We start from the raw sequence: 57,671 nt of genomic DNA on the forward strand, positions 1-57,671 counted from the left end.
GTGGCGCAACGACTACGACCCCGGCACGCAGGAGTGGTACACGCTCTGCAACCTCGCCGAGACCGCCGAGAGCCTGGCCCTCGCCCTGCCGGTTGAGATGCTCCCCGACGAGGAGTGGCGTTACGTCAGCCCCGGTGAGTACGCGGCCTGCGACGACATCCTTGCCGCGCTCAAGGAAGCGGGGGGCAAGTGATCGCCGCCGGACTCGCCGCCGCTGTCTTCCTGATCCTCGCCGACTCCGTGGGCGCCCACCAGGAGCCGAAGCCTGCCCCATCCGCCCCCAGCTTCGACGAGCGAATGCAAGACGAAGGGCGCGTGCTCTGGGGCGAGATCGACGGACACCCCGACTGCTGGGCCCTGATCGGTGACACGTCGTACGTCACCTGCCGCGACGGCTACAAGACCACGTCCTGACGCAAGCGGTCCCCTCCCACAGGGAGAGGGAGGGGACCACCTCGAAAGGCTACTCCGATGCACAAGCTCGTCTGTGCCGCCTGCGGGATCGGCAACTTCCGGGCCCGCGCCGACCAGGGCTTCGACTGCGACCACTGCGAGTCGCTGGTCTACCCCCGATGCCTGAGCCTCGACGGCTCCGAGGCGTGGGCCGTCGACTCCGCCGGCACCCTCGGCAAGGTCACCGACCCGGCCGCCAGCCTCGAAGACATTGAGGCCGCCCTCGATGACTTCCTGTCCGAGGCGCCCGGCACGTACGGCGCCCGCGCCGCCCTCCGAAGCCTCCGCGACGCCGCCACGCAACTCCGTGACGCCCTCGACGCGGGCCTCCCCCTTCCACCTGCCTGACCCGAAGGACTCCGCCATGAAGAACCTGCGCGACCACATCGAACTGACAGAGGAGAAGGAGCAGATCGAGGCGGACATGCAGCACGCCGTGACCTTGGACTTCGGCCCCTTCCTCGGCTACCTCGGCGCCTACGGCCAGAAGCTCGACCGCATGGCGGGCGAGTACCGACAGCACGAGATCGCCCGCCGAATCCTGACCAAGCACGCCGACGAGGCCCTCGACCGCGCACGCGGCAAGTGACTCCCCAACTCCCTTGAAAGGGCGCCCACATGACTACAGGCCCGTTCCTGTCCTTTTTCCTGCCCGACGTCAAACGCAACCGCGATTCGCTCGCCGCCGCCTGGCTGCGCATGCTCGAACTCGGTTACACCACCCGCGCCGAGCCGGTCGACGAGCCCGAGGGCTGCACGCGTACCCGGTGCGCCGGAGTCCACGAGGGCTACCCCGGCAGTGAGCACCGATGGGCCCTGCACTGCCTGTTGTGCGCCGTCGACATCGAGGTCTTCTACAGCCACATGCGAGAGCGCAAGGGAGCCAACCCGGCACCGCCCCGGCGCCACAAGGGGTGCAAGTTCTCCGGGCCACTCCGCGCCAAGGCTCGTGCCGCCCGCTACGTCGAACTCGGCCTCGCCCTTCCCTCCTGGGATCTGGACGCCCGCGCCGCCCACCTCGCTGCCTGACGCACTCGAAGGAGACCAACATGTCTGCCGACGTTCTCGCCACCACCGACGACGGTCGCTTCCACGTCCGCATGGTCCGCGACGACCACCCCGAGAACCCCCGCAACGACGACGAGACGCTCGTCCACGTCATCACGATCGACACCCACGCCGGGCAGTACCACCCCGTCGACAAGGACGGCGGCCCGCTCGCCGAAGCGTGGGAGCGCCTGAAGTGGAACCGCTGGACCGGTGTGGACACCTTCACCCGCTACGTCTCGATCATGCACGGCGGGATCGTGCTGGAGTCCAGTCCGGAGAGAGGCCCGCGCTCCCTCTGGTATGTGACCGGCGAAGAGGCCCGAGCCATCGACGGCGGCCTCCTCACCGAGGGGTACGTCGAGGCAGAGATGCAGGAGTACGAGGCGTGGGCCACGGGCGATGTGTGGGGTTTCGTGGTCGAGGAGCGCGTCGGCTGGACCCGCGACGTCGATCCCGACGAGTTCATGGAGACCTGGGAGCACGTCGACTCTTGCTTCGGCTTCTACGGCAAGCCGTACGCCCGAAGCCAGGCCCGCGAGGCCCTCCGCTTTTACGCGGGCCGCTCCGCCGGCACCGCAGCCTGACCCATCCGCACACCTCCTCAGCACACGAGAGAGCCACCATGACCAGCACGCTTACCCTGTCCTTCGGCTCCGTCGCGGTCGAGCGCGTGGAAGTCCCGAAGCCCTGGATCACCGCCTACGAGCTGACCGGCCCCCGCGTGAAGGGCGTCGTCGAGATCGCCCCCGAGTTTCACGAGCCCTACGTCGCCGAGTCCGAGCGCGCGTGGGAGTTCCTCCCCACCGCCTTCACGGTCGCTACGGCCGTAGCACTTGGAATCGTGCCGGGGCGGCCGGGACGCTCGAAGTGTGCGGCTCCCGCCTCGCGGAGTACGCCGTCGTCCGCCCCGGCCAGACCGACTGGCGCTTCAGCGTCCGCCGTGTTCAGAGCGGCATCGGCGACTACCCGGCGCCCGAGGGTGCCACCGCCCGGACCCGCGAGATCGTTCAGGCCCTCGTCGACCTGCACAAGCGCGACCAGAAGAACGTGCACGCCATGGCCGCCTTGTTCCTCCGCAGCCGCCGGAGCGACCGCCTGAACGCGATCGAGCGTGAGTACCGCAAGGTCGACGCCGAGTTTCGCGCGCTTCAGGCTCGCCACGCCGAGCTTCAGATGCGCAAGTCCCTGATGGCGGGGGAGTGGTCTTTCGAGACCGCCCTCGACGAGGCTGCCGCCGAGGCCGAGCGTAGGTTCACCGCCACGTGGACCCTGGGCGAGGCCCGCCTCGCCTTCGCTGAACCCGCTGTCTGATGATGGCCGACGAGTGGAACGCCCGGCATCCGGTCGGGACGCGGGTCATCGCCTACCTGCTGACCCGGCCCGAGGACGGTTTCCCGAGCTTCTGTGAGCGACTGGAGACCACCACCCGCACCCCCGCTTGGACCCTCGGCCACGGAGAGCCTGTCGTCTCCGTCCATTGCTACGCGGGCGGCATCTGCCTCACCCACGTTGACCTGATCGAAAGGACCCCAGCGCCATGAACGCCCCCATGATCGGACTTGCCGGCGCCGCGCGCTCGGGCAAGGACACCGCAGCTCAGGCCCTCCTCGACGCGGGCTGGACCCGCCGGGCCTTCGCCGACAAGGTTCGCGACATGCTGTACGCGCTCGACCCGATCATGGTCGAGAAGGAGTACCGCGACGGCATCACCAGCCTGCGGTACGAGATCGACAACTACGGCTGGGAGATCACGAAGGAGCTGTACCCGGAGGTCCGTGGATACTTCCAGCGTCTTGGTACCGAGGGCGGCCGGGGTGTCCTCGGTGAGGACGTGTGGATCGACGCGCTGTTCCGCGACTTCCAGTTGTGGGGCGCGACCGTCATCACGGACGTGCGGTTCCCCAACGAGGCCGACGCGATCCGGTCGCATGGCGGTCTGGTCGTCGCGATCCAGCGCCCCGGGCAGGAGCGCATCCGCGAGGCGGGTCACGTGAGCGAGAACGCCCTCGCCGGGTACCTGTTCGACGACGTGATCCTCAACGACGGCACGATCGAGCAGCTCCACGACCGCGTTATGCAGCTCACCCCGCTCCTCATGTAAACATGGGACCAGCGTGTTAAGGTGATACCATGCGAATCACCCCGCGCAAGGAAGAGATTGAAGCGGTCAAGGCGCTCTTGGAGGACCCCACTTTCGAGAGCGCCGACCAGATGGCCAAGGCCCTGCTCAAGGAGATGGGGGAGATCCTCCAGATGCGTGAGTGGGTGGCCCTCGTTCACACCTGGAAGGACGGGAGCCGGGGTCTGAACTGGGCGCCGTTCGGCAACACGGCCGAGGCCGAGTCCTTCGCGAAGAAGCTCGCGATCGGAGGCACCGGCCGCCTCGTAAAGCTCTACGCGCCCGGCGTCATGCTCGCCAACGTGGACGGCAAGAAGGGCTGGAAGGGCTGGTGCCTGCACCCCGAGTGCGGCCATTCCCCCTTCACTCACTCCCTCGCAAGCGCCGCCCGAGGGGCCTGCCAGATACCCACCTGTCCGTGCGACAAGTTCCGCAAGTGACCAAGAACGGAGGCCGACATGGCCGAGATCATCGCCCCCAAGCTCACCGAGTCCGACATCGCGGAACTGCTGGCTCTCCGAGGTAGCGGCCCGGTGGCCAACGCCTTCCTCGCCCGCCTCGCTGCCCACTACCTGACCGCCCAGTCCGAGGGCGTTATCAACCCCGCCCGCCACCTCGCCGCCTACCTCGGCGTACAGCGGGAGACCGTCCAGACCTACATGCGGATGGCCCGGAACCGCGGCGTGATCGACACTCGCCGCCCCTGACCCAAGGAAGCCCCCATGAAGACCGTCGACTTCCACGCCTGCGAGTGCTCCGACAAGCGCGCCTTCCCCGACCGCCGGTCCGCCGAAAAGGCCCTCGGCCGAGCCCAGGCCAAGCGTGACCGCCAGGCCCAGCGTTGGGAAGGCCGCCACCCCATGAACCGCGAGAACCGCGTCTACCAGTGCGATTACGACATGTGGCACCTCACGAAGCAGAGCCGGCGCACGTACGAGGGCCACACCGCGCGCATCGCGGCCTGAGTGTAAACATGTAACCGGAAGGGGCTGTTCTGATCAGCGCTATCAACCTCCGAACCGCCGTAGTCGTGCTGTGACGGCTGGGGGGAGCAACCGGCTGCTGACGCCGGAAGAAGTGGCCGAATGGCTGAAGGTCAGCGACACCACAGTTCGGAATAAGTATCGCGCTTGGGGCTTGCCTGCCCAAAAAGTCGGACGACTTCTGCGATTCCGCGAACGCGACATCGTGACCTACCTGAACAGCAACTACGGCTGAGACTGACTCTCCTGAATTTCGACCACAGGTGAAGTCTGTCCAGAATTCCACGATTAGGAAGGGGGCCGCATGGCCACCGTATTCCAGCGCTGCAAGGAAGATAAGCGCAGCCCGCTTTACCCGTGCGAGAAGATCCGCTGCGGCCACGACTGGACCGTGCGATACCGCGAGCCGGGCGGGCGGACTGGCCGACAGCGCGAGTCGAGCTTTCCCAAGAAGACGCAGGCCGAAGCTCACGGAAATAAGATGGAGGCCGACAAGGATCAGGGCGTCTACATCGACCCGAATGCCGGGAAGGTCAGCCTGCGGGCATACGCCGAGGACTACCTTGCGCGTCGAATAGTCTCCGACGCCACCTTCTCGAATTACAAGGCTTTCATAGACAATCACCTGATACCCCACCTGGGCAGGAAGACTCTGGCCGGCATCACCAAGCGGGACATTGAGCACTTCAAGGCGTCCATCAGCAAGGTCCTGGCGGAGAGTACCGTCTATGACCGGATGAAGCTCGTTAAGCACATCTTCTGGACGGCGAAGGAAGACAAGCTGATCCAGGAGGACCCCACTAGGGAAGTAAAGAACACACCGGCGAACAACGCCGTGGATGAAGACGAGATCCCTGAGCTGTTCGAGGTGAATCTCATCCATCAGCATATCTCGCCGCAGTATAAGTTCACGATTCCCCTCCAGGCGGGAGCGGGACTGCGTATTAGCGAGGCGCTGGCATTCCATACCGGATGCTTGCGTGGTGACTTCATTCGAGTCCGCTGGCAGATCAGCGCGAAAGCGCATCGTGATGACTGCAAGACAAGGCTTGTGCCGCTCAAGCACAGACAGGAAGGCGAATACCGCGACGTCCCGGTGGCGCCTTTCATCGTCGATGAGTGCCATTCTCACGCGGAAGAGTGGAAGCCGATTCCCCTTGGATTCGAGGACAAGGGCGGACGGAAACAGATGGTCGAGGTCTACTTTGCGCCTCGCGAGCGAGGTAAGGGCATTATGCCCACGGCCAACACGTACTCCTACCACTTCCGGAAGGCGTGTAAGGCCGCTGGCCTCGTCAACCCGGACGGGTCTGCGAAGTACACCCCTCACAGCCTCCGCCACTTCTTCGCCTCGACCGCCCTCGCCAACGGGGTGCCGATCCACGAGGTCTCCCGCTGGCTCGGCCACAAGTCGATCAAGACGACGGTGGACATCTACGGCCACCTCGTCCCGGAGGCGTGGGACCGCTGCCGCGACATCATGCAAATGGCCATGCGTCCGGAGGCGCCGCAGGACCCGTCCGGCTACGGGGCCGCAGCCTGATGTGCTGGATGTGCTGGATGAGTCCCGACGGTGCTGGATCGGTGCTGGATGCGACCCCCGGATACCCTGTTTTCACAGGTCGCAGCCCTGTACTACACGTTCAGGTTCAATGTGTGACCACTCCATGGCTGTGCGTTAGGGGCATTCGTTTAGCGTGCTGGTTTGGGGCCGAGCCCTCTTGGGGGCTCGGTCGCTTTCGTGTTCTTGGGCGGGCGGGGCGATTCGGCCCGAGGCGCATGGCTCGGCATGTCGAAGCAGCCCTTTCCTCTTGAATGCCGCTTCAGGCAACTTCGGTCTGTTGACAACCTTGCACAGCAGATCGCCGGTGCTCTGCCTCCTGCTTGACATCCTGATCAAGCCCCGTTTCACCGCGAGACCGGTCAGTCGCTCTTTGGGTACATCAGGGATTCACGCGCCACGGACAAACCGTCTCAGAAGATCCGCTCAGGTGTGATCCGTTCCAGCTGCAGCGCGTGGGACAAGGCGTACTTAATTCCGGGTGGTCAGCACTTCGCCAGTGCCGTCAAGCGGCGTACGACGTGGTGGTCCCTGTCGAAAGCCTTGCGCAGGCCATCACAGGTCCATTGCGCGGCCGACGGGGACACCGGCCGACCCAAGTCTGCCGAGAGCAGGTGGTAATGCGCGGCGGTCCAGAGAATGTCCGGATGGCTGGGAGGCAAGATCTCCTTCCGACACTTCAGGGTCTCCTCCAACAGCGGGAGAGCTTTCCGGAATTCGTGCAGAGCGACGAGACAGAGCGCCAGATGATGGGCTGTGTCGAGGGTGTGCTGGTGGCGGAGACCGAGGTGGTCCCGTTGGAGACGGTAGATGTGCAGGCCAAGTTGATAGGCCTCTGCGGGGTCCTGCGGTGTCTGGAGCCGCGCCAGATGGCTTCCGGTGAGCATCGCCGGCCGGCTTTCCTGGCCGAAGAGTTTGCACTGTTCCAGCCAGGATTGTCGGGCAAGCTGGCATGCGTCGGAGTGGTGGCCCTTGGCGCCGAGATCGAGCGCGCAATACACCGAAGCGGTCAGAGTCCTGGGATCGCTCGGGCCCAGCTCTCTCTCCCTTTCCAAGTAGACCTGCAAGTTGAGTCGCTCGGCGTCTTCATAGTGCCCACGTCCGAAGTGGGCGCGAGCCAGCACTGACATCACCACAAGGTCCTCGGCACGATGTTGTGCGAAGTACTCCGCCCATGCCATGCGGAGACTGCCGAGGCCGTCGATGGCCTCCCTGTATCTGCCGCTGTCCACCAAGTAGCCATATGTGTCAAGCAGAACTTTGCGCCCAGGTTCCGTGCGGATATTCGCGGGATTGACAGCGAGGACGGAAGGAGAGACCAGCGCCCAGTCGCCCCATGCTCCCTCTGGCGCGGCACGCTCTGGCACCGCTGCCACCAACAACTGTTCCGCCAATGATGAGGCGCTCGCCTCGTCTTCGGGGCGGGCAACGAGCAGATCGCGGATGACCGCGCCACTGATCTCATCGAGTTTCGCCGCCCCGGTTTGTAAAATCATCAACCCTCGATCGCGGAGACCTCCCAGTCTGCGATGCAGGTCGCAAATGGTCAGTAGGTACGGTGCATCCGACTCCGACACTTCCCATCGGTCCCTCCTCAACGCGCGGGTGGGAAACGGATCGGGGCCGAGAACGGCCAGTGCGTGAAGGAGATGAAGCATCCGCCGGTCTTCCTCGGCTCCGGCTGCAAGCGCACGCGTTGCTTTCGACAATCGGCCTGCCAGCGATCCCGGAAAATCGGATGAGCGATACCCACTGAGGATTTTCGAGGCGCTCGACTCCAACTGTTCCAGCACCTGCTCCGGCGTCATGCCACTCGTCAGCCAAGTCGCTGCGTTCTCCATGGCAAGCGGCAGGTCGTCCAACGCACCGGCCAGGCGCATGGCGTCGGCTTCCGTGAGTCCGTGGACCTGTGTCCTCAGAAGACGCACCGATTCCTCTCGGGGGAGGACCGGAACCTGGATCACCCGAGCGATTCTGTGCCAGGTCCCTGTGTCGGCCCGTGAGGTGATCAGGACCTTGGTCTCGTCCCGGGGCAGATACCGGACGACGTCTTCCGGGTCCGACACCCCGTCCAACACCAAAAGATGAGGGCCCGATCTTCCTCTGACGGTGGTCAGGCAGGCGGCAATCCGTTCGGCCGAATGACCAGAACCGGAGGTCGCCATATCGATCCAGCTCACATCCGCGTACCGATATTGCTGCCGATACGCCAGTTCGCTGCTCATCACCGTCTTCCCGATGCCCACTCGCCCGTTGAGCACGACCGGTACGCCGTCATCTGCCCGGTCCAGATATCCGGGAAGTGTGTCGTCCACCAGCTCGGTCCGTCCGAGAAAACTCGGATCGCGGCGCGGGAGCGCAAAACTCTCGTTCATCTGTGCAGGCCCCTGAGCCACTCGCTGTTCGCCTTCAGATACCGCAGGTTGACCCATTCCTGGGCGAGGCGGTCTTCGCCGCACAACAGCGCGGTCGCCATGGCATGGTGCGAAGGATCGAGCCACCGCACTGGGTCGATTGCCTGTTGCGTCGTAAGACGCCTCTCCTTGCGCGGCAACGGGGTACCGATGTTCAGCAGTGCGTCATAGAGCCCGACCGCAGGGAGCACTTCGGGGAGGTCTTTGTCCTTGAGGGCCTCCTCGGCAGCCGCCGCCGGGATGGACAACCCGGTCGGGTCGAGGTCACCGAAGTAGCGGATCTTCGCGATCTTGCCGAGTCGGAGCATCTTGATACTGGCGAGTGAGGCCAAGAACGCACTTCCCATCCCGCAGGCCACGTAGCCGACTGCGTGGCCCTTTACCCCGTCCAACGCCTCTATCAACGACCAGCACGTGGTGACGTTCTCCACGATCAGGAGAATGTCACCGTCGCCGATGCGTCCGTAGCAACCATCGCTCTCCACGATGAGTCTCTCGGTGATGATCTGAGGCGGTGCTGAATACATCTGCAACAGTTCGTACAGAGCTTCCCGGTCAGAGAAGAACAGGCCGCCCAACTCGTCGAACGCCTTTTCCTCGGCATCGAAGCATCCCGAGTAGGTTCGACTGCCGAAGATGTCAAGAGCACGCTCACGTTTCGGTGCAGGTGTCATGTCGGGTTCGGACAGGAACCAGCTGTTGACCGCACGATAGCCAATCCGCGTTCTTGGGGCAGCGCTGTCCCAGTACTGGGCCACCTTGCGCATCCTCGGATGCAAGGGAGGAAGCGGCTCCCGCACCTTCTTCGCGGACGGGTTGGTGGGAAGCACCCACACTCCTTTCGGCAACGGAACCTTCTCCCCGTCGTCGCCCTTCATCGCGGTGATGGTCCCGTACTCGTACAGCTCGTCCAGATGACGGCGCAGAACCACCGCTTCCAGTTCGTCCTCGACCTTCGGACGAGGCACCGTACGGAAGGCGCGGCGCAGGTCTGGCAACGAGACGCTGGTCTTGCGTGTACCGTCCCATTTCTTCCGCGAACGGGCGTGCTCGTACAGCGCGTTCAGCAGCTCACGCGCGGGACGACTCAGATCGGTCAACGCTCTCTTCCTCGCGGTCTTGGTCGTGGTTGTGCTCCGCATCGGCACGGGCGTGGTACCTGATGGATGTGATCACCGGGTTCTCACCCTCCTCAAGAGGCTCAAGAAGATGCTTTCTCCCCTCGCCCACGACGGTGAGATACATGCGGTGTGCTCGCAGGTCGGCGTCATTGCGCAGACGGATGACGAGCGGGAAGGAGTCAAGGACCGCGAGATCGTTCAGCCCTGTGGTGTAGACGAGTTGGACACCCAGCGCACGGGCGACCGACTGCTGAAGCCTCAGCAGATAGCCGGCCGAGGCGCGACCGATCGGGTTGTCCAGGAACAGCACGCCCGAGTTCCGGCGGTGCTGCACCCTGCCTTTCTCGTTCGCGCGCAGCGCTGCCATGGTGCAGTAGAGGACGATGGCCGCGGTCAGCACCTGGCCGCCTGAGAAGATGTCCTTCATGGCCGAGACCGGCACCCGCTCCGTCCGCAGAACGGCGTCCGGTTTGAGGATCCGTACTCGGAACCCCTTGGGGGCCACTGCTTCGGTCACGCCGCGTAGCAGCAGCGCCAGACCGTCCCGTTTGATCTCTTTCCCGCGGATCAGCGCTTCGGCGGTCTCGTCCACGACGGTACCGAGCCGGTCCTCCAGCGCCTGTTCGGAGACCTCGGTGAAGCGGATCCGCAGGAATTCCTGCTCGGACCACTCCTGCAACCCCTTGGGCAGTCGGGAGAGATTCTGTGCCCGCTTCAAAGTCCGCAGCGCCTCCTGCACTTGCTGGCACAGTTGGAGCACGATCTGCCGGCGGTGCCGTTCGATGGAGTCCAGGTCCACGGTGAGGCTACGCAGTCTGGGTCGGAGGTTGTCACTCCATTCAGCCGCCCGTGCCGGCAGTTCGGCACGAGGACAGGACTGGATCACAGTGCGGCTGGGGGAGGACAACTCTCCGAACCGGGCGTCCGCGGCGAACCCGACCAGTTGGTCGGTCAGCGTCCGTTCCTCGGCGAGTGCCGTCTCGACCTTCGTCCCGATCCGGTCGTACTCGGTCTTCAGCACGGTGTGCCGATCTCGGGCGGCTGACACACCGCCCTCGTACGGCACGTCGTCTTCGCGGGGTTCACCTGACCGGGACAGGACGGTGATCAGGTCCGTGAAGTTTTTGGCGGAGGAGCGCAGAGCGACGGCGGCGCTCTCAGCACGCTCGCTGTGGTAAGTGAGTTCGCGCCGGATGCGCCCCGCTTCATCCCGATCGTGTTCCGCCGCCTCGATCAGGCGCATGCCGTGAATGACGTGCAGAGGTGGGCCGTAGGGAGCGAGATGCACGTCGGTGAGCGGTTCCGGAAAGTCTTTGAGGACCGCTCGGTGTTCCGCGATACTCGCGTCCGCCCCGGCCAGTGAGACCTGGCAGTCGGAGACCGCCTGTTCGGCACGGCGTTGAGCGGCGGCCCGGCTCGCGCCGTCCACTCCGTCAGGACCGTTCAGCAACGCCCGGGCGGTTGCTCGTGCTTCGGGCGAATCGTTCTCCATCTCCCGCGCGGCGTCCGTCTCGCGTTGTTCGGCCTGACGCATGTCGAGAAGGAGATCGGCTCCGACTGATGCGCGTTCGTACTCCATGGCCGCAGCCTCGTAGGCACGGCGCAGTACGGGGAGCGGTTCCGCCGGAACCTCCGTCCTGCTCTCAGCAACAGCGTTGGCGCCCGGAAGCTCATCCAGTTCGCCGGTTATACGGTGTGCGGAGCCGGTCAGACGGTCCATCGTGCGTACGTGCTCGGAGCTGGCGGTCCGGTGACTTCTGGCGGCCGTTTCTGCCAGTTGAGCGGCCTCTCGTGCTCGAACCTCCGCTGTCCGAGCCTGGTCCACGGCGGTCTGCCAGTCGGGAATCCGCTCCTCCTGGCCGGCCAGCGCACGCAACGCGGACTTACGGGCCTCCAGTGCCAACTGCGCCGTACGAAGCGGCGGAATGGCTTCGCGGATGGACTTGAGGCGGGCGGCCGCGAGCTCACGCTTCTCGGTCTGCTCGGTCAGCGCCTCTTGGGCATCGTCGCGAGCCTGCACCCGGACGGTGATGATCTCGCGCAGCTCGGCGAGCTTCCCTTCAGGGAAGTCCGCCCGCCACTCCTCAAGGCGGTTGAGCAGCGAGAGGAACATACGTTGCCGAGCGTCCAACTCGGCGATCCGCGCGCGATGTTCGTCATGGCGACGACCGAGGGCAAGCCGCTCCTCCGAGGCTGCCCTCTCGTCGTACAGCGCCGGATGCGGAGGCACCACGAAATCCAGCCCAGAGAGTGATGCATCGGGTTCGTGCATGTCCGTGGTGGTCCCCAGCGCCACCAGCGTGCTGGGCCACAGCTTTCGGGCGGCCAGGATCTCCGTTGCCCGCGTCGTCTGTTCGGGGTCGTTCAGGAGTACACCCGTGACCAGATGCGGCACGCGCTCGATGAGTGCACGGCGCTGTTCGACCCGGGGCAGACCGGCGAGGTAGTCCCAGCCGGTATAGGTGTGGACACCGGCTTCTCGCAGTGTCTCGCACGCTTCCGCTGCCTCCGGGGAGGGCGGCAGCAGTTCGTTCGTCTCCAGCGCGAGCCTGGCCCGTTCGTCACGGGCCATGGCGATACGGATCTCGGTTCTCGCCACATCCGCGGCGTCACGTCGCTGAGCGAGCTTGCCGACCAGCCTGGGAGCGTCCACCTCCAGGTCGAGACGGTCGATGTCCAGGAGCGCGAGCGGCTGGATTTCTGCTTCCAACGCACGGGTACGCTCGTCGGCTCTCGTCCAGTCGCGGCGGGCCAGATCGAGAGAGTGCCGGGCCTCGGCCAAAGTCTGCTCTGCGGCTTGGCAAGCCCGGTGGGAAGCATCGTGGAGCTCCGCCGCGTCCTCGGCGGCGGACTCCTGCCGGGATATCTCCTCGGCGTTCTTGCGGGCCTCCTCCTCGGCTTGCCGCGCGGCGTCACGAGCCGTCACGCCGTCGCTCAGCAGACCGTCGCGCACGGCGTCTGCGAGGGCATCCCGCACTTCCTGGATACGAGTGTCGAGCGCCTTGGCCTGCGCTTGGTGCTCGGCAGCCAGGCCGACGGCCGCGTTGTGCTCGGTCTGAGCCTGCTCGGACAGCGCGCGTTCGCTCTCCGCCTGCTTCTGCGCCGTCGTCGCCTGCTCGGTGAGGCTCCGTGACATGGTGCGGAGCGCTCCGACGAGAACCTCCAGCGCGGCATCCCGGGCCTGCAGTGCCGGAAGGGCGGCCTCCTCGGTGCGCCGGACCAGCTCACGCAACCGGTTCGCGTTGGCGATCGCCTCCAGGCTCTTGGCCAGGCGGGGTACGACCTTCCAGGCGCGTTCGGTCTCCTGCGCTCGGTCCCACGCGGCGCGCGCCCTCTGTTGTTCCTCCTCGGCTTCGGCCAGCTTCAACAAGGCTGTGAGGCGGCCCAGTTCACGAGCAGCGGCCACGAGCTTCTCATGGTGGAGCACGGCCCGCCGCAGGTCGCCACCAAGGCGTTTGGCAACGTCTTCGCTCGTCTTCGCGGCCTCGGCCTCACGGAACGCGCGTACTTTGACCGAACGGACAAAGGCGTCCAGCGTCCTCCTCGCGACCCGCTGTTCTTCCTGGGCGGTGAGAGCGGCGGTATGGATGCCAGCCAGTGGTTCGAGGAACTCCAGTGCGCCGGCCACGAAGTCCCGTTCCAAGGTCAGCGCACCACGCCTGCCGAGCTTGTCGCCGTAGGAGTTCAGCAGGTTGGCGAGATCCTGGGCCGGTCCGGTGGGCACCACGGCCGACAACAGGAACTCGACGAAGGCGGCGTCGCTGGCGAAGGAGAAGACGTCGGCCGCCTCACCTTCCCCGGCGTTCATCGCCCGTTGGTAGCGGAAGAGTTCGGGGTCCAAGCCGAGGTCCGTGAGTCGTTCGGTCCACTCCGACTGAACGCGGAAATGATCGAACTCAAGTTCAGGATCTCTGCGTTGGGCCTCGTCGAGTTCGCCGATGAAGTCGGCCAGCCGCAGATATCGTCCGTCCTCGGCCACGGGAAGGGTGTCGAGTGTGGTCCCCCGTGCAGGGCGGAAGTGGTACCAGCGCTCCATCAAGTTGGACGCGTCGGAAGTCGCTTTGAGGTGACGCCACTCGGAGACTTTGCCGGTCACCAGCCGACGCCCGCTTCGGGTGTGTGTCCACTCCAGCGCGATGTGGGCCACATCGTTGTCGAGTACGAACCCTCTCAGCGTACGAGGATCACGAGCACCCACTACTTGACGTTGTCCGGGCAACAAGACCGAGAAGATCAGCTTGATCAGTACGGACTTGCCGCCGCCGTTCTCGAGGAAGAGCACCGTGGCCGGAGAGGGGCGCCGGACAGGTTGCTCTTCCCTGACGCTGAACAAGGTGGCGGGGCGGTCGGCGATGGGATCTCCGACGCCGCTGAAGTCCAGGAGAACGTTCTCGTAGCGCGCCGCCTTGGGCCCGACGGACTGCAGGAGCACTCGGGACAGCTCATACATCCTCCGGGGCCTCCGCCAGGGTTCCGGGACCGGTCGTCACACCCATGGGAAGGACCACGCCCAGCGCCACCAACTCCTCGAAAGCGCTGGTGGCCGCAAGTTCGCGCACCTGAAGCTGGTACCGCCGTGTGGTCTGAAAGACATCCTCGCCGGCGTTCTTCATCGGCGTCAGGAAGCCTTGCTCGGCAAGGAAGTTCAGGGCTCGGGACACCATGCCCTTGGTGGTGTTCATCGCTCGACGCTTGTCCTTGGTGGGGAATGCCTCGGGCCGGTTGGCATACGCGTGCCACGCCAATTCCAGTTCCGGTGCGTCACTGGGTACGTCAGCCGACTCCTCACGGGACGCCGCTTTCTCCCGCAACCGGTCGCAGGCTTCGCGAACGACGGCGTCGACCACATCGACACTGACCCTGCCGACGTACTCGTCCTTGGCGAGGTCGTCCGGCCGGGGAAAGGACACCGCCGCGATGGCAAGGTGGATGATGCCGTGCAGAAAGCGCTCGGCGTAGCCGCCTTCCTTCTGGGTGCGGCGGGCGTAGGTCTCCATCCTCGTCTCGAAGGGAGAGCCTCCGTCGGCCGCGATCGCGAGGCCGATGTCTTCGTGTTCCCCCAGCACTCTGAGCCCCAGACCGGTGGCGATCCGTCCGGTCAGGGTTCGGAACGCGCCATCGTGCCGGTAGCGGCGCAGAAGCTCTCGATAGGTGTTGTCGCGACTTGGCAGCAGCCGAGGGCGCATCGCGAAGGCGAGCAACTGCGCCGCTTGTTCGGCGTCATCATCCGTGAAGCGAGGTCTCATCACCGAACTCCTCGTGCCGAGCCGTACCGGGCTCTTCTGATCCTGGAACGACTGGCCTTACGCCTGCTTTCGTGAGCCACAGTTCGTCGCCGCCGAACTCCGGATCGTGCAGCGGATCCCCGGTAGGCACGGCGATCAACACCTCAGGTACGCGCTCACGAACCGCGTCACCGACGGGCGGATTGAAGGCGTGCGCCGCCCGATGCATCACCAGCCGGGCGACCTGAGGCTCAAAGCGATGCGCAAGTGTGAGCAAGTCGCTCAGCGACGCCGAGCCACCAGGAAGGGAGAGGATCTCGCTCGCTAGCCTAAAATGTTCGGGAGTAAACAATTCGCGTTCCGGGATGGGATCGACTTGCGGCTCCCGGACCTCGCCGGCGAACCTCTCGGGCTCAGACGGCTGTTGCAGGAGGCGCCCTACAAGTGACGACAGCGTGAGAACTTCGGGGGGCGCCGGGGCGACCGCCCCCCGGAAGAAGTCGTACACCGGCCCGAGTGCTTTGCCCACGGGAAGTCCGAGTAGCGGCACCAGTAGTTGCCCGTGCAAGTGCAGCGCGGCGCGCTGCGGTTCGCCGGAGAACAGCTGACGGTCCTGTTCGGAACGGAACTGATCGCCCGCTTCCTGTACGGCTTTCTGAAGCTGCATATGACGGCGGATGCAGTCGCGGACGATCTCCACGAGTTCCGCTGCCCGCTGCTTCTGGCGCGGATCGTCAGAGTCGTCCCGGGCGGCGGTGATGTTGGTCAGAATTGCGTGTTCCGCCGTGTAGCGCCCCTCGATGTGCATAAGAGCGTCCAACAGCAGGTCTGGTACCACCCGCTCCCAGTCCACGGTGCGCACGTCGCGACGGGTGGCGTCGAGGTAGCGACGCAGGGTCTCTCCGTACTGGACCGTGCGGTACCTGGCCTGTTCTGCGGCGAGTTTGGCGTCGGCAAGCCGCCCGCGTCTGATGAGGTTGTCGAGTTTGACCTCGGCTGCGATCTGCGCGGACTCCACATCCGTGTCCAACGCTCCGACGAGTACGTTGATGGCCTCGTCGGTGGCTCGCAGCGAAAACCCGTCGGGTGTCGACTGTTCCACCAGCAATTTGAAGTCGAATTCGAAGCGGTTGTAGGTTCCTTCGTCGCCGACGAGCCCATAGGGCCAGGAGAATCCACGTTCGATGGTGCCGACATTGATCAGCCGCTGGAGCACCCAGTCGGCCACTGAGGCGTGCTCGGCGTCACCTCTGTCGGGCGCCTGAGCCGCGACGAAGTGCTTTACCTGCTCAAGTACCTTGGCGTGCTCGGCTCCGGCGTCGAAGTCCATCGCGATGGTGACCTGATCGATCGTGTGCAACGCGATTTCGGCCATGTGATAGACCCTGGCATCCGCCCAATCCAGCGACGCCTTGCGCTGATCCAGCGCCTGCAACGGTGCCGTACAAGCCAGCGCCTTGACGCGGCGAACCAGTCCTTCATCAGGCAAGTGAGGCGGGTGGGACAGATCGTGATACACAATCCGTCACGCTAGCACCCCCTACAGCACCATATCTGGAGATCTCAGAATATCCGGCTCGGCAACTCCCGTCACTCCACAATCGAGCCGCATGGCCGAAGTTCATCGCTCGCGAACTGATGTTTGGGTGGGTCCTGCATTCGGATTCCACCATTCCGCTGCAAGCCGAGCCAGATGAATCATTACCGGGCCTGGCGTCAATAGGGCCTTGGATTGACGGGGACAGTCGACGTTTTCAACGTCGATACCGAGAGCGGTGGTGTGCGCGGGGTGAGCCCTTCGCCGTTTTCGGAAAGAGTGCGGGTCGCGACGGAGGGAAGGGCACTGCGAGCACCTGGCGTGGCATTCCAGCACGCGACGCCACAGTCTGTCCGCCTCTGCGCGAGCAGGTAGCCGCGCCTATCTTTACCCCGGCGATCTGGGCCCGCACGGGCTGGTCGTCGGAGACCATCGGTGGTCAGACGTTGCGGATTACAGTGGCGGGTTTTGTGTCCTGGGCGTCGATGAGGGCGCGGATGTCGTCCGGGTCCGAGGTCCAGATGATGGCGCCGAGGCTGGCTGCCATGGTCACGACGGTGGCGTCGACGATGTCGGAGGTGCCGGCCTTGCCGCAGAGGATGCCTGCGGTTTTGGCGGTTTCGAGGCCGACGGGTACCACGTGGCACCCGGCGAGGAACTTGCCGAGTCTGACCTGGCGGCGGGAGTCCCGCCATGCCTGGCTGACGACGACGGACGGGATGTGGATGTCCCGTCCGTCGTCCAGGGCCAGGCTGTGGCGGGCCCACATGCGCCGGTCGTCGTTGTCGATGGCAATAAGTACCCCGGCGTCGTACAGGTAGGGGATGTTCACGCGGCCGAGGCTCCCGAGCTGCTGAGGTACTCGGCGTCGGCGGCGGCCAGGTCTGCGCGGGCGGCGGCGAGCTCTTCCGGGGTGAAAGCGCCGTGTTCGGCCTGCCACTCCTGGATGACGGCGCGGCCGGCCCGCAGGCGCAGCTCGCGTTCGGCTGCTCCGGCGACGAGGCGGGAGAGTGGGATGCCTTCTTCTTCGGCGGCCCCGGCCAGGGCTTCAACCAGGGATTCGTCGAGAGTGATAGTCACCTTCTTGGTAGCCATACATCAACCATAGCGCGGTATGGCCTTCGATGCTGATGCCCGGATCGCGGTGGGGAGAGCGGAGGGCGTGAAGCGCATCCATCGGGCAGGGGTTTGCCGACTCGATGACCCGCGGGACTGCGAGTGAGGCTGGGCCCACATTCGCCGGAAAGGGCGGATTGCTGATGAATTTCTTGCTCGGCCGTGAGGTGGAGGTGCACGGTTTCGAGCACGGGCCGGGCGATGGATCGAGGCTTGGGTGGCGAGCGTTTTCCGAAGGTGCAAGAGGGATGTCCGGGACCGGAAACGCCATGCGGCCCGCGCCCCTTGACGCGGCGGTCCAGTCTCCGGAGGAAGTAAGACCAGATGCTTGCACGCGGGCCGCGTAGAGGGAGGGGCTCAAGGGGCGCCCGAGCTGCATGGTGCTGGGATAGACCTCCCGTGCTGGGATCGTGCTGGGATGACCCCCTCCAGAACCGAGTTTCCGCAGGTGGGAGCTCTGCACAATGGATTCCGCTTCAACGTCTGCCCCACATCGACAGGGGCCCGGCTCTTCGGAGTCGGGCCCCTCGTTCTTGTTCCGATGCGTTCGAGGGTGAAGTAAGATTCGATCTACGTAAGAAGCTGTCTACGTTAATCATCCCGGGGTGGGCCATGGAGTTCCGAGGTCGGACCGGAGATCTTGAGCTGCTTGCCGGGCAGTACCGGACCGTGGCGGAGGGCGGTGGAGCCACCCGCGGGCGGGCCGTGATCATGACCGGGCGGCGGCGGGTGGGGAAGTCGCGGCTGGTGCAGGAGTTCTGTGATCGGTCGGGGGCGCCGTATGTGGTGTTTCAGGCGACCCGGGGGCGTAACCCTGTGACGGAGCGTGCCGACTTCGCCGCCACCCTCGCGCAGTCGTTGCTGCCGGGGGCGGAGCTGGTCGCCGGGCTTCAGGCGCGGGACTGGAATCAGGCCCTGCGTTCGCTGGCGGTCGCGGTGCCCGATGACTCGCCCAGCATCGCGGTGATCGACGAGGTGCCCTGGCTGGTCGAGCAGGACCAGGAGTTCGAGGGCGCGCTCCAGACCGTCTGGGACCGGCATCTGTCCGCCAAGCCCATGCTTCTGGTGTTGGTCGGCAGTGACACGTCGGTGATGGAGGCGCTGCAGTCGTACGGGCGACCGTTCTTCGGGCGGGCGGCCAAGATGACCGTCCAGCCGTTGAATCTCGCCGATGTGCAGGCCATGACCGAGCTCGACGCGGCAGGCGCCGTCGATGCACAGTTGATCACCGGCGGGTTCCCCGAGATCGTGCAGTCGTGGCGGCCGGGCATGGGGCGTACGGACTTCTTGCAGGCGTCGGTCGCCAATCCGCTCTCGCCCCTGCTGGTGGCCGGTGAGCTGTCCCTGCTGGGCGAATTCCCCGAGGCCTCGCACTCGCGGGCCGTACTGGAAGCGGTCGGCAGCGGTGAGCGTACGTTCAGCGCGATCGCGGCACAGGCCGGCGGCGCCGGCGCGCTGCCGTCCGGCACGCTCTCCCCGCTGCTGGCCACGCTGCAGGCCAAGCGAGCCCTGGCCGCCGACCTCCCCCTGTCCGCCAAGTCGGACAGCAAGAACAAGCGCTACCGGATCGCCGACCCGTATCTACGGTTCTGGCTGGCCTTCCTGGCGCGCGCGATCCCGCTCATCGAGCGCGGCCGGGGCGACTTGGCGCTCGAACGCATCGAGCGGTCCTGGACCACTTGGCGCGGGCGGGCGGTCGAGCCGCTCGTCCGCGAGTCCCTGCTGCGTCTGATGCCCAATGACGAGTGGCCCGGGACCGAGGCCATCGGCGGCTGGTGGAACCGTCAGAACAACCCGGAGGTCGATCTTGTCGGGGCAGACCGCGAGCCGGTGGCTCAGCGGGTGCACTTCGTCGGGTCGGTGAAGTGGCTGGAGACGCAGCGCTTCGGCCGCCATGACTACGACGCCCTGGTACGCGACATGCTCGCCGTCCCCGGAACCACGACGGACACCCCACTGGTCGCGGTCTCCCGCTGTGGGGTGTCCGATGGTCTGCCGCTCGCCGCGCACTGGGGGCCCGACGACCTCGTACGGGCGTGGAGTACGGGTGTGCAGTCCTGACCTGCCGTACTGGCCTGCCGTACAGACGTTCCGTACAGACCTGCCGTACAGACGTGCAGTACTAGCGCGGCGGGACCGGGCGGTCGTAGACGTTCTTCGGGGTCACGATTTCGGTGATCTTCTGGGCGAGGACCGAGGACGGCTCCTTGCCCTTGTAGGAGATGTCGGTGTTGAGGAGGAGCACCAGGGTGGCCTTCTTCGACGGCAGGTAGACGGTCACGCTCTCGTACCCGGGGATGGAGCCGTTGTGGCCGATCCAGCCGTCGGAGTTGAAGATGCCGAGGCCGTAGCTCGTGCCGGGGAAGCCGGTCGGCAGCGTCTTCAGCCGCTCCTTCTGGGACTGCGGGCTGAGCAGCGTCCCGGTGGCGACGATCTTGGCCCACCGGCGCAGGTCGTGCAGGTTCGAGATCATCGCCCCGGCCGCCCAGCCCCAGCTGGGGTTCCAGTCCGTGGAGTCCTCGACCTCGCCGCTCAGCGTCTGGTTGGTGTAGCCGCGGGGGTGCGGCTCGGGGAACTCGGCGTCCAGGGGGAACAGCGTGTGGCGCAGGTGGGCCGGGCGGAGCACCCGCTTGTCGATGAAGTCGACGAGGTTGTGCCCGCTGACCTTCTCGATCACCAGGCCGAGAAGGACGAGGTTGCTGTTGGAGTACTGGAACTGCTTCCCCGGCTTGAACGTGTTCTTGTGCTTGAAGCCGTACGCGAGCACCTCCCGCGGGGTGAACGAGCGGGTCGGGTCGCTCAGCAGGTCGTGCACGAAGTCCGGGTCGGCGCTGTAGGGGAACAGGCCGCTGCGCATCTCGGCGAGATGACGCAGCGTGATCCGCTTGCCGCCCGGCACGCCGTGGATGTACTTGGAGATCGGGTCGTCCAGGCGGATCCGTCCGTCGTCGACGAGCTTGAGCAGCGCGGTGACCGTGAAGGTCTTGGTCTCGCTGCCGATCCGCATGTACGGGTCGGTGGTCATCGGCCGGCCGGTGGCGGTGTCGGCGACCCCGGTCGCGCGTACGTAGCTTCCCTTGCCCGGCATCCACAGTCCGACGATGACACCGGGGATGCCGGCCTCCCGGCGGACGTCCGCGATGGCCTTGTCCAGCCGGGCTGTCAGCTTGGGACCGAGGCCGTTCGACGGGCACTCGTCCTTGTCGTGCCGGTCGCCGCCGTGCACGTTGACACCGTGCCCGTTGACACCGTGCGGGCCGGCGCCGTGCGGGTCGCAGTGCCGGTTGCCGTCGTACGGGCCGCCGCCGTGCCGGTCGACGCCCGCGGCGTTGACCGCCGTGGCGGGAATCGCCGTCATCGGCGCCAGCACCGACGCCACGAGGAGCGCCGCGGTGAACAGCCGTCGGGAGGGGGTACGTCGCATGTCGGGGCGCCTCTTCCAGGTCAGGGGCTCGGACGGCAACGTCACCACCCGGACCCCGGGCGGAGGTCCTCGTCGGGTAATCGTTCCGGCGAGTCCACTCGTTCGGAGCCACCCAGGTTCCGGCGCGGACCGCGACCCGCGACCCGCGACCCGAGTGGCTCCGGTCCGCGGCACCGTCCTCGCCCGGCCAAAGGGTGGGAACCGCGCGGACGCTTCCGTACGTTGAAGGGTTGACGAGGGAAGCCAGGAGGTTCTCATGGCGTACGGGCCCTACGGCGTGGCTGTGCCCGCGCCGGCTTCGCGCGGAGAGCGGTTCAAGAACGCGGCCCTGCTGGTGGGTGGCTGGGTCGCCCTGCTCTGGGTGCTTGAAGCCATCGACGTGGCGAGCGGCCATGCCCTGGACACGTTCGGCATCACGCCGCGGGAGTTCGGCGAGCTGCGGGACATCGTGCCCGCCGCCTTCGTGCACTTCGGCTGGGACCATCTCGCGGCGAACAGCGTGCCGTTGCTCCTCCTCGGTTTCCTCGCCGCGCTGTCCGGGATCGGCCGCTTCCTCGCCGTCGTCACCGTGACGGTCCTCGTCAGCGGCCTGGGTGTCTGGCTCACCGCGTCCGAACACTCCATAACCGCGGGCGCGTCCGGCGTCGTCTTCGGCCTCTTCGGCTATCTGCTGGTCCGCGGCTTCGTGGACCGCCGGATCGGTGACGTGGTCATAGGACTCGTCGTCGGCGCGGTCTACGGCTCGATCCTGTGGGGCGTACTGCCGACGACGACCGGAGTCAGCTGGCAGGGGCATCTCTTCGGCCTCATCGGCGGGGTGGCCTCGGCGTTCGTGTTCCGACGTCCTCGCGAGGCCCGCGCATAACCGACGTGCCTTGGCCGACCGGGCGCCCGGCCCGTCCGGCGTCCGGCGCGACTGTCGGACCCCCGTGGAAGGATGTCCGCTCATCGCGGCGTACGGCACACGAGGGGCGTCATGGCGGAGGGTGAGGGGGCGGTCGACAGCCCCGTACCGGTGGGGCGGAAGACCCGTACGGTCGTCGGGAGGGCCGAGCGGCTGCGCGGGCTCGCGCAAGGAGTGCTCGACGATCACGTGCGGGCCCTCGACCAGGTGCGTACGGCGCTCGCGCCGGTCCTCGCCGAGCTGGTCGCCCAGGAGCTGGAGGGCATCCCGGTCTCGCGCCTGAAGGACGTCACGGAGGGGCGGCTCAGGCTCGGGGCCCTTGAGGCGGCGGGGCTCGGATCGGTGCGCGGCGTGTTCGACGCGAGCCGGTACGAGCTGCGGCAGATACCGGGCGTCGGAGCCCAGACCGCCGACCAGGCGCTCGCCGCCGCCCGGCAGATCGCCCGCGCGGTCGAGGAGACCGTGTCCGTACGGATCGACGTCGACCACCCCGAACCGCGGACCACCGCCCTCGTCATCGCGCTGCGTCGGCTCGTCGAGGCCGGACCCGAACTGCGCCGGGCCGTGGACGCCGCCACAGAACTCGACCGCAGGTTCAAGACGCTTCTGGAGGCGGCCCGTCCGGCCACCGGGCGGCTGCGGATGGCCCTCACGGGCAGGGCGAGGCGGGAGAGCGCCCTCGCCGCCGTCGCGGAACTCCGCGCGCTCACGGGCGATGCCGTCGCCAGGGGCGTACCGATGCTGCTCACGCAGGCGTCCACCGACCTGCTGCGGGAGTCCGCGTCCGACGCCGAGGCGTGGGTGGACTTCGAGCTGCGGGCCCCGGAGTACTACAGCCAGCTCGCCGAGATCGCCGGGAGCGCGCCCGACGTCGAGGCCGCCGAGGGGTTCCTCCCCGCCGAGGTCGCGGACCGGGTGCACGCGCAGGGGCTCGACGACACGCACCGGCGGGTCTCGCTCCGCGGATACCAGTCGTTCGGCGCGCGGTTCGCGCTCGCCCAGCGCCGGGTGGTCCTCGGCGACGAGATGGGGCTCGGCAAGACCGTCCAGGCCATCGCCGTGCTCGCGCATCTCGCAGCCGACGGGCACAAGCACTTCCTGGTGGTGTGCCCGGCGAGCGTACTGATCAACTGGACGCGTGAGATCCGCTCCCGCAGCACCCTGCGCGCGGTGCCCGTGCACGGCCCCGACCGGCTGGACGCGTACGCCGAGTGGCGCGAGCGTGGTGGCGTCGCGGTGACCACGTTCGACGTGCTGCACAACCTGCCGGACCCGGACCCGGACCCGGACCCGGCGAAGGGTGCGCGGGGACCGAAGGGCGCGGGGAGGGCGAAGGGCTCGCTCGACGCCCCCGCCGCGCTCGTCGTCGACGAGGCCCACTACGTCAAGAACCCCGACGCCCGTCGCTCCCGGGCCGTCGCGCACTGGTCCGACCGGTGCGAGCGAGTCCTGTTTCTCACGGGCACGCCGATGGAGAACCGTGTCGAGGAGTTCCGCACTCTCGTCCGCTACCTCCAGCCCGAGCTGGTGCCGAGGATCCAGGGCAGCGACGCCGTCGCGGGACCGCACACGTTCCGCAGGTCCGTCGCCCCCGCCTATCTGCGGCGCAACCAGCAGGACGTGCTCACCGAACTGCCCGCGCTCGTCCAGGTCGACGAGTGGGAGGAGTTCAGCGCCGCCGACCATGACGCCTACCGCGAGGCCGTCGCCGCCGGGAACTTCATGGCGATGCGCAGAGCCGCGTACGCGGACGCCGAGAAGTCGGCGAAGCTCCAGCGGTTGCGCGAGCTCGTCGCGGAGGCCGCCGTGAACGACCTGAAGGTGGTCGTCTTCTCCTACTTCCGGGATGTCCTCGCCACCGTCCAACAGGCCGTCGGTGAAGGGGTGTTGGGGCCGCTGGCGGGCGGTGTGCCCGCCACCCGGCGGCAGCAGCTCGTCGACGAGTTCGCGGCCGCGCCCGGGCACGCCGTGCTGCTCTGCCAGATCGAGGCCGGTGGTGTCGGGCTCAACCTCCAGGCCGCGTCCGTCGTGATCCTCTGCGAGCCGCAGGTCAAGCCGACCCTGGAGCACCAGGCCGTCGCCCGTGCCCACCGCATGGGCCAGGTCCGTTCGGTCCAGGTGCACCGGCTGCTCGCCACGGACAGCGTGGACGACCGGCTGTTGCGGATCCTGGAGAGCAAGTCCCGTCTCTTCGACGCGTACGCCCGGCGCAGCGATGTCGCCGACGCGACGCCGGACGCGGTGGATGTGTCGGACGGGACGATTGCTCGGCGGATTGTGGAGGAGGAGCAGCAGCGGTTGGCGGCGGGGTGAGGTTGTGTTTCGCCTGCGGGCCCGGTGGGGGCTGGTCGCGCAGTTCCCCGCGCCCCTTAAAAGCAAGGGGCTACCGCCCCTCAAAGACGAAAGGCCGGGGCTACCGCCCCTAAAGACAAAGGCCGGGGCGGTAGCCCTGGCCTTTCGTCTTTAGGGGCGCGGGGAACTGCGCGACCAGCCCCCACCCACCCGCACCCGAGTCACAACCCGAAGACCTACGAACGTGCGAGCCCCGATTTCAGGCCCGCCCCGCACAGGGGCACGACAGCCGTACGGGCGCCCAGCGCCCCATTCCGTACGGCCGCCCAGCAAGCCACCCCCGTCGACTCCACGTACAGGCCCTGCGAGGCCAGATCCCGCTGGGCATGGCGGATCTGGTCCTCCGTCACGGTGAGGAACGTGCCGCCGGACTCCCGGACCGCGCGCAGGATCTGCCGGGCCCGGGGCGGCCGGGGGATGGCGATGCCCTCGGCGAACGTGGGGGCCGCCGGCGTGACCCCGACCAGGTCGTCGGCGCCCTCGTGCCAGGCGTGGGCGAGCGGGGCGACGGCGGCGGACTGGACGGCGTACAGGGCGGGCCGGCGGTCGATCATCCCGGCCGCGTGCAGCTCGGCGATCGCGAGGGACGCGCCGAGCAGGAGCGTGCCGTTGCCGACGGGAACGACGATCACGTCCGGGAGCCGGCCGCCGAGGTCCTCCCACAGCTCGTGGACGTACGTCTTCGTGCCGTGCAGGAAGTACGGGTTGAAGACGTGCGAGGCGTAGAACGTGCCGTCTGTGCCCGATGCGTCCGCCGCCTCCCGGGCCGCCCGCGCGGCTGCTTCCCGGCCGCCCGGGACGACTTCGAGGCGGGCCCCGTGCGCCCCGATCTGCTCCAGCTTCTTCGCGGACGTGCCCTCGGGGACGTAGACCGTGCAGGGCAGTTGGGCCCTGGCGCAGTACGCGGCGACCGCCGTGCCCGCGTTGCCGCTGCTGTCCGCGACGACCCGGCCCGGCCGCAGCCGCAGGGCCAGTTCGGCGAGCAGGACGGCCCCGCGGTCCTTGAAGGAGAGCGTCGGCATCAGGAAGTCCAGCTTGGCCGAGACGCCGTCCTTGAGCGGGACCAGCGGGGTGCGGCCCTCGCCGAGCGACACCGACGGGGACGACAGGGGCAGGCACTCCGCGTACCGCCAGAGGGAGTTCACCCTGCCCGCGAGGGACTTGAGGGAGGCGGGCGTGGGCGCGAAGTCCAGGTCGAGCGGGCCGCGGCAGACCGGACAGCACCACGCGAGCGAACCCATGGGGACGCGCGTGCCGTCCACCGGGCAGAAACAATCCGGCAAGGGAGTCATGTCGGCAGGTTAGATGCACCGATTGGTGACGGAGTGTCATGACTGGCATATGGCACCTGCGTTACGTCCGTGCAGGGCTCTTGTGCAATTCCTGGGGAAGCCGCAATCTTTCGGCTGAGCGCAGGGCCGAAGTGGTCAGTTCTTGACATGACCCTGTCGCCTTCGTGTGCGTACGACCGCACCACCCCCCACCACCAGCGCACCACCGATTGAGGAGGACCCTCAGATGGCAGTGATGCGTCATGCCCGGCGAAGACTCGCCGGTATCACCGGATTCACGAGTACTGGCCGATTCGCCGGTATCGCGGGCATCGGTACGGCGGCTCTCGTCGCCGGTCTCGTCTCCGCCCTCCCGGCGCAGGCCGCCGCGGGCCCCGAGGGCCGGATCCAGTACGCCGGCGCGCCCGACACGATCGCGAACAGCTACATCGTGACGCTCCACGCGGACGCCGCGAAGTCCGGCTCGGCGGAGGGCAGGGCCCTCGCGAAGGAGTACGGCGCCACGATCGAGCGTACGTACAAGAAGGCGCTGAACGGTTACGCCGTCGAGGCCACCGAGGCCGAGGCGAAGAGGTTCGCCGCCGACCCGGCCGTCGCCTCCGTCGTCCAGAACCGCGTCTTCTCCATCGAGGCGACCCAGCCCAACCCGCCCTCCTGGGGCCTCGACCGCATCGACCAGGCGGCCCTCCCGCTCAACCAGAGCTACACCTACGACGACACCGCCGGCGAGGGCGTCACCGCCTACGTCATCGACACCGGTGTCCGCATCACCCACACCGACTTCGGCGGCCGGGCCTCCTACGGCTACGACGCCGTCGACAACGACAACACCGCCCAGGACGGCCACGGCCACGGCACGCACGTCGCGGGCACGGTCGCCGGCACGTCGTACGGCGTCGCCAAGAAGGCGAAGATCGTCGGCGTCCGTGTCCTCAACAACGCGGGCTCCGGCACCACCGCCCAGGTCGTCGCGGGCATCGACTGGGTGACGACCAACGCCGTCAAGCCGGCCGTCGCCAACATGAGCCTCGGCGGGACCGTCGACACCGCGATCGACACCGCCGTACGCAACTCCATCGCCTCCGGCGTCACCTACGCCGTCGCGGCCGGCAACGAGACGACCAACGCCTCGACCCGCTCGCCCGCCCGTGTCACCGAGGCCATCACCGTCGGCGCCACCACCAGCACCGACGCCAAGGCCAGTTACTCCAACTACGGCACGGTCCTCGACCTCTTCGCCCCCGGCTCCTCCATCACCTCCGCCTGGGGCACGGGCGACACCGCGACCAACACCATCTCCGGTACGTCGATGGCGACCCCGCATGTCGCCGGGGCCGCCGCGCTCTATCTGGCTGACAACCCGACCGCGGCGCCCGCCGCCGTCCAGACCGCGCTGGTCAACTCCGCCACCACCGGGGTCGTCACCAGCCCCGGTACGGGCTCGCCCAACCGTCTGCTGAAGGTCGGTGGCGGCGGTACGACTCCGCCTCCGACGGGTGACCTCTTCGAGAACACCGCGGACTACGCGATCGCCGACAACTCCACCGTGAACTCGCCGGTCACGGTGAGCGGCGTCACCGGCAACGCGCCCGCCGCGCTGAGCGTGCCCGTGAACATCGTCCACACCTACATCGGGGACCTTCAGGTCCAGTTGATCGCTCCCGATGGGACGGCCTACACGCTGAAGGCGTACGGGACCGGTGGCTCCACGGACAACATCAGCACCACGTACACGGTGAACGCCTCTTCCGAGGTCGCCAATGGCACGTGGACGCTCCGCGTGAGCGACAGCGCTTCCCTCGACACCGGGTACATCAACTCCTGGGGGCTGCAGTTCTGACCGACGTCGGCGTGACGCTGCCGACCGCGGTATCGGCAGCGGCTGCCCCCTCGGTCCGTAGGTAGTCCTCCTCCTCGCCCTCGCGGCATGGCACCGGGTCGTGGACCTGGGCCGGCGCGGGGGCGAGGTGCGTCGGGGCCGGTGGGCCGTGCGACGTTTTCGCCCCCGCCGCCCCTACCCATTCCCGTCCCTGACTCAGGGGCTCCGCCCCCGAACCCCCGTATCGCGCTGAACGCGCTCGTCCTCAAACGCCGGACGGGCTGGGTGGGTAGGTGGGTTGACCGTGGCTGGGCGGGGAATCGGCCTGAACGGCCTCGTCCTCAAACGCCGGACGGGCTGGAAGTGGCCGGACGGGCTGGAAGAGGGGACGCCAGGTCTTTTTAGGGGCGCGGGGAACTGCGCGACCAGCCACACCCAACCCGCACTCGACGACAGGCAAGTGGCTCTCCAGCCTCTCCGGCGTTTGAGGAGCGGGGGTTCGGGGGCGAAGCCCCTGAGGCAGGGACGGGAATGGGTAGGGGCGGCGGGGGCGAAGAAATGTGGGCTGGGACCGAATCGTCGGGATCGTTCCCTGTGTTCCGCCGGTCGGCGGGCCGCGCTTACGATGCGCCCTGTCGTACGTCAGTTCCGCATCACCCGGACACAGCACTCGGACGAGGAGCACGGTACTAGTGGAGATACCCCCGCCCTCCGGGCCCCAGCACCCGCAGGGGCAGCCTCAGGGGCAACCCCAGGGGCCGTACCCGCCGCCGGGCCAGCCGCAGGGCCCGTACGGCGCGTACCCGGGCGGGCCGCAGGGTCCGGGTACAGGTCCGGGCCCGTACCCGGGACCGTACGGCTATCAGCCCTGGGGACAGGGCTACTCCCCGTACAACAGCCCGGCCCCGGTCAACGGCCTCGCCATCGCCGCACTGGTCCTGGGCATCCTGTGCTTCCTCCCCCTGGTCGGCCTGATCCTCGGCTTCTTCGCGCTGGCGCAGATCAGGAGGAAGGGAGAGCGCGGCAAGGGCATGGCGATCGCCGGGATGATCCTGTCGGGCATCGGCGCCGCGATCCTCGCCCTCGCCCTCGCCACCGGCGGGGCGGCCGAGTTCTGGGACGGCTTCCAGGAGGGGGCGCGCGAGGCGAGCGAGAACGGCGCCACCTTCTCCGTGGACGAGGGCGAGTGCTTCGATACGCCGGGCGGCTCGCTGGAGGGCATGGCGTACGACGTCGACACGGTGTCCTGCGACGAGGAGCACGACGGCGAGGTCTTCGCGAACTTCAGGATGGCGAGCGGCAGTTACCCCGGTGACAGCGAGATCACCGAGGCCGCCGACGAGAAGTGCTACACGCTCCAGTACGCCTACGCCATGGACACCTGGGCCATCCCGGACAACGTCGACATCTACTACTTCACGCCGACCCGGGACAGCTGGAGCCTCGGCGACCGCGAGATCAGCTGCCTGTTCGGCAACGTGAACGAGAAGGGCAGCCTGACCGGCTCGCTGCGCCAGGACGAGACGACCCTCGACGCCGACCAGCTCACCTATCTGAAGGCGGCCCAGGTCCTCAACGAGGCCATGGAGTCGGCGCCCGAGGAGGAGTACGTCGAGGACGACCTGCCCGGCCACAAGGAGTGGGCGACCAGGGTCTCGGCCGCCATCACCGAGCAGCTCGGCATGCTGCGCGGCCACGACTGGCCCGCCGACGCGAAGGGGCCGGTCGCCGCGCTGGTCAAGGACCTGGACAAGGCGCAGGGGGAGTGGACGGCAGCGGCGAAGGCCGCCGACGCGGACGTCTTCTACGAGCACTACGACAAGGCGCTGGAGCTCACCGACGCCAAGAAGACGGTCACCACGCGCAAGGCTCTGGGTCTCGCCTCGGTGCCGCCGGAGTCGTACGAGGGCGACAGCGGTGAGGACACCGGTACGGGAGGCAGCTCAGGAGGCGCCGGCGCAGAGGTGTGACGGCGGCCATAGCGGGGAGAAAGTGCCTGCGTAAAGCCTTGAGCGGACGCAAGTCATCACATCGAGTGATTCTCTGGCCTTCGCTTGCCTGGCACAACCCACGGTTGCCACCCTGTAGCTGTCTGTACAACCTGACGGGAGTGGCCAGTGACATTCGGTGAGCAGCCGGCGTATCTGCGCGTCGCAGGTGATCTTCGCAAGAAGATCGTCGACGGATCGCTGCCACCGCACACACGGCTCCCGTCGCAGGCCAGAATCCGCGAGGAGTACGGCGTCTCGGACACGGTCGCCCTTGAGGCCCGCAAGGTCCTGATGGCCGAGGGTCTGGTCGAGGGCCGCTCCGGGTCCGGTACGTATGTGCGCGAACGTCCGGTGCCGCGCCGCGTCGCCCGCTCCGGGTACCGGCCGGACAGCGGTTCGACACCGTTCCGCCAGGAGCAGGCCGACGTCTCCGCGCGGGGTACGTGGGAGTCGCACAGCGCGCAGGCCGAGGCGAGCGGTGCCATCGCCGAGCGGCTCGGCCTCCAGGCCGGCGACCGCGTGATGTGCACGAAGTACGTCTTCCGGGACGCGGGCGAGGCGATGATGCTCTCCACCTCCTGGGAGCCCCTCGCCGTCACGGGCCGCACACCGGTGATGCTTCCCGAGGAGGGCCCGCTGGGCGGCATGGGTGTCGTCGAGCGCATGGCCGCCATCGACGTGATCGTGGACAACGTCACGGAGGAGGTCGGCGCCCGCCCCGGCCTCGCCGAGGAACTGTCGGCTCTGGGGGGTGTGCCCGGGCATGTCGTGGTCGTCATCCAGCGGACGTACTACGCGTCGGGGCGGCCGGTGGAGACGGCGGATGTGGTCGTGCCGGCGGACCGGTACCGAATCGCTTATCACCTGCCGGTGAAATAGGTCGCAGCCGCCGTCCATGACTTGGGTCGGTGGTTGGTGGTGGGTTGTCAGCAACCCACCACCAACCACCAGCAACCGGTAACCGGCTGGCGGTTGGCGGGCGGTGCGGTGGAATCCGGTCGTTCTCCTGGGGGTGTTCGGCGCGGTCTCTGCGCCGTCGGTGGGAGTTCGAGGGGGATGAGGGGGCGTGTCCGTGAGGATGCGCCCCCTCAGTGCTGGCCGATTGCGTACCTCTCGGGCATCTCGCGCATACCTCTTTGTGAAAAGCCGTATTCGCTGCGTGAAGGTTAGGCGTAGGCTCGGGCATATGCGGATTGCGGTTTCCTTATGTGGCGGGGCAGGACGCGAGCCGGGGGCGGGGAGCGGAGGGGCGCGATGAATGACGGCACCATCACACTTCCCTGGCTCGTCATACGACAGGACGACAACGGCAATCGCTACCGCGTCGGCAGGTACGCGACGAGGGCCGAGGCCCAGAAGATCGCGGACAGCCTCGACGACCGTGGGCACAAGCAGCTCTACTGGGTCGAGCGGATCGGGCAGAACGGCTCGAAGTGACGCGTGGGGGTGTGCCCGTGGGGCTCCCGTAGGCTCCGGCGCATGACCGAACGGATCGTGGTGGTGGGAGCCGCCGTGTTGAGCGACGGGTGTCTCCTTGCCGCGCGTCGCAGTGCGCCCGCGGAGTTGGCCGGGCGGTGGGAGTTGCCCGGGGGGAAGGTGGAGTCCGGGGAGACTTCCGAGGGGGCGCTCGCGCGGGAGCTTCGGGAGGAGCTCGGGGTCGAGGTGGAGGTGCTTCGGCGGGTTCCGGGTGAGTGGCTTTTGCGGCCGCCGTACGTTCTCCAGGTCTGGACCGTGTGTCTTCTGGCCGACTCGGCCGCGCCCAAGCCGCTCCAGGACCACGACGAGCTTCGCTGGTTGACCCCGGACGAGCTGTGGGATGTGGAGTGGCTGGAGCAGGATGTGGCGGCCGTGATGGAGGTTGCGCGGGGGGTTTGGGGGAGTGGGGCGGCTGCGGGGTAGTGGCCTTTTTCGCCCCCGCCGCCCCTACCCATTCCCGTCACTTACTCAGGGGCTCCGCCCCCGAACCCCCGTATCGGCCTGAACGGCCTCGTCCTCAAACGCCGGACGGGCTGAGTATGTCGGCCCGGGCTGCGAAATCTTCAGCCTCTCCGGCGTTTGAGGAGCGGGGGTTCGGGGGCTGGCCCCCGAGTAGTGACGGGAATGGGTAGGGGCGGCGGGGGCGAAGGAAAAGGTGTGACCATCACAACTTCGCGCACTCGAGTCTGCGGGGTGCGGGACGCACACCGTACGTGGGACGCTCGGGCTCGCGAGGCGCATGTGGCGGCTGAGACGAGCGCCGAGTACGCCGTTCGCGCCACAGTGCGCCCTCGCGCACGGTACTCCGCCCGGGATATCGGGTATGTGCCCATTAACCCCATGAAACCGGACATGGTCCGCTTCTGGCCTGGGAGTGATCTGCGTGATCCACACCGAGGGCGATATCGCCGAGTGGACCTTTCCCGCGGATCCAGGCGCCGTCCGGACCGCCCGAACCGTCGTCCGGGGCCAGCTCCACGCCTGGGACCTCGACTCCCTCGCAGACGTGACCGCGCTGTTGGTCAGCGAACTGGTCACCAACTCCCTGCGGCACGCCACCGGTCCCATCGGGGTACGCCTCGTACGCCCCTCGGAGCCGATGGACGTCCTGCTCGTCGAGGTCTCCGACCCCCTCCCGGATCCACCGCGGGAACGTGACGCGGAGCCCGAGGACGAAAGCGGCCGGGGCCTTCGGCTCGTGGCGAACTCCTCCCGCCGCTGGGGCACCCGACCAGGCGGAAAGGGCAAGACGGTGTGGTTCGAACTGGCACTCCCGAGCTGACCGGTAGCCACTCCGCAGCCGACGCCGACGGGTAGCCAATCGCGAGGCCCCCCGCAGCGGCTGGGCAGCCGCCTCGCAGCCAGCCACCTACCGCCGCCTGAGCCGATCGGCAGCCGATCGACAGCGGATCAACAGCCGATCCCCAGCCTGCCATCGACTGATCCCAAGCCGACCAGCGGCCACCTCCCCGTCCGATCCGCCGCCGGCCAGGCCTCCGACCCGCAGCGGCCTCCCCAGCCGCCTCCGCAGCCAATCCGCAGCCACCCCCCCAGCCGATCCAAAGCACCCCCGAACCGTCCCCCGAACACCCCCCGACCCCTCGGACACACGAGCCACCCCCAAGTCCGTGGTTCGACGGGGTCCCACATGGTTAGAAGACTGGGAGTGTTTGTCGCGGCCGGTCCTAAAAGCATCGGGACCGTGCTGTGATCGTGAACACCGTGTTGTGCGGCACCGTAGTGCTGGATACTGCGGGCAGCCGCCTCCGGTGACCGGTGCCGGACGCGGTGAGCTGGAGGGGACGGTTCGCGTGAGCGAGATACCAGCGAAGGCCACGGAGTCCGAGGACCCGTCGGGCGGCGCGATGGCTGATGCGACGACAGGCGATGGCGCGTTGCCGGTGCCGGACGAGGCGCGGGGCGCGGAGCACGGCGGAATATCCGGTGTGCCCGTCGAGGCGCCGGGCGAGGTGCCCGGCGAGGTCGTGTGGCAGAGCAGTCCGCCCGGATCGATCTACGACTACATAAAGGTCGCCTCGTTCTCCATAGGCCCCGACGGCCTCGTCGACCAGTGGAGTCTGCGTGCCGAGCAGCTCTTCGGCATCCCGACCGAGCGCGCGGTCGGCATGGACCCCATCGAGGCCTTCGTCGCCGAGGACAAGCGCGAGCTGGGCCAGCGGAAGATGGCCGAAGTCCTCGACGGCCGCGAGTGGACCGGTGTGGTTCCCTTCCGGCTGCCCGACCCCGAGGGCACCGGCCTGGCCGCCGAAGGACTCGCCGAGGTCTACGTCATGCCGACGCGGACCGAGGAGGGTGAGCGGGCCGCCGTCTGCATAGTCGTGGACGTTCGCATTCTGCGCCGGATCGAGACCGATCTTGCCGCCTCGCAGGCCATTTTCGGCCAATCTCCTTTCGGTTTCCTGCTGATCGACCCGGACCTGCGCATCCGCCGTGCCAACGAGCGGTTCGCCTTGGTCTTCGGCGGCACCGTCGAGGACCATCGCGGACGCACCGTCAAGGACTATCTGGCGCCGGGCGAGGCCGAGCGGGTCACCGCGATCCTGCGGCGGGTCCTGGAGACCGGCGACATGGTCAACGAGCTGCTGGTCAGCGGCACGGTGCCCGGGTCCAGCGAGCGCCGCCACTGGTCCATCAACCTCTATCGCGTACACAGCGGTTCGGGCCGTCCGATCGGCATCGCCTGGCTGGGCACCGACATCACCGCACGCCGCGCCGCCGCACGCGAGGCCGCGCAGGCACGGCGCAATCTCGCCCTTCTGAACGAGGCGGGCGCACGCATAGGCAACTCCCTCGACCTGGAGACCACGGCCCGCGAACTCCTCGACGTGGCCGTCCCCGGCTTCTGCGACCTCGCCTCCGTCGACCTCTACCAGGGCCTCCTGGCCGGTGACGAGACCCCGCCGGGCCTCGCCGACGGCAGCGCCGAGCTGCGCCGCGTCGCCTACGCCAGCGCCGTCTCGGACGCGCCCTTCATCAGCGGTCCGGAGCCCGTGAACGTCGGCGCGGTCCACCACTACGCCTTCAACTCGCCCTTCGCGGACGCTTTGCGGACGGCCCGCCTGCAGAGCGTCGCCGCCGAGGAGGGCGGCCTGATCCAGTCCACGCTCGCGGTACCGATGGTCGCCCACGACACGGTCGTAGGACTGGTCCAGTTCTCGCGTACGAAGGGGAGCGAGCCGTTCGGCGAACGCGACAGCTCCCTCGCGGTCGAACTGGCCTCGCGCGCCGCGGTCTGTATCGACAACGCCCGCCTCTACCGGCGGGAGCACGAGCGCGCCCTGATACTGCAGCGCTCCCTGCTCCCCCCGGGCGACCCGGAGGCCTCCGGCCTGGACATCGCCTGCCGCTACCTTCCCGGAAACGCGGCCACGGAGGTCGGCGGCGACTGGTTCGACGTCATCGAACTCCCCGGCCACCGCACGGCGTTGGTCATCGGTGACGTGATGGGCCGCGGTCTGCGCGCCGCCGTCGCCATGGGCGAACTCCGCACGGCCGTACGCACCTTGGCGCTGCTCGACCTCGAACCGGCCGAGGTCCTCTCGGCGTTGGACGAGATCGCCCGCGGCCTGGGAACGCCCGGCGGGGTCCAGCAGTCTACGCGCGGTGCGCGCCAGTCCCGGGACGCCGACCTCTCCGAGGTCTATCTCGCCACCTGTGTGTACGCGGTCTACGACTCCGTCACCCGCCGCTGCACCTTCGCCAACGCGGGCCACCTTCCGCCGGTCATCGTGGAGCCGGGCGAGAGCGCGCTCATGCTCGACGTACCGCCGGGGATGCCGCTCGGCGTCGGCGGCGAGCCGTTCGAGGAGGTGGAGGTGGAGCTGCCGGAGGGTGCCCTTCTGGCGCTCTACACCGACGGACTGGTCGAATCCCGCGACCACCCGCTCGATGAGGGCCTACAGGCCTTCGTGGGCGCCCTCACGGACCCCTCCAGCCCTCTGGAGGACGTCTGCGACCACATTCTCAACACGCTCGACACGCATCACGGCGAGGACGACATCGCCCTGCTGATGGCACGTGTCCAGGGACTGCCGGCCGAGTCCGTCGGCGACTGGACGCTGCCGCGCGAGCCGCGCAGCGTGGGCCGCGCACGGGAGTACGCCCGGGGCCAGCTGCTCAGCTGGGACCTCGAACCCCTCGTCGACACGGCCGAGTTGCTGGTCAGCGAACTCGTCACCAACGCCCTGCGCTACGGCGAGGGCGAGATCCGTCTGCGTCTCCTCCTCGACCGCACCCTGGTCTGCGAGGTCTGGGACGCCGGCCTGGTGCAGCCCCGACGCCGCCGTGCCCGCGACACGGACGAGGGCGGCCGAGGCCTCCAGCTCGTCGGACTCCTCAGCGATGCCTGGGGCTCCCGTCGCACACCCCGCGGCAAGACGGTCTGGTTCGAACTCCCCCTCCCCAACGGCACGACAGGCCTCACGGACCCGGCAGAGGCTCTGCTGAGCCTGTTCTGACCCCGTGAGCCCGTTCTGACCCCGGCCGGGTCCTGGACCCCGGCCGGGCCCGCCCCTTACACCGCCCCGGACGGCCGCCTGCGGATCTTGTCGCCCAGCCACACCAGCGGATCGTACTTACGGTCAACGGCGCGTTCCTTCAAGGGAATCAGGGCGTTGTCCGTGATCTTGATGCCCTCGGGGCAGACCTCCGTGCAGCACTTGGTGATGTTGCAGTAGCCGAGGCCGTGCTCGTCCTGGGCGGTCTTCTTGCGGTCCAGGCCGTTCTCGTCGGCCGCGTCCAGGGGGTGCATGTCCAGCTCGGCCACCCGCATCAGGAAACGCGGGCCGGCGAACGCGGTCTTGTTCTCCTCGTGGTCGCGCACCACATGGCAGGTGTCCTGGCACAGGAAGCACTCGATGCACTTGCGGAACTCCTGCGACCGGTCCACGTCCTCCTGCATCATCCGGTACTCACCGGGACCGAGGTCCTCCGGCGGCACGAACGCGGGCACCTCCCGCGCCTTCGTGTAGTTGAAGCCGACGTCCGTCACCAGATCCCGTACGACCGGGAACGCCCGAAGCGGGGTCACGGTGATCGTCTCCTCGCGGGTGAACACCGACATCCGCGTCATGCACAACAGCCGCGGGCGTCCGTTGATCTCCGCGGAGCACGAACCGCACTTGCCCGCCTTGCAGTTCCAGCGCACGGCCAGATCGGGCGCCTGGGTCGCCTGGATGCGGTGGATGATGTCGAGCACCACCTCACCGTCGTTGACCTCGATCCCGAAGTCCTCCAGGCCGCCGCCCTCGGCATCCCCGCGCCACACCTTGAAGCGGGCCTCATAGCTGCTCACTCGTAGAGCTCCTCTTCGGCGAGGTACTTGACCAGCTCCTCCTTGTCGAACAGGGCGAGCAGGTCGGGGCGGATGGGTTCGGTGGTCTCGCGGACCAGGTCGATCTGCCCGCGCACGGGGTCGGTCGCCGCCAACCCGCCGGTGGGATCCACCAGTTGGCAGAGCAGGTTCACGCGCCGCCACGCCCGGTCCATCGTCGGATGGTCCTCCCGCGTGTGGCCGCCCCGCGACTCCGTCCGCTCCAGCGCGGCCCGTGCCACGCACTCGCTGACGAGCAGCATGTTCCGCAGGTCCAGCGCGAGGTGCCAGCCGGGGTTGAACTGCCGGTGCCCCTCGACCCCGGCCCGCCGGGCCCGTACGCGCAGGTCGGCGAGTTTCTCCAGGGCCGCCTCCATCTCCGCCTCACGACGGATGATGCCGACGAGGTCGTTCATCGTCTGCTGGAGTTCCTGGTGGAGGGTGTACGGGTTCTCCGGCGGCCGGCCGTTCTCCGCGCCGGGCTCGGGGCCCTCGGCGGAGAAGGGCCGCAGGGCCTCCGCGGCGGCCGTGTCCACCTGGACCTCGTCCACCAGGGGCCGTGCCCCGGTGAGTCCCGTGGCGTACTGGGCCGCGTGCAGACCGGCCCGCCGCCCGAACACCAGCAGGTCGGAGAGGGAGTTGCCGCCGAGCCGGTTGGAGCCGTGCATGCCGCCGGCGACCTCCCCGGCCGCGAAGAGCCCGGGCACGCCACGCGCGGACGCGCTGTCCGACTCGACCGCGATGCCGCCCATCACGTAGTGACAGGTGGGCCCGACCTCCATCGCCTCGGCGGTGATGTCGACGTCCGCGAGTTCCTTGAACTGGTGGTACATGGACGGCAGTCGGCGCCTGATGACCTCGGCGGGCATTCGGGTCGACACGTCCAGGAAGACACCCCCGTGCGGGGAGCCGCGGCCCGCCTTCACCTCGGAGTTGATGGCCCGCGCCACCTCGTCCCGGGGGAGCAGCTCAGGGGGGCGGCGGTTGTGGTCCGGATCCTCGTACCACCGGTCGCCCTCCTCCTCCGACTGCGCGTACTTCTCCTTGAAGACGTCGGGGATGTAGTCGAACATGAAGCGTTTCCCGTCGGAGTTCCGCAGGACTCCGCCGTCGCCGCGCACGGACTCCGTGACGAGGATGCCCTTCACCGACGGCGGCCAGACCATGCCCGTCGGGTGGAACTGCACGAACTCCATGTTCAGCAGGGGCGCACCCGCGAGCAGTGCCAGCGCGTGTCCGTCGCCCGTGTACTCCCACGAGTTCGACGTCACCTTGAAGGACTTGCCGATGCCGCCGGTGGAGACCACGACCGAGGGGGCTTCGAGGACGAAGAAACGGCCGGACTCGCGCTCGTAGCAGAAGGCCCCGGAGACCCGGCTGCCGTCCTTGAGGATCCGGGTGACCGTGCACTCCTGGTAGACCTTCAGGCGGGACTCGTAGTCCCCGGTCTCCTTGAAGTCCTCCTGCTGGAGCGACACGATCTTCTGCTGGAGCGTCCGGATCAGCTCCAGGCCCGTACGGTCGCCGACGTGCGCGAGCCGCGGGTACTCGTGCCCGCCGAAGTTGCGCTGCGAGATGCGCCCGTCCTTCGTGCGGTCGAAGAGGGCGCCCCAGGTCTCCAGCTCCCAGACCCGGTCCGGGGCCTCCTGCGCGTGCAGCTCGGCCATCCGCCACTGGTTGAGGAACTTGCCGCCACGCATGGTGTCGCGGAAGTGGACCTGCCAGTTGTCCCCGGAGTTCACGTTGCCCATGGCCGCCGCGATGCCGCCCTCGGCCATCACCGTGTGCGCCTTGCCGAACAGAGACTTGCAGATCACGGCCGTACGGGCGCCGCGTTCGCGGGCCTCGATGGCGGCCCGCAGACCGGCGCCCCCGGCACCGACCACGACGACGTCCCACTCCTGCCGGTCGACCACGGACATCAGAAGAACCTCGGATCATCGAAAGCGCCGGAGGCGACCAGGAACACGTAGAAGTCGGCGAGCGCCACACTCACCAGGGACGCCCAGGCGAGCAGCATGTGACGGGCGTTCAGCTTCCCCACGAACTGCCAGGTCCGATAGCGCACGGGGTGCTTGGAGAAGTGCTTGAGCTTGCCGCCGACGATGTGCCGGCAGGAGTGGCAGGAGAGGGTGTACGCCCAGATCAGCGTGATGTTGACCAGGAACACGAGCGTGCCGAGCCCCATGTGGCCCCACTCGTAGTGCTCGTCACGGAAGGCGAGCACGGTGTCGTACGTGAGGATCCCGGCGACCGGCACCGCCGCGTAGAAGAAGTAGCGGTGGATGTTCTGGAAGATCAGCGGGAAGCGGGTCTCGCCCGTGTACTTCTTGTGCGGCTCGGCGACCGCGCAAGCCGGCGGCGAGGCCCAGAAGCCGCGGTAGTAGGCCTTGCGGTAGTAGTAGCAGGTCAGCCGGAAGCCGAGCGGGAAGATCAGGATCAGCAGCGCGGGGGACAGGCCCCACCAGCTGCCGAAGATCTCCCAGTTCGGGCCGCTCCGCATCGGCTCGCAGTTCTCCGCCAGACAGGGCGAGTAGAACGGCGAGACGTACGGCGCCGCGTAGTAGTCGCTGTTCGCGAACGCCCGCCAGGTCGAGTAGACGACGAAGGCCAGCAGCCCGGCCGCGGTGGCGGCGGGCGCCAGCCACCAGCGGTCGGTCCGCAGATGCGGGGCGTCGATCGCGGCGCGCGTACGGGTCCGTACGCCGCCGCTGTTCATTTGGGGTTCCGTACCAGTGGCCAAGGAGAGCTCCGGTCGGGGATCAGGGTGCGTGGCGGTCGCGGGCGCCGAGACCCTCGTCGTCGGAGTCCGTCCACAGGGTGTTGTCGTACGGGGTGTCGGGGATGGACACGAGGTCGGGGCGCCGCGGTTTGCCGAGGCCGGGTGCGGCCTCGCGGAGCAGCGCAACGCTCTCGCGGAGGTGGTCGGCGTCGGTGCGCACCCTGCGCATCTCCAGGCCGCCGCCACCCATCTGCTGTTCCAGTCGCTTCACGGACCTCACCAGGTCGTCGAGACAGCGCTGGACTGACGTCAGGTCATCGTGCACGGACATGACTTGCCCTCACTTCCGCGGACCTCCGGCCCAAGGCGGCAACGTTCATGCGCCTGCGAGTGTCGCGCGTCACATCGGCCCCTGTGAAGGGATCTGCATGGATTACCGGATCGTGTCGCTCTCCGCACGCCCTGCGCACGCCCCCGGCCGGGAGGGGGCGCGCCCGGTGGTGCGGAGCCGTTGGGCCGCACGGGTGGGCTTCCGTGGGCCGGTCGCCGTGTCGCCGCCCGCAGGCGGCGACTCTCCCCTTCAGTGGGGCGATAGATCAGATCAACTCCATTATACCGCCAAAAGTGATCTACATCACAGTGCCTGACCTGGCCTGCCCTGTCCGTTCTGCTCCTCGTGATCAGCACCGCCCCGGAGGTACCAGTCATGTCCCACGACGGCGTCGGACCCCGCGCGGTGATGCGCTCGGTCGCGTTCCTCACGGCGGGCGTGCTCGCGGTGCCCGCCCTGGCCGGATGCAGCGAGAAGGACCCGGCCGGCAAGCCCACCGCCGGTCAGGAGATCGCCCCGGCGGAGCGCGGTCAGATCACGGACGGCGGCACCCTGCACTGGGCCGTGGACGCCCTCCCGGAGACCCTCAACACCTTCCAGGCCGACGCGGACGCCGCCACCTCCAAGGTCGCGGGCGCCGTGCTGCCCTCCATGTACCGGCTCGACGCGAACGGCCGGCCGCAGCGCAACCCCGACTACCTGGAGTCCGCGAAGGTCGTCGACCGCGAACCCAGACAGGTCGTGCTCTACAAGCTCAACCAGCAGGCCGTCTGGAGCGACGGCCGGGAGATCGGCGCCGCCGACTTCGCCGCCCAGTGGCGCGCCCTGTCCGGCAAGGACACCGCGTACTGGACGGCCCGCAACGCCGGCTACGACCGCATCGAGAAGATCGAACGCGGCGCCGACGACCTGGAGGTGCGGGTCACCTTCAGCAAGCCGTACGCCGACTGGCAGTCGCTCTTCTCGCCGCTGTACCCGAAGGAGGTCATGGGCACCCCGGACGCCTTCAACGACGGCGCCCGTCGCAAGCTGAAGGTCACCGCGGGTCCCTTCGCCCTCGACACCGTCGACAAGGACTCCGGCGAGGTCAGGCTGAAGCGCAATCCGCGCTGGTGGGGCCGCCCCGCCAAGCTCTCCGAGCTGGTCCTGCGCGCCGTACCGCGTGACAAGCGCACCGCCGCGCTCGCCGAGGGCAAGGTCGACCTGGCCGAGATCGACTCCTCCGAGGCCCACCGGATCACGCTCGCCGCCCGCGACAAGGACAAGGGCAACGGGGCGCCGCTCGCCCACGGCCCCGGCGCCGCCCTCACGCCCGGCAGGTCGCTGCGCTCCTGGGCCATCGCGCACGGCTCCGACGAGGAGGCGGCCGACGAGGAGATCCTGGCCCGCAAGAAGCGGGGCAAGGCCGTCGCGAAGTACGCGGACGAGCAGTCGTCCCTGCGCGGCTTCGAGGTCCGCAAGTCCCTCGAACCCGCCTTCACCCAGCTCGCGTTGAACGGCGAGGAGGGGCCGCTCGCCGACGAGCGGGTCCGCCGGGCCGTTGCCCGCGCCCTCGACCGGGAGGAGCTCGCCCGGGTCGTCCTGAGGCCGCTCGGCCTGCCCGCCGAGCCCGTCGGCAGCCATCTCGCGCTCTCCGGACAGCACGCGTACGCCGACAACAGCGGAGCGCTCGGCGGCCAGGACACCAAGGAGGCGCAGGCCCTGCTGGCCGACGCCGGGTGGGTGTCCGGCGGTCCCGTCAAGGAGGAGCAGAAGGAGAAGAAGGCGGCCGGCGCCGGATCCTCGAAGGAACCGGCCGGTTCGGAGGCGTCGGAGGCGTCCGAGGCCTCGCGGACCCCCGCGGACTCGGACTCGGACGCCGAAGAAGGCTCGGACAGCTCCGAGGACTCCGGCAGCTCGGGCAGCTCCAGTACTTCTGACAGCTCCGACGACTCCGACAGTTCCGACGGCTCCGAGGGCTCCACGAGTTCCGACAGCGCCGGCAGTTCGGGCAGCTCCGGCACCTCCGACAGCTCCGGCGACGACGGTACGTACATCGTCGGTGAGGACGGGAAGCCGGGTGACGACAAGCCGGGCGAGAACCGCGCCCCGGCCCTGCTCGTGCCCGCGCCCCTGGCCGGACTGCAGCGGGTCGCGCTCCTCGACCAGGCCTACGTCCTGGGCGTGCACGGCCAGATCGAGAAGGCGAAGAAGGAGAAGAGGCAGAAGGCGGGGAAGAAGCAGCGGGCCGGCAGGAAGCAGCAGGCCGAGACGGAGAAGAAGCAGAAGAAGGACGGGCCGGGCACGTCCGGCAAGGTGGAGAAGAACCTCGCCCACGAAGGCAAGTCGCAGCTCCAGCACGGCGGCGCCCCCGGGGCGTACGCGCCGAAGGGCACGGCCGCCCCGGGGCGTGTCGCGGCCGGACCGCTCGCCAAGAACGGCAAGCCGCTGACGTTGCGCTTCGTGCTCCCGTCCGGCCCCGGCTCCCAGTCGCTGCGGGCGGTCGGCGAGCGGATCGCGCGGATGCTGGAACGTATCGGCATCCGTACCGAGATCTCCAAGGTCGCCGACGAGAGCTACTTCAAGGATCACATCGCCTCGGGTCAGTACGACCTGGCGCTGTACTCCTGGCCCGCGTCCGCTTTCCCCGCGACCGACGCCCGTCCGATCTACTCCAAGCCGGTGCCGGCCGCCGACGGCTCCCTGAACGTCGAGCAGAACTACACCCGGGTCGGCACCGACCAGGTCGACCAGCTCTTCGACCAGGCCATCGCCGAACTCGACCCCGGCGAGTCCCGCTCGCTGGTCCGCAAGGCGGACGCCCGCATCTGGGCCGCCGCCGGCTCGATCCCCCTCTACCAGCGCCCCCAGCTCACCGCGGCCCGGACCAACCTCGCCAACGCGGGCGCCTTCGGCTTCCAGACCCCTCTCTACGAGGACATGGGCTTCCTGAAGAAGGGCGCAAAGCCGCAGGTGAGCCCTTCGTCCTGAGCGGGGCCGCGGTCCCGTAAGGGGCGCGGGGAACTGCGCGATCGGCCCCCACGGCCCGCACTGTGAGAACCGGCCTCCCCAGCCCGCGGAGCCCCAGCGGCAGCGTGCACGTACGATGGGGTAAGGCCGTGGCACGTTTCAGCCCGGCAGGGCCCCGCGCAGCGGAGGCCGTTCACTCACTCCGGGAGAAGCGCCTCAATATGGCCACGCGCCACGACATCCGCAACGTCGCCATCGTCGCCCACGTCGACCATGGCAAGACCACCCTGGTCGATGCCATGCTCAAGCAGGCCGGTGCCTTCGCCGCGCACGCCGCCGAGTCGCTCGACGACCGCATGATGGACAGCAACGACCTGGAGCGTGAGAAGGGCATCACGATCCTGGCCAAGAACACGGCCGTCAAGTACCACCCGAAGGATGGCGGCGACGTCATCACGATCAACATCATCGACACCCCCGGCCACGCCGACTTCGGCGGCGAGGTCGAGCGCGGTCTGTCGATGGTCGACGCGGTCGTGCTGCTCGTCGACGCCTCCGAGGGCCCGCTGCCCCAGACCCGCTTCGTGCTGCGCAAGGCGCTCCAGCAGCGTCTGCCGGTCATCCTGTGCATCAACAAGACCGACCGCCCGGACTCCAGGATCGACGAGGTCGTCAACGAGACCTACGACCTCTTCCTGGACCTGGAGGCGGACGAGGAGCAGATCGAGTTCCCCATCGTCTACGCGTGTGCACGTGACGGTGTGGCCTCGCTGACCAAGCCGGAGGACGGCACCGTCCCGGCCGACAGCAACAGCCTGGAGCCGTTCTTCTCGACGATCCTGTCGCACGTCCCGGCCCCCCAGTACGACGAGGAGGCTCCCCTCCAGGCGCACGTCACCAACCTGGACGCGGACAACTTCCTCGGCCGTATCGCGCTGCTCCGCGTCGAGCAGGGCGAGCTGCGCAAGGGCCAGACCGTCACGTGGATCAAGCGCGACGGCACGATGTCCAACGTCCGCATCACCGAGCTGCTGATGACCGAGGCGCTGACCCGCAAGCCGGCCGAGATGGCGGGCCCCGGTGACATCTGCGCGGTCGCCGGTATCCCGGACATCATGATCGGTGAGACCCTCGCCGACCCCGAGAACCCGGTCGCGCTGCCGCTCATCACGGTCGACGAGCCGGCGATCTCCATGACCATCGGTACGAACACCTCGCCGCTGGTCGGGCGTGGCGGCACCGGCAAGGGCGCTTCCGCGAAGGCCGCCGTCAAGGACCGCAAGGTCACCGCGCGTCAGGTCAAGGACCGCCTGGACCGCGAGCTGATCGGTAACGTCTCGCTGCGGGTCCTGGACACCGAGCGCCCCGACGCCTGGGAGGTGCAGGGCCGCGGTGAGCTGGCGCTGGCCATCCTGGTCGAGCAGATGCGCCGCGAGGGCTTCGAGCTGACCATCGGCAAGCCGCAGGTCGTCACCCAGGTCATCGACGGCAAGGTGCACGAGCCGGTCGAGCGCATGACGATCGACGTACCCGAGGAGCACATGGGCGCGGTCACGCAGCTCATGGGCGTCCGCAAGGGCCGTATGGACAACATGTCCAACCACGGTTCGGGCTGGGTGCGTCTGGAGTTCGTCGTGCCGTCGCGTGGCCTCATCGGCTTCCGTACGGAGTTCCTGACCGGCACGCGCGGCACCGGCATCGCGCACTCCATCCACGAGGGCCACGAGCCGTGGTTCGGCGTGCTGACGACCCGTAACAACGGCTCGCTGGTCGCCGACCGCGCCGGTGCCGTCACCGCCTTCGCGATGACGAACCTCCAGGAACGCGGCGTGCTGTTCACCGACCCCGGCACCGAGGTGTACGAGGGCATGATCGTCGGCGAGAACTCGCGCTCGGACGACATGGACGTGAACATCACGAAGGAGAAGAAGCTCACCAACATGCGGTCGGCCGCGGCCGACTCGTTCGAGGCGATCGTCCCGCCGCGCAAGCTCTCCCTGGAGCAGTCCCTGGAGTTCTGCCGCGACGACGAGTGCGTCGAGGTCACCCCGGAGTCGGTCCGCATCCGCAAGGTGAACCTGGACGCCCGCGAGCGCGCCCGCTCCGCGAGCCGCGCCAAGCACGGCTGACGGCCCCTCGGGGCTTCTGAACGCCCGGTTCTCCGCACCATCGTGGGGAGCCGGGCCTTCGGTGTACCCGCACGCCGAAACCGTGTCAGTTCGGGCAACGGTGTAGTGGAAGCGGCGGCGTTCGCATATCGGGCATCGGCCAATCAAGTTTCGGACACGTAAACGAAATTATCGTCAATCATGTCCGTTTCGCCGGAATCCCGTCTCACCTGTCAAGCGCGCGCAGGTGTCAATCTTTGCAATTTTTGCTCAAAATATGGACGGTAGGGAGATCCCTATGTCTTCCGCCCTTGACGCGCGTTGACCCACTTGGTGAAAGTTCCCTGAAACCACAGAACCTGCCGGTATCTGTGCTGCGCTCAACTCTCCATCCCCCGGGGGAAGAACAAAGATGACCAGTCCAACCAAGGCCGAGGGCTCCGGGCCGTCGGCGGCCTTGGACCCCGAGCTCGCGTCGAACGCCGAGCCGGTCGAGGCGGAGAAGCTCGAAGGCCGCTCCCCCGGGCAGTTGATGTGGCATCGCTTCAAGCGAGACCGTACCGGAGTCATCTCCGCGTGCGTCGTGATTTTTTTCTTCGCGATCGCCGCACTGGCCCCGGTCATCTCGGCCCTGTACGGCAAGGACCCGTACACGCTGTACGCGCAGGAGCCCGACTACCCCTTCCTGCTCGACGACTTCGCCATGCCCACCGGCTCCTTCGGGGGAATGTCCGGTGACTTCTGGTTCGGAGTCGAGCCCAAGCTCGGGCGCGACGTGTTCACGATGCTGCTGTACGGCATGCGGACGTCGCTCTACATGGCCGTGCTGGTCACGCTGTTCAGCGTTCTGACGGGCGTCGTCATCGGCATGGTCAGCGGCTACTTCGGCGGCAAGGTCGACTACTGGCTGGGCCGGGTCACCGACTTCTTCCTGGCCTTCCCGCAGCAGCTGTTCTTCATCGCCTTCATGCCCGTGGTCACGGCACTGTTCGTCTCCCCGACGGACGAGACCCCGGTCTATCTGCGTGCCGTCGCGATCATCCTCGTGATGTGGTTCCTCGGCTGGATGGGCATGGCCCGCCTGGTGCGCAGCTCCGTACTCTCCCTGCGGGAGCGGGAGTTCGTCGAGGCGGCCAAGGTCTCGGGAGCCTCTCCGACGCGCATCGTGCGCAAGGAGATCCTGCCGAACATCGTCACGCCGATCCTCGTGCAGGGCACCTACATGCTGCCCAGCTCGATCCTCTCCATCGCCTTCCTCTCGTACGTCGGTGTGGGCTTCGTCGAGCCGACGCCGGACTGGGGCCGGATGTTCGCCATCGGCTCCGAGATCTACGAGCAGGACCCGATGTTCATGTTCTTCCCGGGCGTGGCGATGGTGGTCTTCGTGCTCGCCTTCAATCTTCTCGGCGACTCCGTCCGGGACGCTTTCGACCCCAAGACCGGACGCTAACCGTCCATTGGTGGTGGGGGGACTGCCACCCCCGTTCCGGGTGACCGGACCGTCAGGCAGTACTCGTGGACAACTATCGACAGGTAGGTGCATCGGCATCATGAAGCCCATCAGAACGCGCACCGTGCGCGCTATAGCCGTCGCCATCACAGCGGGGTCGCTGGCGCTGACCGGCTGCTCCAGTGACAGCGGCAAGGACAACTCCAAGGACAACTCCAAGTCCAAGGACGACGCCGCCGCACAGTCGAAGCCTGTCGCCTACGGTGATGCCCAGGCGTCGAACGGCCCGGCCGAAGCGGTGGCGGGGGCCAAGACCGGCGGCACCATCAACGTCTACCAGCAGTCCGACCTGACCCACATGGACCCGGGCCAGATCTACGTCAGCGACGCGGGCCAGTTCGCCAACCTGGTCCACCGCGGTCTGACGAACTTCCAGGAGGACGACAAGGGCAACCTGACGGTCGTCGGTGACGTCGCCACCGACTCCGGCAAGTCGTCCGACGGCGGCAAGACCTGGACGTACACCCTCAAGGACGGCATCAAGGACGAGGACGGCAACGCCATCACGTCCGCCGACGTCCGCCACACCATCGAGCGGCAGTACGCCAAGTTCATCTTCGACGGCCCGACCTACGTCCAGAACTGGCTCTCCGGCCCCGAGTACCGCAAGGCGCTGCCGGACGGCCCGTACAAGGGCAAGCACCTGCCGGACTCCGTCCTTGAGACCCCGGACGCCAAGACCGTCGTCTTCCACTTCAAGACGGCCCAGCCGGACCTCCCGCAGGCCCTCGCCATGGCCGGCTACGCCATCGTGCCCGAGAAGCAGGACACGAAGGAGAAGTACGACAAGGCCCCGGCCTCCCTCGGCCCGTACAAGGTCGCCGAGTACAAGGCCGGCAAGTCGGTGACGCTGGTCAAGAACACCCAGTGGGACCCGAAGACGGACTCGGTGCGCCACCAGTACGTCGACGGCTACAACTTCAGCAACACCATCGACCAGGCCAGCCAGACCAAGCGCCTGCTCGCCGACCAGGGCGAGGCCAAGAACGCCATCCAGTTCACGGACGCGGTGGACCCGGCCCAGCTGTCCACGGTCATCGGCAACGCGGCGGCGAAGAAGCGCACCATCCAGGGCTACCAGCCCTACGTGTGGCAGCTCTCCTTCAACCTCGACAGCGCCAAGATGAAGGACAAGAAGGTCCGCGACGCGATCACCTACGCGATCCCGAACCAGTCCATGGTCCAGGCGGACGGCGGCCGCTACGGCGGTGAGGTGGCCGGCGGTCTGATGGCGCCGACCCTGCCGGGCTTCGACCCGACGTACGACCCGTTCGGCAAGCTGAAGAAGCCCAACGGTGACCCGGCGAAGGCCAAGGCGCTGCTGGAGGAGGCGGGGGTCAAGGAGGGCACCAAGCTCAGCTACGCCTACTCCAACACCCCGCGTGGCCAGGCCCAGATGGTCATCATCAAGGACGCGCTGAACAAGCTCGGCTTCGACGTCCAGGCCAAGGAGATCGACCGCGCGACCTTCTACGAGCAGGTCGGCAAGCTGAAGAACCCGTACGACCTCTACATGACCGGCTGGGGCCAGGACTGGCCGAACGCGTCCACGGTCATCACGCCGGTCTACGACGGCACGCAGGTCGCCGACGGTTCGCCGAACTACTCGCACATCGACGACAAGCAGGTCAACGCCCTCATCCAGAAGGCCATGACACAGCAGCCCGAGCAGGCCGCCAAGACCTGGGAAGAGGCTCACCACCGCATCGTGGAGGAGATCAACCCCGGTGCCCCGGTGTACTACTCGAAGCAGATCCAGCTCTACGGGTCGAACATCGGCGGTGCCCGGTACAGCGTGGAGTCGAGCTACATCGACATCAACGACCTGTACCTGAAGAAGCCGTAATCCCTCAGCTCGGCTGATCCGTGGGGGTGTGCGCCAGGCGGAGCACACCCCCACGGACGGTATCCCCCTCCTGCCGCCGCGTTTCGAAGAGAGCACCCACCCGCCATGCTTCAGTTCCTCATCCGCAGGCTGAGCGGCGCCGTTGTGATCATGTTCCTGATCGGCGCCTTCACGTTCTTCCTGTTCTATACGATCCCCCAGGACTTCGCGCAGCTGTCCTGTGGCAAGAACTGTTCCCCCGAGAACATCGCGGTCATCCGCGAGAACCTCGGCCTCGACAAGCCCATCACCACCCAGTTCTGGGAATTCATGATGGGCATCGTGTCCGGCCGGGACTTCCCGCAGGGACACTGCTCCGCCCCGTGCCTGGGCGTCTCGTTCAGCAGCGGCGACTTCGTCTGGGACTCCATCATGGACCGCTTCCCGCTGACGCTCTCGCTGACCGTCGGCGGCCTGGTGATCTTCCTGCTCTTCGGCCTCGGTACGGGTCTGATGGCCGCCTGGAAGCGCGGTACCGCCCTCGACAAGGTGGTCAGCGGCTCGTCGATGGTGCTCAGCTCGTTCCAGATCTACTTCCTGGGCCCGATCGTCCTCAGCATCCTCGTCTACAACACCGGCTGGCTGGACTTCCCCAAGTACGTCTCGTTCACGGAGAACCCGGCCGAGTGGTTCATGGGCATGTTGATCCCCTGGGCCGTGATGGCCACGATCTTCACCGCCCAGTACACGCGTATGGCACGCTCGACCATGATCGAGCAGCTGCAGGAGGAGCACGTCCGCACCGCCCGCGCCAAGGGCATGCGACAGCGGTACGTCTTCTTCCGCTACGCGTGGCGCGGTTCACTCATCCCCATCGTCACGATCATCGGCATGGACCTCAGCGCGCTCCTCTCGGGCGCGGTGGTCACGGAGTTCACCTTCGACCTCGCCGGTATCGGGCGTCTCGCGGTCAACGGCTCGCTGACCAAGGACCTTCCGCTGACGATGGGCGTCATGCTGTTCGGGGCCTTCTTCATCCTGATCCTGAACATCATCGTGGACCTCGCCTACGCCTACATCGACCCGCGCGTGCGCCTCGCCTAGGAGAAATACCGTGACCACACTGACCAAGACCGAAGGCGCGAAGGCCCCGAGCGGGCCGGAGTCCTTCCTCTCGGTCCGCGACCTGCGGGTGCGGTTCTCCACCGAGGACGGCATTGTGAAGGCGGTCGACGGGCTCTCCTTCGACGTCGAACGAGGCAAGACGCTCGGCATCGTGGGCGAGTCGGGCTCCGGCAAGTCCGTCACCAACCTGACCGTCCTCGGCCTGCACAACCCGAAGACCTCCACCGTCGAGGGCGAGATCGTCCTGGACGGCAAGGAGCTGGTCACGGCGACCGAGAAGGAGATGGAGAAGCTTCGCGGCAACAAGGTCGCGATGATCTTCCAGGACCCGCTGACCGCGCTCTCGCCGTACTACACGGTGGGCCGGCAGATCGCGGAACCGTTCATGAAGCACACCGGAGCCTCCAAGAAGGAGGCGAAGGTGCGGGCCATCGAGATGCTCGACAAGGTCGGCATCCCGCAGCCCGCCACGCGCTTCAACGACTATCCGCACCAGTTCTCGGGCGGTATGCGCCAGCGCGCGATGATCGCCATGGCGCTGATCTGCGACCCCGACCTGCTGATCGCGGACGAGCCGACCACGGCCCTGGACGTTACCGTCCAGGCGCAGATCCTCGATCTGCTCAAGGACCTCCAGCAGGAGTTCGGCTCGGCGATCATCTTCATCACCCACGACCTCGGCGTCATCTCCAAGATGGCCGACGACCTGCTGGTGATGTACTCGGGGCGGGCCGTGGAACGCGGCACCGTCCGCGAGGTGCTGCGCAACCCCCAGCACCCCTACACCTGGGGCCTGCTGAGCTCCATGCCGCGACTCGGCGGTGACACCGCGCAGGCGCTCACGCCGATCCCCGGCTCCCCGCCCAGCCTGCTGAACCCGCCGTCGGGCTGCCCCTTCCACCCGCGCTGCGGCTTCACCGCCGAGGTCGGCGGAACCCGCTGCACCGACGAGCGGCCGCAGCTGCCCGAGGGCCGGGGCTCCGCCTGTCACCTCGACGCGGCGCAGAAGTCGACCTTTTTCATCGAGCAGATCAAACCCCGGCTGGGCTAGGGAGAACGAGACATGAGCGACAAACTCACCCTGCCGAAGCCGCAGGGCCCCATCGACGGAGCCGGCGAACCGCTGCTCTCCGTCGAGGGCCTGACCAAGCACTTCCCGATCTACGGCGGATTCCCGATCAAGCGTAAGGTTGGAGCCGTGCAGGCCGTGGACGGGGTCGACCTGACCGTCGGCGTCGGCGAGAGCGTCGGCCTGGTCGGCGAGTCCGGCTGCGGCAAGTCGACGACGGGCCGACTGATCACCCGCCTCCTGGAACCGACCGCCGGAAAGATCACGTACGCGGGCCAGGACATCACGCACGCCTCGCGCAAGCAGATCGCGCCCGTACGGTCCGAGATCCAGATGATCTTCCAGGACCCGTACTCCTCGCTGAACCCGCGGCAGACCGTCGGCACGATCATCAAGTCGCCGATGGAGGTCAACGGGATCAACCCGAAGGGCGGCCGGGAGACGCGCGTACGGGAACTTCTGGAACTGGTCGGTCTCAACCCCGAGCACTACAACCGCTTCCCGCACGAGTTCTCCGGTGGTCAGCGCCAGCGCATCGGTGTGGCCCGCGCGCTGGCTTTGAACCCGAAGCTGATCGTGGCCGACGAGCCGGTGTCGGCGCTGGACGTGTCGATCCAGGCGCAGGTCGTCAACCTGCTGCAGAAGGTTCAGGAAGAGATGGGCATCGCCTTCCTCTTCATCGCCCACGACCTGGCGATCGTGCGGCACTTCTCACAGCGGCTCGCGGTGATGTACCTCGGCAAGGTGGTGGAGGTCGGGGACCGGGACTCCATCTACAACCGGCCGCGGCATCCTTACACGCATGCTCTGCTGTCGGCGGTTCCGGAGGTCACGCTCGACGACGAGGTCGAGGACCGGGAGCGGATCCGGCTCTCCGGGGACGTGCCCTCGCCGATTCATCCGCCGAGTGGTTGCCGGTTCCGTACGCGTTGTTGGAAGGCTCAGGACAAGTGCGCCACGGAGGAGCCTCCGCTGGTGCAGATATCCGGCAATCGTGCGGGGCATCTGACTGCCTGTCACTTTCCGGAGGACCCTACGACTGAGGCCCGCGACGAGGACATCGTCCTGGACCCGGCGTTGGCGGCGCTGGAGAAGGACGCGGAGGACTCCAAGTAGGGCGGTGCCCGGAGCAGGGCGCGGGGCTGGTTTCGGGACTGGCGGGAGCGTGGGGCTCCCGCCCGGTCCCCGGAAGGCGGTGAGCGTGGGGACGTACGCCCGCGCTCTGCGAGCCGACAGCCCGGCCCTCGCGAGTTAATCGTTCGACATCCCTCCGGCCGTCGGTGATGGTCCCCTGCGATGAATCGAACCGACACGCCACCTGCCTGGGACGAGCGCACGCACCTGGCCACCTTCCTCGACTACGTACGGGACACCGCGCGCCAAGCGCGAGGGTGTGACGCCGCAGGACGCGCGCAAGGCACCGCTTCCGGGGTCTCCGCTGATGATGCTGTGCGGGCTGATCAGCCATCTGCGGCGGGTGCGGATCGCCGTCGACATCCCGCTGCCCCAACTCCTTGCCGAGTACGAGGAACAGAGCGGCCGCCACTGCCGCCTGCTGGCGGACCACGACCTGAACACAGCGGCCAGGCGCCCCGTCAGGGACGGCCGGTACGTCGACCTCCGCTGGGTGGTCCTCCACTTCATCGAGGAGAGCTCCCGCCACAACGGCCACCTCGACGTCCGTGAACTGGTCGACGGGCGAACCGGCACCTAGCGACGGCGTGCGCTCCGGGCGAGGACATGCGTTCCAGCGTTGACTCGCGACAAGGCCCCTGGAGGAGCCAGTTGAACCAGTTGAACCCCGCCATCCGCTGCATCACCTTCGACTGCACCGGAGACCCTTACGAACTCGGGCTGTTCTGGAGCGAGTTGCTCGAGCGGCCGCTGGCCGACGGCGACAAGCCCCGCGACCTGGAGGCGATGCTCAAGGATCCCGACGGCGGTCCGGCGCTGCTCTTCGTCCGGGTCCCGGAGGGCAAGACGGCAAGAACCGTATCCACTTCGCCCTGTGGCTCCAGGGGCGCACCCGGGAGGCGGAGGTCGAGCGGGCCGTCGCGCTCGGGGCACGGCTGACAACGGACCGGACGCGACCCGACGGGCGAGGCTGGGTGGCGCTGGCCGACCCTGAGGGCAATGAATTCTGCGTGGAACGCGGAGAAGGGGACTGACGCGAGCGTGAGGCCCGATTCTTTCCATGTGGCTGACCGCAAGGCCGCCCGAACGGATCGAGATCGGACTCCGCGTAATTCGGGGCAATCCAAGAACTTCATGGTTCCAGTTCCCCCTGGAACACCATGACGAGCAGTGTGATTTCGCGCGGTCCGGGACGGTCGGCGGGACAGCTTTTACTGGCGATTCGGCACTCCTCCCGAATGTGGCGTATGACCGGAAAGCCAGGTGATTTCGGGCTCTGGCGAGGGTCTTGGTACTGGGAACGATCACATTGCTCGGCATGCGTCCCTCGATTAACGTCTGTGCATGTCCTCCTCCCGGTCTCACTTCCGCTTGCTGGGCCCCCTGGAAGCCGAAGTGGACAGCCGCGCTGTCCGCCTCACGGGGCGTCAGCGTGCCCTGTGCGCCGTATTACTCCTCAACGCCAACCACGTTGTGTCCGTTGACCGAGTGATCCATTACGTCTGGAACGAGCACCTGCCCCAGGCAGCGGCGGCGCGGGTCCGCGCTCTTGTCGCCGAAGTACGACGCGCCTTCGGCCCGGCAGGCGCACACCTGCTGAGAACGCAGTCCCCGGGCTATCTGATGTCCGCCACCGCTGACGAGCTGGATCTTCTCGAGTTCGAGACTCAGATCAAGGACGGTTCGGCCGCTGCGGCACGCGGAGATTGGGAGAGGGCTTGCGCGTGCCATGAGCGCGCCCTCACCCTGTGGCGCGGAGATCCGCTGCCGGATCTGTCCGCAGCGGCAGAGCGAGAGCACCTGAGAGAGCTTCATCTCACCGCGCTCGAGGGCAGGGCTGAGGCGGAGATCGTCCTGGGGCGGCACCGCGGCGCCGTAGCCGAACTCGTGCAGCTGACAGCAGCTCACCCTCTTCGTGAACACCCACATGCCTTGCTCATGCAAGCTCTTCAACTGGACGGTCGCACCTCCGAAGCGCTTCAGGTCTACGCGCGTCTGCGCGACCGCACCATCGAAGAACTGGGCATAGAGCCTTCGGCCGAAACCAACGTCATTCATCAGCGGCTGCTGGCCGGTGAGACCGCAGTGCACAGGCCGACCCGATCGGCAATTCGGACCAAACAGCCCCGGACTCCACGGCAACTGCCCCCCGCCACTGGCCGCTTCGTTGGACGGGAGGAGGAGCTCGGTGTTCTGGACGACTGCCGTCGCAACGCCGCACCGATCGCATTGATCGTGGGACCGGCAGGAGTTGGCAAGACGGCACTCGGACTCCAATGGGCGCACCGTACGGCGGACGCGTTTCCGGACGGACAGCTCTTTCTTGACATGCGGGGTTTCGACGACGCCGACCCCATGACGCCGCAGGAGGCAGTTCCACTGTTGCTGCAGGGACTGGGATGCGGGCCACGTGACATACCGGTTGGCCTTGACGCCCAGACGGCTCTGTACCGCACACTCCTGGCAGACCGTCGCGCACTCGTCTTCCTTGACGACGTGGCTGATCCGTCCTACGCCCGTCAGCTGCTTCCCGGTACTGGGGGAGCGTTGACTCTGGTCACCAGCCGCGCCAAGTTGAGCGGGTTGGTCACTCTGGACGGGGCGTACAGACTGACCTGTGGTGTGCTCAAGAGCAGCGAAGCCCTGGAACTCATCAGTGAGGCAGCCGGCCGTGAGGTTGTGGCCGCTGACCCGGCCGCCGCGGCGCGCCTCGCAGAGCTGTGCGACCACCTGCCCCTGGCACTGTGTGTCGCAGGTTCCTGGCTCGGAGACCGGCGCCCGGACAGCATACGCAGCTATGTAAGCGAACTCGCCGACCGTGGCCGCTTGGCCCGGCTGCACGTAGAGGGCGAGGACAACGTCGCCGTGCGGGCGGCCCTGGATCTGTCATACGGCACTCTGCCCGCGGATGCGGGGCGCGCCTTCCGCAGTCTGGGCCTGACGCCCGGCACGGGGCGCTCGACCAGCGCCGCTGCCGCTTGTGCGAACTTGGACGTCGCGCGAATGGGAGACCTGTTGCGTGTCGCGGCACGCGTGCACCTCCTCCAGGAGGTCGAGGGCGGCCGGTTCACCTGGCACGATTTGGTCCATGAGTACGCTGGCCAGCGAGCGTTGGCCGAAGACGGTCCGCCGGAGCGGCACGCCGCAATTGAGCGACTGCTCCATCACTATCTCGGTGGTATCGGGAACGTTGCAAAGACGTGTGGCCTCTACGTCTCACAACACCGCATCGAGGCAGTCGAAGGAGCAGCGCCCAGAGAGTTCAGCAACAGTGAGGATGCCTACGCCTGGTTCGACTCTGAATGGGACGACATAGCCGCCGCGGTCAGCCACGCAGCCGAGCGTGGACCCTTGCACTACGCGTGGCGACTCGTGGATGCGCTGCAGGACCTCTTGCACCATCGCCGTCCGATGTCCGAGTGGATACGCCTGGCTGAACTGGTCCGGAGCGCCGCCGAAGGCGGAGGTGACGAGATCGGACAGGCGACCATGTCCCTCTCGCTCGGGCATGCCCGATGGCGATTGGGGGATCTGACGGGTGCCCTGGGCGAATACGAAAGCGCGCAGAACCTTGCGCGCAGTTCCGGATGGCAGCACGGCGAGGCTGCGAGCCTCCAAGGCATAGGGGTTACCGTCAAGATGCTCGGGGCCCCGGAGCGTGCGTTGCCTCACTATCGACGCTCGATCGCCATTTACCGCGAACTCGGCAACTCCCGCGGCGAAGCCGTGATCCTGATCAACATGGCATCTGCCGCCCATGTCCTGGGGAGACTCGCAGAGGCGGAGAGCGCCTTGCTGTCGGCCCTACCGCTGGTTTCCTCCGCTGGGCAACCCCTGAAGCACTTGCATGCCATGGCACTGGTGAACCTCGGCCTGGTCCTGCAGAAACAGGCGAAGCTGAAGGAAGCGATGGCGGCTTTGAGGGAGTCGTTCGGGATCTCCCAGGATTCCGGTTCCGCCTATGCCGAGGCCGTGACTCTGGAGGCTCTGGGACGAGTCCATCGTGACGCGGGACGAGACGAGCGGGCGGTCCTTGCGTATGAGGATGCCCTGACCGTTGCCAGACGCGCGGAGAACCGCAACTGCCAGGTCGACTCGTTGGTGGGGCTCGCTTCAGTCGAGTTGAGTCGGAATCACGTCGACGAAGCGATCCGTCATCTCACCGCTGCTCGCGAGATCCTCGATGAAACTGGTCACAGCGCGGGACTTGTGGAGATGCTGTTGGCGCAGGCGGCCGTGGATCATGCCCTGGGAGATACGGACGCCGCGCTTGGCCATCTCGACCAGGGTGCGCAACTGGCGGCGGCGAGCAGCCCGTTGACGCTTCCACGCATTCACGTGCTGTCCGCGGTGATCCTCATGGGCGCCGGCGAGTTCGCGAAGGCATTCGAGGCGGCGAGTGACGCCATCGACTGCGCGGACTCTTCCGGCCAGCAGCTGTTGCAGGCCCGTGCCTTGATGGTCCTGGCGGCCATCCACGAGGCCAGGGGTGAGATACCTGCCGCACAGGCCAGAAAGCGCGAAGCCAGGACTCTGTTCGCCGATATCGGCACGCCTGAACACCACCAAGCGGCCATTCCGTCGAGTCCGTCAGCCAAGAGGCCTCGTGGCGAGTACGGGTCACGGGCGCGAAACCGGCGACTGCCGAATGACGCCGAGTCTCGGCTTGCGCTGTACCTGGCCGAGCACTTCACCGTGTGACGGCGCTCCACGCCGTTGTGTCCCGCAGGCACGGGTCCCTGCGCAACATCTGATCATGCAAGTCACGTAGCTCCTGACCAGGCTCGTCGCCAGTGACATCGACCAGCGTCGAGCGGATGAGGCGGAACTGACGCAGAGCCTCGCCTTGCCGTCCGCTCCGGTACAAGGCGAGCATGAGCAGCGCGGCAACCTTTTCGTCCCATGGATGTGCTGCGGCCAACTGATGCAGAGCGGGGACGTACTCTTCGTGGCGTCCTGAGCGGAGCCCCAGTTCGGCGCTTCTCCCCAGCGCGTCCCGGCGCTCGTGCCGGAGTGTGGCACGCACCGAGTCCGCCCAGGGCGTCTTGATCTCGGAGAAGGGCTCGCCTCGCCACAGGGACAGGGCCTCGCCGTAGAGTTTCAGCGCGGTCTCGTCCTCTCCTCGGCGTCCGGCATCCTTGGCCTGCTGAGCGAGCATGCGAAAACGTGAGAGATCCACAGCTGCTTCGTCGACCACGAGGATGTATCCGCCACGTCGCCGGGTCAGTTCGACGTCGCCGGCATTCCCCAAACACCGCAGAGCCTTTCTCAGGCGAGCGGCAACGTTGTAGAGGGCCTGCTGAGGGTGCTGCGCAGTGTCGCGTTCCCAGACTCGCTCGATCACCTGCTCGTCCGCAACGAAGTCGTTCGGCGCCCACGACAGTCCGGCGAGAAGGCGTCTGGCCCCGTCAGGAAGCGAGATCCTGCTGCCCGCGGACTTCCGTACTTCCACGCAACCAAGGACTTGCACCTTCATGCTGACACCTGCATTTCACGAGACGGCTGTCGACAGAGTGCATCTCGTCCGCACGGATGGCGCATGGATCCCGCACGTCAATTGGTGTCGGAAATGGATACCTTCGACGATGAGGGTGACGACCATCACGGTATGCCGGTGCCAACGCTGCAGACAGATCCGGGACAGATCACGGGCAGAAGGCGAACAGACCTGTCTCGGAGACTGGAAACGTGAAGCAAGCGCTGAAGGTCGTCCCTAAACTGTGCCGTAGCTGCTGCTCAAGAGCGAGTTGACCTCCTCGTGCCTGGTCTGCTGACGGCGGCTGAGCCATCTTGGATAGCAGCGCTCACCGGGTTGGGCCCGCACGGTTTCGGCGGGCTGGTGGCCGCATTGCGGCGTGAGGGCGTCGACCAGGTACGGCGGGGACGCCCGTGGAGCCTGTCGCTGGAGAACCGGGTACTTTTGGTGGCGGCGTACTGGCGGACGGACCTGACACTACGTCAGCTCGCTGCGCTCTTCGGTGTTTCAAAGTCCGCCGCGGACCGCATCATCGACCACCTCGGTCCGTCGCTCGCGCTCCGGCCGAGCAAACGGTTCCGCAAGCAGACGATGTTGATCGTGGACGGCACCTGGGTGCCCACGGAGGACCACGGGCAGTCAGAGAATTACGGGCACGCCACCCTTCACCATGTTGTCATCGACGCCGATACGCGGCTCGTCGTCGCCCTTGGGCGGCCTGTGCCTGGTTAACGACGACGATCGCGAGGCATCGGCGTCATGGCCGCTGTTGGCAAGGCCCTGGTGATCAGCGACGTCGGTTGGAGTCCTCCACCTGATCACCCCGCATTGCTGAGAGCGCGGCCAGGCTGAGTTTCTCGCGCCTCCACCCGGCCCGGCGGTGTATGCGCCCCAAGAGGCCCTAACAGAAGCTGCTGGTCATGTGATTTTCGGCTGGGGTGGTCGTTGGTTTGGCTGCGGGGAGACATCAGTCGCGGCCGTGGATCGTGTCGGATGAACTGTCGTCGCTCGTTGAGCCGTTGCTGCCGGAGCCGAAGGTGGTGGAGGGCCGGCCACGGGTGCCGGACCGGCAGGCGCTGTGCGGGATCCTGTTCATGCTGCGCACCGGCATCCAGTGGGAGTACCTGCCGCAGGAGCTGGGCTTCGGCATGGGCATGACCTGCTTGCGGCGCCTGGACGCGTGGAACGAGCCGGGGTCTGGGACGAACTGCACCTGGTGCCGCTGAAGAAGCTGGACTGGTCGTGGGCGGTGA

At 67.5% G+C, this 57,671-nt stretch carries 47 protein-coding genes and 4 pseudogenes (2 of these 51 only partly in view); 37 read left to right on the forward strand and 14 right to left on the reverse strand.

Going from position 1 to position 57,671, the window contains the following annotated elements:
- The 14 genes from ACIBEI_RS12560 to ACIBEI_RS12625 all read left to right on the forward strand — a co-directional run.
- A protein-coding gene (locus ACIBEI_RS12560) for a hypothetical protein (RefSeq protein ID WP_398887892.1) crosses the window boundary here: on the forward strand, positions 1-193 show its 3' portion. It extends 95 nt beyond the left edge of the window; only the last 193 of its 288 coding nucleotides appear in the window; its start codon lies beyond the left edge, outside the window; its stop codon occupies positions 191-193.
- Entirely contained in the window at positions 190-414 is a 225-nt protein-coding gene (locus ACIBEI_RS12565; protein ID WP_398887894.1) for a hypothetical protein, read from the forward strand. Before ACIBEI_RS12560 ends, ACIBEI_RS12565 begins: the two co-directional genes overlap by 4 nt.
- Positions 415-471: 57 nt before the next feature.
- Positions 472-801 carry a hypothetical protein gene (locus ACIBEI_RS12570; protein ID WP_398887896.1) on the forward strand — a complete coding sequence of 110 codons (330 nt, stop codon included), beginning with the start codon at positions 472-474 and terminating at the stop codon, positions 799-801.
- Positions 802-817: 16 nt separating this feature from the next.
- Complete coding sequence (locus ACIBEI_RS12575) at positions 818-1,042, forward strand: hypothetical protein (RefSeq protein WP_398887898.1); 225 nt, start codon at positions 818-820, stop codon at positions 1,040-1,042.
- A gap of 29 nt (positions 1,043-1,071) precedes the next feature.
- On the forward strand, positions 1,072-1,482 hold the full coding sequence (locus ACIBEI_RS12580; RefSeq protein WP_398887900.1) for a hypothetical protein: 411 nt from the start codon (positions 1,072-1,074) through the stop codon (positions 1,480-1,482).
- Between the two features lie 20 nt (positions 1,483-1,502).
- Positions 1,503-2,087, forward strand: a complete 585-nt coding sequence (locus tag ACIBEI_RS12585; RefSeq protein WP_398887902.1) for a hypothetical protein — start codon at positions 1,503-1,505, stop codon at positions 2,085-2,087.
- A 283-nt stretch (positions 2,088-2,370) separates the two neighbouring features.
- A complete protein-coding gene (locus ACIBEI_RS12590) occupies positions 2,371-2,814 on the forward strand; it encodes a hypothetical protein (RefSeq protein WP_398887904.1) in 444 nt (147 codons plus the stop codon).
- Positions 2,814-3,044, forward strand: a complete 231-nt coding sequence (locus tag ACIBEI_RS12595; RefSeq protein WP_398887906.1) for a hypothetical protein — start codon at positions 2,814-2,816, stop codon at positions 3,042-3,044. Before ACIBEI_RS12590 ends, ACIBEI_RS12595 begins: the two co-directional genes overlap by 1 nt.
- Positions 3,041-3,604: a hypothetical protein gene (locus ACIBEI_RS12600; RefSeq protein ID WP_398887908.1), complete on the forward strand. Its 564-nt coding sequence runs from the start codon at positions 3,041-3,043 to the stop codon at positions 3,602-3,604. Before ACIBEI_RS12595 ends, ACIBEI_RS12600 begins: the two co-directional genes overlap by 4 nt.
- A 29-nt stretch (positions 3,605-3,633) precedes the next feature.
- Positions 3,634-4,062 (forward strand): hypothetical protein, encoded by a 429-nt coding sequence (locus ACIBEI_RS12605; protein WP_398887910.1) that lies wholly within the window; start codon positions 3,634-3,636, stop codon positions 4,060-4,062.
- A gap of 18 nt (positions 4,063-4,080) precedes the next feature.
- Entirely contained in the window at positions 4,081-4,329 is a 249-nt protein-coding gene (locus ACIBEI_RS12610; protein WP_398887912.1) for a hypothetical protein, read from the forward strand.
- Positions 4,330-4,344: 15 nt separating this feature from the next.
- Positions 4,345-4,587: a hypothetical protein gene (locus ACIBEI_RS12615; protein WP_398887914.1), complete on the forward strand. Its 243-nt coding sequence runs from the start codon at positions 4,345-4,347 to the stop codon at positions 4,585-4,587.
- 70 nt (positions 4,588-4,657) lie between these two features.
- Positions 4,658-4,840, forward strand: coding sequence for a helix-turn-helix domain-containing protein (locus ACIBEI_RS12620; RefSeq protein ID WP_282703714.1), 183 nt, complete (start codon positions 4,658-4,660; stop codon positions 4,838-4,840).
- 69 nt (positions 4,841-4,909) lie between these two features.
- A complete protein-coding gene (locus ACIBEI_RS12625; protein ID WP_398887917.1) occupies positions 4,910-6,148 on the forward strand; it encodes a tyrosine-type recombinase/integrase in 1,239 nt (412 codons plus the stop codon).
- A gap of 503 nt (positions 6,149-6,651) precedes the next feature.
- Here the strand turns inward: ACIBEI_RS12625 and ACIBEI_RS12630 are convergent.
- The 7 genes from ACIBEI_RS12630 to ACIBEI_RS12660 all read right to left on the reverse strand — a co-directional run bounded on the left by ACIBEI_RS12630 (position 6,652) and on the right by ACIBEI_RS12660 (position 17,558).
- The gene (locus ACIBEI_RS12630; protein ID WP_398887919.1) at positions 6,652-8,541 is read right to left on the reverse strand and encodes a tetratricopeptide repeat protein; all 1,890 of its coding nucleotides are present in this window, start codon (positions 8,539-8,541) and stop codon (positions 6,652-6,654) included.
- Positions 8,538-9,680, reverse strand: a complete 1,143-nt coding sequence (locus ACIBEI_RS12635; protein WP_398887921.1) for a hypothetical protein — start codon at positions 9,678-9,680, stop codon at positions 8,538-8,540. The genes ACIBEI_RS12630 and ACIBEI_RS12635 overlap by 4 nt, the downstream gene beginning before the upstream one ends.
- Positions 9,652-14,151: a hypothetical protein gene (locus ACIBEI_RS12640; RefSeq protein ID WP_398887923.1), complete on the reverse strand. Its 4,500-nt coding sequence runs from the start codon at positions 14,149-14,151 to the stop codon at positions 9,652-9,654. Before ACIBEI_RS12640 ends, ACIBEI_RS12635 begins: the two co-directional genes overlap by 29 nt.
- Entirely contained in the window at positions 14,144-14,947 is an 804-nt protein-coding gene (locus ACIBEI_RS12645; protein ID WP_398887925.1) for a hypothetical protein, read from the reverse strand. Before ACIBEI_RS12645 ends, ACIBEI_RS12640 begins: the two co-directional genes overlap by 8 nt.
- Positions 14,925-16,445, reverse strand: a complete 1,521-nt coding sequence (locus ACIBEI_RS12650; protein WP_398887927.1) for a hypothetical protein — start codon at positions 16,443-16,445, stop codon at positions 14,925-14,927. Before ACIBEI_RS12650 ends, ACIBEI_RS12645 begins: the two co-directional genes overlap by 23 nt.
- Before the next feature lie 457 nt (positions 16,446-16,902).
- A complete protein-coding gene (locus ACIBEI_RS12655; protein WP_398887929.1) occupies positions 16,903-17,295 on the reverse strand; it encodes a PIN domain-containing protein in 393 nt (130 codons plus the stop codon).
- Positions 17,292-17,558 (reverse strand): hypothetical protein, encoded by a 267-nt coding sequence (locus ACIBEI_RS12660; RefSeq protein WP_093779986.1) that lies wholly within the window; start codon positions 17,556-17,558, stop codon positions 17,292-17,294. The genes ACIBEI_RS12655 and ACIBEI_RS12660 overlap by 4 nt, the downstream gene beginning before the upstream one ends.
- A 633-nt stretch (positions 17,559-18,191) precedes the next feature.
- Between ACIBEI_RS12660 and ACIBEI_RS12665 the strand changes: the two genes are divergently transcribed.
- Complete coding sequence (locus tag ACIBEI_RS12665) at positions 18,192-19,640, forward strand: ATP-binding protein (RefSeq protein ID WP_398887931.1); 1,449 nt, start codon at positions 18,192-18,194, stop codon at positions 19,638-19,640.
- A gap of 61 nt (positions 19,641-19,701) precedes the next feature.
- Here ACIBEI_RS12665 and ACIBEI_RS12670 read toward each other — a convergent pair whose 3' ends face one another.
- A complete protein-coding gene (locus ACIBEI_RS12670; protein WP_398887933.1) occupies positions 19,702-21,003 on the reverse strand; it encodes a serine hydrolase domain-containing protein in 1,302 nt (433 codons plus the stop codon).
- Positions 21,004-21,259: 256 nt separating this feature from the next.
- Between ACIBEI_RS12670 and ACIBEI_RS12675 the strand changes: the two genes are divergently transcribed.
- Together ACIBEI_RS12675 and ACIBEI_RS12680 are read left to right on the forward strand one after the other, a co-directional pair.
- A complete protein-coding gene (locus ACIBEI_RS12675) occupies positions 21,260-21,868 on the forward strand; it encodes a rhomboid family intramembrane serine protease (RefSeq protein ID WP_398887936.1) in 609 nt (202 codons plus the stop codon).
- A gap of 111 nt (positions 21,869-21,979) precedes the next feature.
- Complete coding sequence (locus tag ACIBEI_RS12680) at positions 21,980-24,220, forward strand: DEAD/DEAH box helicase (protein WP_398888322.1); 2,241 nt, start codon at positions 21,980-21,982, stop codon at positions 24,218-24,220.
- Positions 24,221-24,435: 215 nt separating this feature from the next.
- Here the strand turns inward: ACIBEI_RS12680 and ACIBEI_RS12685 are convergent, their stop codons facing one another.
- Positions 24,436-25,551, reverse strand: a complete 1,116-nt coding sequence (locus ACIBEI_RS12685) for a threonine synthase (RefSeq protein ID WP_398887938.1) — start codon at positions 25,549-25,551, stop codon at positions 24,436-24,438.
- A 226-nt stretch (positions 25,552-25,777) separates the two neighbouring features.
- Between ACIBEI_RS12685 and ACIBEI_RS12690 the strand changes: the two genes are divergently transcribed.
- From ACIBEI_RS12690 to ACIBEI_RS12720, 7 genes are all read left to right on the forward strand, one after another.
- Entirely contained in the window at positions 25,778-27,391 is a 1,614-nt protein-coding gene (locus ACIBEI_RS12690) for a S8 family peptidase (RefSeq protein WP_398887940.1), read from the forward strand.
- 671 nt (positions 27,392-28,062) lie between these two features.
- On the forward strand, positions 28,063-29,340 hold the full coding sequence (locus ACIBEI_RS12695; protein WP_398887942.1) for a DUF4190 domain-containing protein: 1,278 nt from the start codon (positions 28,063-28,065) through the stop codon (positions 29,338-29,340).
- A gap of 147 nt (positions 29,341-29,487) precedes the next feature.
- The gene (locus ACIBEI_RS12700; RefSeq protein WP_200396059.1) at positions 29,488-30,240 is read left to right on the forward strand and encodes a GntR family transcriptional regulator; all 753 of its coding nucleotides are present in this window, start codon (positions 29,488-29,490) and stop codon (positions 30,238-30,240) included.
- A 375-nt stretch (positions 30,241-30,615) separates the two neighbouring features.
- Positions 30,616-30,798, forward strand: a complete 183-nt coding sequence (locus ACIBEI_RS12705; protein WP_055618615.1) for an SPOR domain-containing protein — start codon at positions 30,616-30,618, stop codon at positions 30,796-30,798.
- A gap of 42 nt (positions 30,799-30,840) precedes the next feature.
- On the forward strand, positions 30,841-31,260 hold the full coding sequence (locus ACIBEI_RS12710) for a (deoxy)nucleoside triphosphate pyrophosphohydrolase (protein ID WP_398887945.1): 420 nt from the start codon (positions 30,841-30,843) through the stop codon (positions 31,258-31,260).
- Between the two features lie 451 nt (positions 31,261-31,711).
- Positions 31,712-32,119 carry an ATP-binding protein gene (locus tag ACIBEI_RS12715; protein WP_398887947.1) on the forward strand — a complete coding sequence of 136 codons (408 nt, stop codon included), beginning with the start codon at positions 31,712-31,714 and terminating at the stop codon, positions 32,117-32,119.
- Positions 32,120-32,648: 529 nt separating this feature from the next.
- Complete coding sequence (locus tag ACIBEI_RS12720) at positions 32,649-35,315, forward strand: SpoIIE family protein phosphatase (RefSeq protein WP_398887949.1); 2,667 nt, start codon at positions 32,649-32,651, stop codon at positions 35,313-35,315.
- A 56-nt stretch (positions 35,316-35,371) separates the two neighbouring features.
- Here the strand turns inward: ACIBEI_RS12720 and ACIBEI_RS12725 are convergent, their stop codons facing one another.
- From ACIBEI_RS12725 to ACIBEI_RS12740, 4 genes are read right to left on the reverse strand one after another with little or no spacing between them, the layout of a single operon-like run.
- Positions 35,372-36,151 carry a succinate dehydrogenase/fumarate reductase iron-sulfur subunit gene (locus tag ACIBEI_RS12725; RefSeq protein WP_398887951.1) on the reverse strand — a complete coding sequence of 260 codons (780 nt, stop codon included), beginning with the start codon at positions 36,149-36,151 and terminating at the stop codon, positions 35,372-35,374.
- Complete coding sequence (locus ACIBEI_RS12730; RefSeq protein WP_398887954.1) at positions 36,148-38,091, reverse strand: fumarate reductase/succinate dehydrogenase flavoprotein subunit; 1,944 nt, start codon at positions 38,089-38,091, stop codon at positions 36,148-36,150. The genes ACIBEI_RS12725 and ACIBEI_RS12730 overlap by 4 nt, the downstream gene beginning before the upstream one ends.
- Positions 38,091-38,912, reverse strand: coding sequence for a hypothetical protein (locus tag ACIBEI_RS12735; protein ID WP_398887956.1), 822 nt, complete (start codon positions 38,910-38,912; stop codon positions 38,091-38,093). The genes ACIBEI_RS12730 and ACIBEI_RS12735 overlap by 1 nt, the downstream gene beginning before the upstream one ends.
- A 19-nt stretch (positions 38,913-38,931) precedes the next feature.
- Entirely contained in the window at positions 38,932-39,222 is a 291-nt protein-coding gene (locus tag ACIBEI_RS12740) for a hypothetical protein (RefSeq protein ID WP_055615711.1), read from the reverse strand.
- Positions 39,223-39,597: 375 nt separating this feature from the next.
- Between ACIBEI_RS12740 and ACIBEI_RS12745 the strand changes: the two genes are divergently transcribed.
- The 11 genes and pseudogenes from ACIBEI_RS12745 to ACIBEI_RS12795 all read left to right on the forward strand — a co-directional run bounded on the left by ACIBEI_RS12745 (position 39,598) and on the right by ACIBEI_RS12795 (position 55,643).
- Positions 39,598-42,192 (forward strand): ABC transporter substrate-binding protein, encoded by a 2,595-nt coding sequence (locus ACIBEI_RS12745; protein WP_398887958.1) that lies wholly within the window; start codon positions 39,598-39,600, stop codon positions 42,190-42,192.
- Between the two features lie 200 nt (positions 42,193-42,392).
- Positions 42,393-44,300, forward strand: coding sequence for a translational GTPase TypA (gene typA, locus ACIBEI_RS12750; protein WP_398887960.1), 1,908 nt, complete (start codon positions 42,393-42,395; stop codon positions 44,298-44,300).
- Positions 44,301-44,691: 391 nt separating this feature from the next.
- Entirely contained in the window at positions 44,692-45,729 is a 1,038-nt protein-coding gene (locus ACIBEI_RS12755) for an ABC transporter permease (protein ID WP_398887963.1), read from the forward strand.
- A 100-nt stretch (positions 45,730-45,829) separates the two neighbouring features.
- On the forward strand, positions 45,830-47,635 hold the full coding sequence (locus ACIBEI_RS12760) for an ABC transporter substrate-binding protein (RefSeq protein ID WP_398887965.1): 1,806 nt from the start codon (positions 45,830-45,832) through the stop codon (positions 47,633-47,635).
- A 105-nt stretch (positions 47,636-47,740) separates the two neighbouring features.
- Positions 47,741-48,718: an ABC transporter permease gene (locus tag ACIBEI_RS12765; RefSeq protein WP_398887967.1), complete on the forward strand. Its 978-nt coding sequence runs from the start codon at positions 47,741-47,743 to the stop codon at positions 48,716-48,718.
- Between the two features lie 10 nt (positions 48,719-48,728).
- A complete protein-coding gene (locus tag ACIBEI_RS12770; protein WP_189837450.1) occupies positions 48,729-49,790 on the forward strand; it encodes an ABC transporter ATP-binding protein in 1,062 nt (353 codons plus the stop codon).
- Positions 49,791-49,802: 12 nt separating this feature from the next.
- Complete coding sequence (locus ACIBEI_RS12775) at positions 49,803-50,924, forward strand: ABC transporter ATP-binding protein (RefSeq protein WP_398887970.1); 1,122 nt, start codon at positions 49,803-49,805, stop codon at positions 50,922-50,924.
- A gap of 180 nt (positions 50,925-51,104) precedes the next feature.
- Positions 51,105-51,522 (forward strand): annotated as a pseudogene (locus tag ACIBEI_RS12780) (DUF664 domain-containing protein).
- A gap of 26 nt (positions 51,523-51,548) precedes the next feature.
- Positions 51,549-51,659: pseudogene (locus ACIBEI_RS12785) on the forward strand (hypothetical protein); the annotation flags it as partial.
- An 8-nt stretch (positions 51,660-51,667) separates the two neighbouring features.
- Positions 51,668-51,976: a VOC family protein gene (locus ACIBEI_RS12790; RefSeq protein WP_398888324.1), complete on the forward strand. Its 309-nt coding sequence runs from the start codon at positions 51,668-51,670 to the stop codon at positions 51,974-51,976.
- 310 nt (positions 51,977-52,286) lie between these two features.
- The gene (locus tag ACIBEI_RS12795) at positions 52,287-55,643 is read left to right on the forward strand and encodes a BTAD domain-containing putative transcriptional regulator (RefSeq protein WP_398887972.1); all 3,357 of its coding nucleotides are present in this window, start codon (positions 52,287-52,289) and stop codon (positions 55,641-55,643) included.
- On the opposite strand, the gene ACIBEI_RS12800 is transcribed toward ACIBEI_RS12795, so the two are convergent.
- Positions 55,633-56,418 (reverse strand): BTAD domain-containing putative transcriptional regulator, encoded by a 786-nt coding sequence (locus ACIBEI_RS12800; protein ID WP_398887974.1) that lies wholly within the window; start codon positions 56,416-56,418, stop codon positions 55,633-55,635. The genes ACIBEI_RS12795 and ACIBEI_RS12800 overlap by 11 nt on opposite strands.
- 282 nt (positions 56,419-56,700) lie before the next feature.
- On the opposite strand from ACIBEI_RS12800, the pseudogene ACIBEI_RS12805 reads away from it, so the two are divergent.
- Positions 56,701-57,222 (forward strand): annotated as a pseudogene (locus ACIBEI_RS12805) (transposase family protein); the annotation flags it as partial.
- A gap of 179 nt (positions 57,223-57,401) precedes the next feature.
- A pseudogene (locus tag ACIBEI_RS12810) lies at positions 57,402-57,671 on the forward strand (IS5 family transposase); it runs 474 nt beyond the window's last position.

The sequence above is a fragment of the Streptomyces sp. NPDC050988 genome (genome assembly GCF_044456225.1).
GTDB lineage: Bacteria > Actinomycetota > Actinomycetes > Streptomycetales > Streptomycetaceae > Streptomyces.

What these genes read in the sequence shown, in the direction of transcription:
- ACIBEI_RS12690 (WP_398887940.1), top strand. Translation starts at nt 25,778, where the DNA reads ATGGCAGTGATGCGTCATGCCCGGCGAAGACTCGCCGGTATCACCGGA.
- ACIBEI_RS12675 (WP_398887936.1), top strand. Translation starts at nt 21,260, where the DNA reads ATGGCGTACGGGCCCTACGGCGTGGCTGTGCCCGCGCCGGCTTCGCGC.
- ACIBEI_RS12595 (WP_398887906.1), top strand. Translation starts at nt 2,814, where the DNA reads ATGATGGCCGACGAGTGGAACGCCCGGCATCCGGTCGGGACGCGGGTC.
- ACIBEI_RS12755 (WP_398887963.1), top strand. Translation starts at nt 44,692, where the DNA reads ATGACCAGTCCAACCAAGGCCGAGGGCTCCGGGCCGTCGGCGGCCTTG.
- ACIBEI_RS12625 (WP_398887917.1), top strand. Translation starts at nt 4,910, where the DNA reads ATGGCCACCGTATTCCAGCGCTGCAAGGAAGATAAGCGCAGCCCGCTT.
- typA (WP_398887960.1), top strand. Translation starts at nt 42,393, where the DNA reads ATGGCCACGCGCCACGACATCCGCAACGTCGCCATCGTCGCCCACGTC.
- ACIBEI_RS12615 (WP_398887914.1), top strand. Translation starts at nt 4,345, where the DNA reads ATGAAGACCGTCGACTTCCACGCCTGCGAGTGCTCCGACAAGCGCGCC.
- ACIBEI_RS12665 (WP_398887931.1), top strand. Translation starts at nt 18,192, where the DNA reads ATGGAGTTCCGAGGTCGGACCGGAGATCTTGAGCTGCTTGCCGGGCAG.
- ACIBEI_RS12645 (WP_398887925.1), bottom strand. Translation starts at nt 14,947, where the DNA reads ATGAGACCTCGCTTCACGGATGATGACGCCGAACAAGCGGCGCAGTTG.
- ACIBEI_RS12685 (WP_398887938.1), bottom strand. Translation starts at nt 25,551, where the DNA reads ATGACTCCCTTGCCGGATTGTTTCTGCCCGGTGGACGGCACGCGCGTC.
- ACIBEI_RS12765 (WP_398887967.1), top strand. Translation starts at nt 47,741, where the DNA reads ATGCTTCAGTTCCTCATCCGCAGGCTGAGCGGCGCCGTTGTGATCATG.
- ACIBEI_RS12610 (WP_398887912.1), top strand. Translation starts at nt 4,081, where the DNA reads ATGGCCGAGATCATCGCCCCCAAGCTCACCGAGTCCGACATCGCGGAA.
- ACIBEI_RS12705 (WP_055618615.1), top strand. Translation starts at nt 30,616, where the DNA reads ATGAATGACGGCACCATCACACTTCCCTGGCTCGTCATACGACAGGAC.
- ACIBEI_RS12640 (WP_398887923.1), bottom strand. Translation starts at nt 14,151, where the DNA reads ATGTATGAGCTGTCCCGAGTGCTCCTGCAGTCCGTCGGGCCCAAGGCG.
- ACIBEI_RS12670 (WP_398887933.1), bottom strand. Translation starts at nt 21,003, where the DNA reads ATGCGACGTACCCCCTCCCGACGGCTGTTCACCGCGGCGCTCCTCGTG.
- ACIBEI_RS12630 (WP_398887919.1), bottom strand. Translation starts at nt 8,541, where the DNA reads ATGAACGAGAGTTTTGCGCTCCCGCGCCGCGATCCGAGTTTTCTCGGA.
- ACIBEI_RS12795 (WP_398887972.1), top strand. Translation starts at nt 52,287, where the DNA reads ATGTCCTCCTCCCGGTCTCACTTCCGCTTGCTGGGCCCCCTGGAAGCC.
- ACIBEI_RS12680 (WP_398888322.1), top strand. Translation starts at nt 21,980, where the DNA reads ATGGCGGAGGGTGAGGGGGCGGTCGACAGCCCCGTACCGGTGGGGCGG.
- ACIBEI_RS12730 (WP_398887954.1), bottom strand. Translation starts at nt 38,091, where the DNA reads ATGTCCGTGGTCGACCGGCAGGAGTGGGACGTCGTCGTGGTCGGTGCC.
- ACIBEI_RS12800 (WP_398887974.1), bottom strand. Translation starts at nt 56,418, where the DNA reads ATGAAGGTGCAAGTCCTTGGTTGCGTGGAAGTACGGAAGTCCGCGGGC.
- ACIBEI_RS12580 (WP_398887900.1), top strand. Translation starts at nt 1,072, where the DNA reads ATGACTACAGGCCCGTTCCTGTCCTTTTTCCTGCCCGACGTCAAACGC.
- ACIBEI_RS12600 (WP_398887908.1), top strand. Translation starts at nt 3,041, where the DNA reads ATGAACGCCCCCATGATCGGACTTGCCGGCGCCGCGCGCTCGGGCAAG.
- ACIBEI_RS12775 (WP_398887970.1), top strand. Translation starts at nt 49,803, where the DNA reads ATGAGCGACAAACTCACCCTGCCGAAGCCGCAGGGCCCCATCGACGGA.
- ACIBEI_RS12745 (WP_398887958.1), top strand. Translation starts at nt 39,598, where the DNA reads ATGTCCCACGACGGCGTCGGACCCCGCGCGGTGATGCGCTCGGTCGCG.
- ACIBEI_RS12570 (WP_398887896.1), top strand. Translation starts at nt 472, where the DNA reads ATGCACAAGCTCGTCTGTGCCGCCTGCGGGATCGGCAACTTCCGGGCC.
- ACIBEI_RS12710 (WP_398887945.1), top strand. Translation starts at nt 30,841, where the DNA reads ATGACCGAACGGATCGTGGTGGTGGGAGCCGCCGTGTTGAGCGACGGG.
- ACIBEI_RS12605 (WP_398887910.1), top strand. Translation starts at nt 3,634, where the DNA reads ATGCGAATCACCCCGCGCAAGGAAGAGATTGAAGCGGTCAAGGCGCTC.
- ACIBEI_RS12740 (WP_055615711.1), bottom strand. Translation starts at nt 39,222, where the DNA reads ATGTCCGTGCACGATGACCTGACGTCAGTCCAGCGCTGTCTCGACGAC.
- ACIBEI_RS12585 (WP_398887902.1), top strand. Translation starts at nt 1,503, where the DNA reads ATGTCTGCCGACGTTCTCGCCACCACCGACGACGGTCGCTTCCACGTC.
- ACIBEI_RS12575 (WP_398887898.1), top strand. Translation starts at nt 818, where the DNA reads ATGAAGAACCTGCGCGACCACATCGAACTGACAGAGGAGAAGGAGCAG.
- ACIBEI_RS12660 (WP_093779986.1), bottom strand. Translation starts at nt 17,558, where the DNA reads ATGGCTACCAAGAAGGTGACTATCACTCTCGACGAATCCCTGGTTGAA.
- ACIBEI_RS12760 (WP_398887965.1), top strand. Translation starts at nt 45,830, where the DNA reads ATGAAGCCCATCAGAACGCGCACCGTGCGCGCTATAGCCGTCGCCATC.